The organism is Geminocystis sp. GBBB08, from assembly GCF_016743215.1.
GTDB lineage: Bacteria > Cyanobacteriota > Cyanobacteriia > Cyanobacteriales > Cyanobacteriaceae > Geminocystis.
In genome coordinates this window covers 1-40,874 of sequence record NZ_VRZC01000015.1, presented here as the reverse complement: position 1 = coordinate 40,874, position 40,874 = coordinate 1, and the positions used below count along the sequence as shown (strand labels likewise).

Annotated in this window: 32 protein-coding genes, 1 tRNA gene and 2 pseudogenes; 13 read left to right on the top strand and 22 right to left on the bottom strand. The window is 31.5% G+C overall.

From position 1 onward, the window contains the following. Window positions 1–110 precede the first annotated feature (110 nt). The 8 genes from FWJ34_RS03745 to psbP form a co-directional block, all read right to left on the bottom strand. Window positions 111–281 carry a hypothetical protein gene (locus tag FWJ34_RS03745; RefSeq protein ID WP_308253991.1) on the bottom strand — a complete coding sequence of 57 codons (171 nt, stop codon included), beginning with the start codon at window positions 279–281 and terminating at the stop codon, window positions 111–113. 51 nt (window positions 282–332) lie between these two features. Next, window positions 333–626, bottom strand: a complete 294-nt coding sequence (locus FWJ34_RS03740; RefSeq protein ID WP_308253990.1) for a Mo-dependent nitrogenase C-terminal domain-containing protein — start codon at window positions 624–626, stop codon at window positions 333–335. 199 nt (window positions 627–825) lie between these two features. Next, complete coding sequence (locus FWJ34_RS03735; RefSeq protein ID WP_308253989.1) at window positions 826–2,355, bottom strand: serine/threonine-protein kinase; 1,530 nt, start codon at window positions 2,353–2,355, stop codon at window positions 826–828. A gap of 155 nt (window positions 2,356–2,510) precedes the next feature. Beyond that, window positions 2,511–4,034: a serine/threonine-protein kinase gene (locus FWJ34_RS03730; protein WP_308253988.1), complete on the bottom strand. Its 1,524-nt coding sequence runs from the start codon at window positions 4,032–4,034 to the stop codon at window positions 2,511–2,513. 238 nt (window positions 4,035–4,272) lie between these two features. Continuing rightward, entirely contained in the window at window positions 4,273–5,139 is an 867-nt protein-coding gene (locus FWJ34_RS03725) for a hypothetical protein (protein ID WP_308253987.1), read from the bottom strand. Window positions 5,140–5,314: 175 nt separating this feature from the next. Beyond that, a complete protein-coding gene (locus FWJ34_RS03720; protein ID WP_308253986.1) occupies window positions 5,315–5,629 on the bottom strand; it encodes a hypothetical protein in 315 nt (104 codons plus the stop codon). Window positions 5,630–5,689: 60 nt separating this feature from the next. Continuing rightward, window positions 5,690–6,274, bottom strand: coding sequence for a nucleoside triphosphate pyrophosphatase (locus FWJ34_RS03715; protein ID WP_308253985.1), 585 nt, complete (start codon window positions 6,272–6,274; stop codon window positions 5,690–5,692). Window positions 6,275–6,361: 87 nt separating this feature from the next. Next, window positions 6,362–6,913 carry a photosystem II reaction center PsbP gene (gene psbP, locus FWJ34_RS03710; protein WP_308253984.1) on the bottom strand — a complete coding sequence of 184 codons (552 nt, stop codon included), beginning with the start codon at window positions 6,911–6,913 and terminating at the stop codon, window positions 6,362–6,364. A 169-nt stretch (window positions 6,914–7,082) separates the two neighbouring features. Here psbP and FWJ34_RS03705 point away from each other — a divergent pair, with 169 nt between their 5' ends. The 4 genes from FWJ34_RS03705 (at window position 7,083) to FWJ34_RS03690 (ending at window position 14,290) form a co-directional block, all read left to right on the top strand. After that, the gene (locus FWJ34_RS03705; RefSeq protein WP_308253983.1) at window positions 7,083–12,065 is read left to right on the top strand and encodes a hypothetical protein; all 4,983 of its coding nucleotides are present in this window, start codon (window positions 7,083–7,085) and stop codon (window positions 12,063–12,065) included. Between the two features lie 248 nt (window positions 12,066–12,313). Then, window positions 12,314–13,726 carry a HAMP domain-containing sensor histidine kinase gene (locus FWJ34_RS03700; RefSeq protein WP_308253982.1) on the top strand — a complete coding sequence of 471 codons (1,413 nt, stop codon included), beginning with the start codon at window positions 12,314–12,316 and terminating at the stop codon, window positions 13,724–13,726. A gap of 148 nt (window positions 13,727–13,874) precedes the next feature. Beyond that, a complete protein-coding gene (locus tag FWJ34_RS03695; RefSeq protein ID WP_308253981.1) occupies window positions 13,875–14,081 on the top strand; it encodes a hypothetical protein in 207 nt (68 codons plus the stop codon). Continuing rightward, entirely contained in the window at window positions 14,081–14,290 is a 210-nt protein-coding gene (locus FWJ34_RS03690) for a hypothetical protein (protein WP_308253980.1), read from the top strand. The genes FWJ34_RS03695 and FWJ34_RS03690 overlap by 1 nt, the downstream gene beginning before the upstream one ends. Window positions 14,291–14,471: 181 nt before the next feature. Here the strand turns inward: FWJ34_RS03690 and FWJ34_RS03685 are convergent, their stop codons facing one another. Continuing rightward, complete coding sequence (locus tag FWJ34_RS03685) at window positions 14,472–14,873, bottom strand: hypothetical protein (RefSeq protein ID WP_308253979.1); 402 nt, start codon at window positions 14,871–14,873, stop codon at window positions 14,472–14,474. A gap of 95 nt (window positions 14,874–14,968) precedes the next feature. Then, on the bottom strand, window positions 14,969–16,297 hold the full coding sequence (gene urtA, locus FWJ34_RS03680; protein WP_308253978.1) for an urea ABC transporter substrate-binding protein: 1,329 nt from the start codon (window positions 16,295–16,297) through the stop codon (window positions 14,969–14,971). 199 nt (window positions 16,298–16,496) lie between these two features. Between urtA and FWJ34_RS03675 the strand changes: the two genes are divergently transcribed. The 4 genes from FWJ34_RS03675 (at window position 16,497) to FWJ34_RS03660 (ending at window position 21,018) form a co-directional block, all read left to right on the top strand. Next, window positions 16,497–17,123, top strand: a complete 627-nt coding sequence (locus FWJ34_RS03675; protein ID WP_308253977.1) for a TVP38/TMEM64 family protein — start codon at window positions 16,497–16,499, stop codon at window positions 17,121–17,123. Between the two features lie 329 nt (window positions 17,124–17,452). Further along, window positions 17,453–17,680 carry a DNA-directed RNA polymerase subunit omega gene (locus FWJ34_RS03670; protein ID WP_308253976.1) on the top strand — a complete coding sequence of 76 codons (228 nt, stop codon included), beginning with the start codon at window positions 17,453–17,455 and terminating at the stop codon, window positions 17,678–17,680. Then, a complete protein-coding gene (locus FWJ34_RS03665) occupies window positions 17,673–18,293 on the top strand; it encodes a hypothetical protein (RefSeq protein WP_308253975.1) in 621 nt (206 codons plus the stop codon). Before FWJ34_RS03670 ends, FWJ34_RS03665 begins: the two co-directional genes overlap by 8 nt. Window positions 18,294–18,531: 238 nt before the next feature. Then, window positions 18,532–21,018 carry a CHAT domain-containing protein gene (locus FWJ34_RS03660; RefSeq protein WP_308253974.1) on the top strand — a complete coding sequence of 829 codons (2,487 nt, stop codon included), beginning with the start codon at window positions 18,532–18,534 and terminating at the stop codon, window positions 21,016–21,018. 97 nt (window positions 21,019–21,115) lie between these two features. On the opposite strand, the gene FWJ34_RS03655 is transcribed toward FWJ34_RS03660, so the two are convergent. The 5 genes and pseudogenes from FWJ34_RS03655 to FWJ34_RS03635 form a co-directional block, all read right to left on the bottom strand. Further along, window positions 21,116–21,928 (bottom strand): HpsJ family protein, encoded by an 813-nt coding sequence (locus tag FWJ34_RS03655; RefSeq protein WP_308253973.1) that lies wholly within the window; start codon window positions 21,926–21,928, stop codon window positions 21,116–21,118. Window positions 21,929–22,093: 165 nt separating this feature from the next. After that, a complete protein-coding gene (gene crtA, locus FWJ34_RS03650; protein WP_308253972.1) occupies window positions 22,094–22,984 on the bottom strand; it encodes a cyanoexosortase A in 891 nt (296 codons plus the stop codon). Between the two features lie 186 nt (window positions 22,985–23,170). Further along, a complete protein-coding gene (locus tag FWJ34_RS03645) occupies window positions 23,171–24,547 on the bottom strand; it encodes an HD domain-containing phosphohydrolase (protein ID WP_308253971.1) in 1,377 nt (458 codons plus the stop codon). A gap of 627 nt (window positions 24,548–25,174) precedes the next feature. Then, window positions 25,175–25,930: pseudogene (locus FWJ34_RS03640) on the bottom strand (translocation/assembly module TamB domain-containing protein); the annotation flags it as partial. A gap of 18 nt (window positions 25,931–25,948) precedes the next feature. After that, entirely contained in the window at window positions 25,949–30,766 is a 4,818-nt protein-coding gene (locus FWJ34_RS03635) for a hypothetical protein (RefSeq protein ID WP_308253970.1), read from the bottom strand. Window positions 30,767–31,123: 357 nt separating this feature from the next. Here FWJ34_RS03635 and FWJ34_RS03630 point away from each other — a divergent pair, with 357 nt between their 5' ends. Next, window positions 31,124–32,623, top strand: a complete 1,500-nt coding sequence (locus FWJ34_RS03630; RefSeq protein WP_308253969.1) for an iron uptake porin — start codon at window positions 31,124–31,126, stop codon at window positions 32,621–32,623. A gap of 105 nt (window positions 32,624–32,728) precedes the next feature. Here the strand turns inward: FWJ34_RS03630 and FWJ34_RS03625 are convergent, their stop codons facing one another. From FWJ34_RS03625 to FWJ34_RS03610, 4 genes are all read right to left on the bottom strand, one after another. Next, complete coding sequence (locus FWJ34_RS03625; protein WP_308253968.1) at window positions 32,729–33,559, bottom strand: carbohydrate ABC transporter permease; 831 nt, start codon at window positions 33,557–33,559, stop codon at window positions 32,729–32,731. A gap of 125 nt (window positions 33,560–33,684) precedes the next feature. Next, window positions 33,685–33,996, bottom strand: a complete 312-nt coding sequence (locus FWJ34_RS03620) for a hypothetical protein (protein ID WP_308253967.1) — start codon at window positions 33,994–33,996, stop codon at window positions 33,685–33,687. 191 nt (window positions 33,997–34,187) lie between these two features. After that, entirely contained in the window at window positions 34,188–34,607 is a 420-nt protein-coding gene (locus tag FWJ34_RS03615) for a TerB family tellurite resistance protein (protein WP_308253966.1), read from the bottom strand. Window positions 34,608–34,610: 3 nt separating this feature from the next. Next, window positions 34,611–35,951 (bottom strand): 16S rRNA (cytosine(967)-C(5))-methyltransferase, encoded by a 1,341-nt coding sequence (locus FWJ34_RS03610; protein ID WP_308253965.1) that lies wholly within the window; start codon window positions 35,949–35,951, stop codon window positions 34,611–34,613. A gap of 152 nt (window positions 35,952–36,103) precedes the next feature. On the opposite strand from FWJ34_RS03610, the gene gnd reads away from it, so the two are divergent. From gnd to FWJ34_RS03590, 4 genes are all read left to right on the top strand, one after another. Beyond that, window positions 36,104–37,522, top strand: a complete 1,419-nt coding sequence (gene gnd / locus FWJ34_RS03605; protein WP_308253964.1) for a decarboxylating NADP(+)-dependent phosphogluconate dehydrogenase — start codon at window positions 36,104–36,106, stop codon at window positions 37,520–37,522. Window positions 37,523–37,691: 169 nt separating this feature from the next. Then, window positions 37,692–37,764: transfer RNA gene (locus FWJ34_RS03600), tRNA-Phe, on the top strand. Between the two features lie 368 nt (window positions 37,765–38,132). Then, on the top strand, window positions 38,133–38,810 hold the full coding sequence (locus tag FWJ34_RS03595; protein ID WP_308253963.1) for a glycoside hydrolase family protein: 678 nt from the start codon (window positions 38,133–38,135) through the stop codon (window positions 38,808–38,810). A 62-nt stretch (window positions 38,811–38,872) separates the two neighbouring features. After that, window positions 38,873–39,178 (top strand): hypothetical protein, encoded by a 306-nt coding sequence (locus tag FWJ34_RS03590; protein ID WP_308253962.1) that lies wholly within the window; start codon window positions 38,873–38,875, stop codon window positions 39,176–39,178. Window positions 39,179–39,445: 267 nt separating this feature from the next. Here the strand turns inward: FWJ34_RS03590 and FWJ34_RS03585 are convergent, their stop codons facing one another. The 3 genes and pseudogenes from FWJ34_RS03585 to FWJ34_RS03575 form a co-directional block, all read right to left on the bottom strand. Further along, on the bottom strand, window positions 39,446–39,739 hold the full coding sequence (locus FWJ34_RS03585) for a hypothetical protein (protein ID WP_308253961.1): 294 nt from the start codon (window positions 39,737–39,739) through the stop codon (window positions 39,446–39,448). A 192-nt stretch (window positions 39,740–39,931) separates the two neighbouring features. Next, the gene (locus tag FWJ34_RS03580; protein WP_308253960.1) at window positions 39,932–40,717 is read right to left on the bottom strand and encodes an OB-fold nucleic acid binding domain-containing protein; all 786 of its coding nucleotides are present in this window, start codon (window positions 40,715–40,717) and stop codon (window positions 39,932–39,934) included. 30 nt (window positions 40,718–40,747) lie between these two features. Further along, window positions 40,748–40,846 (bottom strand): annotated as a pseudogene (locus FWJ34_RS03575) (hypothetical protein); the annotation flags it as partial. Between the last annotated feature and the right edge of the window lie 28 nt (window positions 40,847–40,874).

Here is a 40,874-nt window from a genome sequence, read left to right as displayed (position 1 = left end):
ACCGATATTACCGGGAAAAAAAAAACTTTTTCACATGGTAACAAATTGAAAAAACTACAATGAAAAGGGTTGTTCTCTACCGCCACTACCAACAACTAAAACTTTCACTGTCATCTCAAATTCCTTGCGTAAATACCGTTGTTAATTTTAGCGGAAATATATCCTTTTCCTTCACTAGAAGAACATTTTTGATAGTAATAATCTATAGAGGCTTTGTAATAGAATTTACGACTCTTAATTAAGATTATTTCTTTTTCCTGACAGTTAAAAGATATTTTCATAATGTTTACTTATTAAGTAGCACTGAAAGGTGATCAAGATTGAATAAAAAATTATTGACAATAAGGAGTAATATCTTCCCCTATTTCACAAAGAAAAGATAACGCACGAAAGCGTAAAATCATTAAATCTTCATAAAAAGGATTCAGTTTACATAGAGGCGGAATTTTTCCTAGATATAAGTTAAACAGCCTAATTTCTTTAGCAAAAGGACATTGATTGGGAATTAAACGAACAATTTTTTTTGCTGTTTCTTTTTCTTTAATTTCTAATTTTTCTAGTTTTATTTTAATAATTTTTAGAGGAGACAAAAAGGTTTTGTTGATTACATTATTAATTTTTAACATTGTGGAATCTTTTTATTGATAATTTTTACTTAACTATAATTAGTTTACTTATAAATAAAAAATATAACAACTCACTATTTATATAAATATCTTTTATATAAGATAAGGTTAACTGAAGAGGTAGGCTTAGCTGAAGGGTAAACAAATTAATCCTGACTTGAAATACCTTACCCTTACAATTAAATTTAGCAAACCTTAATTAAAATACCTTCCACCAACGACGACTACCATCAGGAAAAGTAGTAGTCCAATTTACCTTTGCATCTTTTAATTGTTGTTGATTAATTTTAGCATTTTTGAGATTAGCACCACATAAATTAGTATTAGTTAAATTTGCATTGGTAAAATCAGCACTACTCAAATTTGCACCTTTAAAATCGGCATTTTCTAAATTACTTTTGGAAAAATAAGTTTGAGTAAGATTAGCATTATTAAAATTAGCATTACTTAAATCTGCACCATAAAAATTAGCCTGAGATAAATTAGCTTCTGTAAAAATAATTCTTTGTAATTGAGCATAACGAAAAATACATTTATTTAATTTACTTCTTTCTAAATTTAAACCTTGTAAATCCTGATCACTAAAATCTTTTTTCCCATTATTAAAAGCAGTTAAAAATTTATCTTCATCCCATTTTAACGAAATATTTTTCGGTTTATTTTCTCGTCTTTGTTGAATAGCTTTTTGGATTTTTTCTGTAGCTGAAAAGGTATTAGTTAATTGAGTATTGTTTATGTCAGTAACAGTAGAATCTCCTTGAATATCACTAAGTTTAATTTCTTTAGGAGTTTGAATACTGGTAATATTTTGGCTTAAACTTTGTTGAAAAGGTTGGATATTAAGAACTTCAATTAACTCATCCATAGTTTTATAACGTTGACGGGTATCTTGGGCTAACATTTTTTGAATAACCTTTACTAAACCACTACTAATATTAACATCTTGTTGCCAAAGTAACTGCCCTGTATCAGGATCAATATTAAAATTCTTCGGAGATTTACCCGTTACTAGATAAACACAAGTTGCTCCTAAAGCATAAATATCACTAGAATATACCGGACGCATAGCTAACTGCTCAGGGGGAGCATAACCCATTGTACCCACAGAAAACTTTGTTAAAGCTGTGTTTCCCATTGTTTTAGCTAATTGAGTATTTACTTGATCTTTTACCGCTCCAAAATCTATTAATACTAATTTACCATCCTTTTTCTGGCGTAAAATATTAGCCGGTTTAATATCTCGATGAATAACTTTTTCTGAATGAAGATATTTAAGAATAGGGGAAATTTCCTCTAAAAACCTTCTTAAAGCAATTTCTCCATAAACTCCCTGAGTTTTCACTTCTCGCTGTAAATTTTGACCGTTAATCAATTCTTGAATCAGATAAAATTGTTCTTGATCTGTAAAATAATCCATCAACTTTGGTATTTGAGGATGATTAATTTTACCTAAAGTTTTGGCTTCCCTCTCAAATAAACTAACCGCAGTTTTAAATGCTTGAGGATCATCTGTCAGAGGACGTAATTGTTTCACTACACACAAAGGATCACCCACGACTGTTAAATCAACACCCACAAAAGTTGCCCCAAAACCACCTTTACCTAACATTTTGATCACTCGATAGCGATTATTTAAAATTAAACTAGAGCCACAATTATTACACTTCTTTAATTTAGGGTGATTTTTCGGTTCAGAACAATTAGGGTTAACACAGTAACTAATAATCATCGTTTTGTCATCAATTTCTCGATAAAGTGATTTTGTGAGATTTAAGAAAAAGGTGGATAAGAGGAGGATACTAGGGGAGATAGGAAGGCTAGGAGAAGAGGAGAGCCGGAGAAGAGATAAAATTTCTAAATTCTAAATTCTAAATTCCTCATTAATTACCACCATCTTCTTTTACCATCAGGAAAAACTGTGCGCCAATTAGTTTTAGCCGTTTTAAGTTGTTCATCATCGACTTTTGCATCCTTGAGAATTGCTCCGGCTAAATTAGCATCTTTTAAAATAGCACTATTAAGATTCGCCCCCGTTAAATCTGCACCTTGTAAATCGGCATTTTTCAAATTAGCTTTATATAATTCCGCTCTTTGTAAATTAGCTTCTTTAAGATTTGCTTGGGCTAGATTAGCATTATAATAATTAGTTCGATAAAGATTCGCTTTTTGTAGATTTACCCCAATTAGTTTACTTTGAGAAAAACTTGCCCCTGACAATTTTAAACCTTCTAAATCTAATTCGCTTAAAATCTGTTGAGAAAAATTACGGTTTCCCTTGCGATAATCTTGAGTTATTGTTTCTGGAGTTAATTGTAATTTAGATTGACTTGAGGAAGAAACATTAAGTTGACTTCTTGAGGATGGAGTATTACCGCTTAACTTTTCCTTTCTTTTTCTAATGGCGTCTGCCAAATTTTGAGAAGTTGAACTCGCAATAGTAATATCTTCATCATCGTCATTTGATTCTTTACTGGTACTTAAATTAACCATGCTTCCTGCTAATTCTTGTTCATAAGGCACTAAATCTAAAGCTTTGATCACATCATCCGCTGAGACATAACGTTTACGAACATCCAACTCCAGCATTTTATTCAAAACTTTCGCAAAATTAGCACTGACATTAGTATATTTTTCCCATTCTAATTCCCCCGTTGTGTTATCACATAAATCTTTTGGTGCTTTTCCCGTCAATAAAAAAATGCAAGTAGCCGCTAAAGCGTAAATATCACTAGAATATACTGGACGCATGGCTAACTGCTCTGGCGGTGCAAATCCCATTGTACCTACAGATATTTTAGTAAAGGCACTTTGAGGGTTTTGATTCATTAACTGAGTGTTAGCCTGTTCTTTTACAGCCCCAAAGTCAATTAAAAATAATTTGTTCGTTTCCTTTTCCCGTAAAATATTTCCTGGTTTTATATCTCTATGGATAACTTTCTGAGAGTGAATATATTTTAGAACGGGTAATATATTACGAAGAAACTGCTTCGCCGAACTTTCCTGATAAACACTACCTTTTTTAATTTCCTTTTCTAAATCTTTCCCTAAGATAAAATCTTGAATTAGATAAAATTGATCATTTTCTTCAAAATAATCTAAGAGTTTTGGTATTTGGGCATGATCTAACTTAGCAAGAGTTTTCGCTTCCCTCGCAAATAAATCTAAAGCTGTGCGGTGAGATTCAGGATTAGCCGTACCAAGTTCTAATTGTTTTACCACACAATAACGATTTTTTTGAACCATGTCCACGGCTAAATAAGTTGTCCCAAACCCCCCCCTACCAATTTTTTTGATAGCCACATAGCGTCTATGAAGCACCAGATTTGACTGACAACTCCGACACTTTTTTGTTCTCGTATCATTTTTGGGATCTTCACAATGGGGGTTGAGGCAATAAATAACACTCATTCACTTTCCTTTCAACCGTGAGGTAATTTTGATTATTCATCAAGAGGTAATTATAGTGTATCTTAATTTTTCAACACCAATAACCACTTTACCTAAAGTTTATCAAAAAATATTGAACTAAGAAATTAGAAATTAAGAATAAACAAAGGATTTAAACCTCTTGTTAGGAATAATATATTTTACCGGAGATTTTTAAATATGTTAGAAGATCTAAGTATTACGTCTCAACCATTACTTCCTACTTAATTTCCTCTTCACTCCAATCAATTTCTCCCGCCTCATTTTCTCCATTATGATTAGTAGATGAGTTCTCATTTTCCTCCTCTAACCATTCTTCCCAATCATCATTCACTTCTAAACTCGGAGAATCACTTTCCAAATCTGGATTTATCCCCGCTTCATCCGTGATAATTTCTTCTTCTGGCATTTCGATAAAATCGTCCCAATTTTCTTCTACCACTTCAGTTTCTTCTTTCTCCTCATCCATAAAGATTTCTTCTTCAGCAACAATACCTAAATCTAATGGCATATCATCAAAATTTTCTGATTCATCACCATCATTTACTGATTCTGGTATTTCGTTTTCTATCTCATCAATCCAATTTTCACCATCATTTTCGCTGGTTTCTTCATCTTCTTGATTTTCTTCATAATTAAAAGAATTTTCAGTAACATAATTATTTTCAAGAATATTTAAATTATCTGTAAAATTATCCTCTTTTATCCCATTTTCTTCTATCGATAAAGGCAATAACTTTTCAGAGGACTCTTGAATAAAAGACTTTATTTCTAGTGAATTTCCTGCAATAATTTGTAAAATTTTAACTAAAGTTTCCCTATTTTTATCCCAAGTTTCATAAGCATTTTTGACTTGTTTTTGATGAAATTTTAGGACACTATTATCATCAGAAACCAGACTTTTATCACTTATTTTAGTAGTTAATCCTTTTAATAAATTAATTTTCGTTTCAATATTTCCTATTTTATCTTTTCCTTTAGCAGTAGTAGTTAACTTCAGTTTTAAGCTATTACTTAAACCCACTAAAAGAATTTGTTGTAATTTTTTCTTTTCTAATAATTCCTTTATATCTTCATGATTACTCATTATTTTTATTCCTTAATTTATTTATTTTTTAACAATTTTACTAACTTTAAATATACCCTAACAATTATTAGCAGATACAAACAAAAAATTGAAGTACCTTTTTAAAAAAGAGATTTAGAGAATCAAATCATACTTCATAACTTTGATCGATCATTCATTGCTACAATATAAGTAATTAACTTAATTTATCTATATTTTCTTGCAATAAATTAAACATTTTTTGTAAACTTTGGGCATTTTGTAAAATTTTTTCGTGAGCTTTATCTACTTCTTGAAAGTGTAAATGTTCAACACTATTATCCCCTAATTCATTATCAATTTCATTTTGTAATAAATCAATAAAAGTTCGACAAGATGCTAAGGGAGAGTTATACTGATCATTAGTAATGGTAACTATTTCTATTTTCATTACCTCTGACATCGCCATCGCCATCGCCTCTTCAATTTCTCCATGTCTAATTTTGGCTTTTACTTCTTCTATTTTGCTCATGATTTACATTACCTTAAATTTTTTCTTTCAATTAGCTTAACTCAAATTGTCTGTAACAACTTACCAAAAATCTGTGACCTGAAAGTTTAAATCTGCTAACATATTTCGTAATAAAGGTAAACTTAACCCAATTACATTACTATGACAACCGATAATTTTATCAATGAAAACTCCCCCTTTACCTTCTAAAGCAAAACTACCAGCACATTTCAAAGGCTCTTGTGTCCCTACATAGGCTTTAATAGTAAAGTCATCAATATCAGCGAAATATACCTCCGTAATGCCACAATTAATGATTTTTTCTTGGGTATTAGTGTTAATTAAAGCATGACCTGTATATAATTTACCCATTTTTCCTCTCATTTTTTGCCAACGGGCGATCGCCATTTCAGGATTTTCAGGTTTACCATAAATTTCATCTTCCATTTCTAACACAGAATCGCAGCCTAAAATTAAAGCTGAAGAATAAAGACTTGCAATAATTTCCGCTTTTTTCCATGCCAAAGTATTGACTAAATCAACAACATCTGTTACAGTAATTTGAGACTCATCATAATCACTACTATGAACAATAGGTTCAATACCAATCATTTTTAACAGTTTTAAACGAGCGGGAGAAGCCGAAGCCAAGACAAATTTAGTCATAAAATCAGTTAATTAGCAAAAGTTTTTCGTCAGAAGGATTTTTCTCGCAAAGACACAAAGAAAAGTTGCAAAGGGTTTTTTGTCTTGTTAAGAAAGGTTAAAAGATTTCGTTACTGTTTTGAATAAATCTCCCACATTTTGCCATCGAGATTCTGTGGTGGAAATGTTAAACGTATATAGTTTTCCGTTTTTTGTCGCCACACTGGCTAAGTTATGACGATATTCATTATTTGATAATTTGACTTTATATTCTAGTAAGTAATAATCTTGTAAATTTTGTTCTCTTTTTTCCGCAGAAATTAATTCGGCTTCCCTTCCATTGCTAGAATCTTGGTTAACCATTTTCATAAACCGATAACCGACATCCGTAGGAGTGCCTAAATCTGCTAAATTTTTCTTTGAATCTATTTTACTCACAATTACGCTTAAATTTTCACTAGGTTCCAGAAAATCTTTAAAAACTACATCTACCCCCTCACTAACATTTTTTACATCTACCAACATCCAACCATTAGGATATAAAAATTGATAACCGTCTATACCGTCAACATAAGCTTGTAAACCACTAAGTGCAGATGAACAAGAAGTCAAAGTAATGCTAAAAATAATTAATATGATCGAGATAAAAGATTTTAACATATATAGTTTAAAAGTAGTTGACTTCCTAATTATCTCATGAACTGAAGATCTTTCTTGTATCTTATTTCCAATTTTACTTATGTTATGTTATTTCTAATCATTTCTTTTTACACCGATAAATTTAGAATTACTAACTAGATTAACTTATTTAATCCACATTAATAAATTAATGAACCATCAATATTCTCTTAGTAGTAATAATAGTTTAAGCAAAACAATCCATGGGCTTAAGACTTCTAATCAACAGGTAATTTTAACAATTTTAGAAACCATTATTCATCATCCTTTATTAACTTCAGAAATTGATAAAAGAAAACAAGAAAAAGTTATTTATCGTCTTAACTATAATTATAAGTTAGAGATATTTATTACTCATATTCTTCACCATCAAGAAAATATAGTTAAATTTCTCAATATTTTTGATAAAAGTAAACTTAAAAGAATTATAGTCTTTAAAGAAGGACTTTCAGTCAAGATAATTGATATTGATATTAATATTAATCGAGAACATAATTTAATCAATACCGAAATTATCCATAACTTTAGAAGCAGAGAAAATTTAAAAATACAACCTGAAGATTTTGACATCCAGTTTAACGACTTTTTTTGTCAGAGTTTACAAAGTTTAAATATTTTCGTTACTAATCCTCAAAAACTTTTACTCTCCTCAGAAGAAATTGATAACATCAAAAAACCTTTACCTTTACTTTTGCACGGATTTAACAACACTGGAAAAACCACAGTATCTTTAATCAAAGCTATACAAGCCAGTAAAACTAATCCAGAAGGAAAAATCCTTTATCTTACTCATACTCTAAATAATAAATATCAAACTCAGTATCCATCTCAACCATTATTGAAAGGAGAAAAGATTGATAACTTCATTATCCGTGACTTTATTTATTTTATTCGTAAATTTGCTCAAGATAATCATCTTTTACAAGATAACAGATTTCTCAGAAGTAAAGAAATTACTTATACTGACTTTAAGTTTAAGTTTTTAGCTAATCAAGAAATAGAAGATATTGAATCATCTCATTTATGGCACGAAATTTATTATCTTATCAAAGGAAATGGTAGTTATACCAAGAATACTTATAATTTAATTTCCTTAGAAAATTATCAACAACAAATTCAACAATATACTTTTTTATCTCCAGAAATTAACCCTAAACAAATTTATCAATTAGCGGTTAAATATCAACAATGGTTAACTCAATATAACTACTGGGATGAAATAGATTTAAGTAACTATATTTTAGAAAATATACCTCATAATTTTAGCGGAATTTATGCTCAAGTTTATTGTGATAACGCCCATAAATTTAATGACATAGCTTTACAATTAATTCTCACTTTAACCCAAAAATCTGACGAGAAAAATTTAATCAATAATTTTTGTTTTACCTACGATAGTCAAAAATCTATTTATGACTGTGCAACTTTTGTCAAAAAAATTCAAAAAATTGTCTCCTCTGATAATAACTCAACTATCCATGAAGGAAAATTAACCTTTAACTTAATTGCTAATCAAAACTTAATCAATTTTAGTCACGGGTTATTAAATTTAGAGTTAGAGAAAAAATCAAAAAGTAAAGATATTCTCAAAAATAATCGTATTCTTCCACAAAATACTAACTGCTTTTCGATTATTTCTCCCGAATCAAAGTTATTGAATTTAGGCATAAATTTTGGTTTAGATAAATGTATTATTGTTACTAATAGTCAAGAAAAGGAAAAGTTACTCAATATTTTTAAAGCCCGTCAAGAAGTTTCTAATAGTCGCATTCTAACTATTACCGAAATTGATGGTTTAAAATTTAATGAAATTATCCTTTGGAATTTTTTTAGCTATTTTAACAATATCAAATATCATAGTCTGACAACGGATTTATTAAAAAAATACTTATATCTTTGTTTAGGATGTGTCAAAGAAAAAATTTACTGCTATGAAACAAGTTTAAATATTGGAGAAAACTATCCTAATTTAGAAGATTACTTAACTAAAGGTAATCTTGAAATTTTAGAAGGCTTTTTTACCCTTTCTCTTGATGAGAATATTAACACTATCGCTCAATTTTATCATCATCAAGGTGCATGGAAACAGGCTTATGAATCTTATTGGCAGATAAAAAATTATCAAAAAGCAAAACTTATTCAACCTTACATTGCTGAAAGTGAAGGTAACTGGGGAAAAGCCGGAGATTTATGGAATATTTTAGAAAAATGGCAAAAAGCAGTTAACTGTTGGCAGGAAATAGACGATAATTTATGGTTAAAAAAATGGCGAAATTTGACTCCTTTACAGTGGCAGGAAAAAGCAAGATATTTTCAACAACATCATCATTATGATTTAGCTAGTATTTGTTATCAACAAGCTGAAGATACAGAAAATTATTTACAATGTTTAAAACTTAATCAAGAATGGGAAAAAGCCGGAGATGAATATAAAAAACAAGGCAAAGATGAAGCGGCAGAAAAATCTTACTTAATGGCAGAAAAAATTTATCGTCAAACTGGTGATTTATCTCGTTGTCGTTTGATGTGGGAAAAACAAAAAGCATGGGAAAAAACTGCCCTAATTAGGGAGGAAGAAAACCAATGGGAAAAAGCGGCTACCCTATGGGAAAAAATTGAAAAATGGGAAAATGCCGCTATTTGTTATCAAAAAAATTCTCAATGGGAAAAAGCCGAAAATTGTTGGCGAAAATTAAATAATTGGGAAAATATCGCCTTATGTTGTCAGGCACAAGAAAAATGGCAAGAATCAGCAAAAATTTGGCAAAAATTACAGCAATGGCAAAAAGCCGCTGAAAATTATTTAAAAATTCCCCAACTTCCTCAAGCTGCTGAAAGTTACCAACGAGGAATGTATTGGCAAGAAGCAGAAACTTGTTGGCGTCAACTTAATCATCTACCCAATATCGCTACTTGTTGTGAATCTCAACATAAATGGCAATCCGCCGCACAAATTTGGCAACAGTTAGAAAATTGGCAAAAAGCAGGTTACGCATGGGAAATGACGAGAGAGATAAAAAAAGCAGCTTTTTGTTATGAAAAAGGAAAACTTTGGTCAAAAGCAGAAGAATGTTGGCTAAACTTAAAAAATTGGGAAAGACTTGCCCTTATTTATCAAAAAACAGGAGAATGGGAAAAAGCAGGGAAAGCATGGTTAAAAATAGACGAAAAAAAATCTGCAGCGAAATGTTACTCTCAAGGAAAATTATGGAGTTTAGCCGAAAAATTATGGCGAGAATTAAAAAATTGGCAAGAAGTCGCCTTTTGTTGTTATCAACAGCAAGATTATGAAACTGCCGCTAATCTTTGGCAAAAATTACAGCAATTTTCCTCTGCTGGAAAAGCATGGCAAAAATTAGAAGCATATTCTCAAGCCGGTGAGTGTTATGAAAAAGTAGAAGAATGGCAATTAGCAGAATTTTGTTGGCGTAAACTTCAAGACTGGGAAAAAGTCGCTATAGCTTGTCAAAAACAACATCACTGGCAAAAGTCTGCTGATATTTGGTTACAGTTAGGAAAATTATCTAATGCTTCCCTTGACTATGAATTAGCACAAAATTGGCAAAAAGCAGAAGATTGTTGGCGACAATTACAACAATGGGTTAACGTTGCCATTATGTGTGAAAGACAAGAAAAATGGTTAGAAGCCGCACAAACTTGGCACAAAGTTAAACCAGAAGAGAAAGCTGCTTGGTGTTATGAAAAAGTCGAAGCATGGCAAGAAGCTGAAAACTGTTGGCGTAAATTAGAAAATTGGCAAAAAGTTGCTATCCTCTGCGAAAAACAGCAAAAATGGCCAGATTCTGCTAAACTTTGGCAAGAATTAAATCAATGGCAAAAAGCAGCTACCCTATGGGAAAAAATTAATCGATTAGATTCGGCGGCTATTTGTTACGAAAATGCAGAAAATTGGCAAAAAACTGAAGAATGTTGGCATAAATTAAAAAACTGGCAAAAATTAGCTGAAGTTTACGAAAAACAAAATAAGTGGGAATTGGCTTCTCAGTTGTGGGAAAAACAACAGACATGGGAAAAAGCCGCTTCTTCTTGGTTAAAAATAGATAAAGTCGAAAAAGCCGGTAACTGTTATGAAAAAGTTGAAAATTGGCAAAAAGCCGAAGAGTGTTGGCGTAAATTAGAAAATTGGCAAAAATTAGCTGAAGTTTACGAAAAACAAGAGACATGGGAAAAAGCCGCTTCTTCTTGGTTAAAAATAGATAAAGTCGAAAAAGCCGGTAACTGTTACGAAAAAATTGAAAATTGGCAAAAAGCCGAAGAGTGTTGGTTACTTATGGGTAACTGGGAAAAAGCCGCTATCATGGCTGAAAAACAATACAAATGGGAAACCGCCGCCCATATCTGGCAAACCCAACAACAGTGGCAAAAAGCTGCACTAATTTGGTTACAAATTCCTGAGTTAGATAAAGCTGCTGTTTGTTATCAACAAGGAGAATTTTGGGATTTAGCAGAAAACCTTTGGCGACAACTTGAAGACTGGGAAAAAGTTGCTTTTACCTGTGAAAAACAAAACCAATTAGATAAAGCCGCCTTCGCTTACATTCTTCTTAATAATTATCAACAAGCAGGAGAAATTTATGAAAAGATAAAACTCTACTCAGAAGCTGAAAACTGTTGGCGACAAATACAAAATTGGCAAAGAGTTGCTTTAATTTGTGAAAAACAATCTAAATGGGAAAAAGCCGCCCAAGCATGGGAATTGATTTGTGAGTGGGAAAAAGCCGCCTTAGCTTATCAAAATGCTCAATTATGGCAGAAAAATGCTGATTGTTGGCATAATTTGTCTCGATATGATATGGTAGCCATTGCCTATCAACAACAAAAACAATGGCAAAAAGCCGCACAAACTTGGTTATTAAGTGATGTTAAAGACAACATTATTAAAGCTGCCCTTTGTTATGAACAAGGATTATACTGGTCATTAGCTGAAGAATGTTGGCGTAAAATATCTCAATGGGACAAAATTGCCTATACTTGTGAACAACAAGGTGAAAGTAAATGGGATAATGCTGTCGAAGCGTGGCAGTTAGCCGGAAATAAACTCAAAGCCGCTAATTTACTTAGAAAAATGGGTAAATGGAAACAAGCCGCTTTAATGTTAGCTAATCGAATTTAGCTTACACTTCTTTCGTAACTTAGTTAACAACTAATAAATTGATTGTTATATATTTGTTTTGTAATCTGTTTTTTTCTCCTACTATTCTAGTCTTAAGAGTCTTCTAGTCTTTTAGTTTTTTAATAATTTCTTCTTCCTTATTTTTATTATTTAATCAAAAATTCAGGAAAATATCAGCTTATTAAGATTTAATGGAAAATAGTTCGACAATTATTTATTAAATATCATCCCTCTTTATTCCCTAAATAATGCTAAGAAAAATTACCTCTAATCTTTCTACCCTAAAAACTATTGACTTTAATTCTTTAAAATTTCGTTTAACTTTAGGTGTCGCATTACTTTCAACTTTGGCTTTAGGTAGTGTTGCTTTATGGATGAATTGGAAAATGCAAAATTTGTTAATCATGACTCATAAACAAACTGTTAATTCTATTGCAAATCGTTTTCCCCATGATGTCGAAATTTATAGTGAAATGGTATCTTTAGAGGTAGGTATTCAAAAAACTATCAACAATTTATCCAATTATAAAAATATTTTTTGGTTTAAAAATAACCATAATCATATTATTGCTCAATCTAGTTACTTTTACCCTCAATTAGCTACTTTTAATTATATTTCTTCCCATCCTCAAGTTATCATTATTGCTGAAAATTATTGGCTTATTTGCGGTATTCCTTTTCAACGAAATCAGCACTTAATTGGTTATTTATATATCGCCCAAAATATTACTAATGAACAAATTTTATTTACCTATTTAATTCGCACTTTAACTATTACTACTATTCTCGCTATTACTATTATGATTACGGCGATCGCCTGTTATATTTCTTATTCTTTAAAACCCTTAGAAAAAATTTGTAATGTAGCCCAAAATATCTCCGCAGATAAATTAAAAGAAGTCTCAATTAACTTTAATAATAGCCCTAGTGAAGTCAAAAAATTAGCTCAAACATTAGAAAAAATGTTGATGAGATTAGGAGAAACTTGGGAAAATCAACAACAATTATTAAATAATGTTTCTCATGAATTAAGGACACCTTTAACTATTGTATCAGGTTATTTACAAAGTACTCTCAGACGAGGAGAAAATCTTACTTTAATACAAAAAGAAGCCTTATCTGTTGCTGTATCAGAAGCCAATCGCACCGTACAATTATTAGAAGATTTATTAGATTTAGCTAGGGCTGATAATGGTAATATTCAGATGGAATTAGAAATAGTTATAGTCAATGATCTCATTCGAGAAATTATCAGTATGGCTCAACAATATCGTACCAGAAATATTCTCTTAACGGAAGAATATAATAACATCTCTATTAAAGTTGATCGCAACAGATTTAAACAAATTTGTCTCAATTTAATTGATAATGCTATCAAATATTCCCCTGAAAATACGGATATTCATATTATCTTAAAACAACATAAATCAGCTATAATTGAAATTCATGATCAAGGAATTGGTATTCCTTTAGCCTTACAAAATAGAATTTTTGAGCGTTTTTATCGAGTGGATGAAGCGAGAAATCGAGATACCGGAGGCACTGGTTTAGGATTAGCTATAGTTAAAAGTTTAGTTACTACCATGAATGGTAAAATCAACTTAATTTCTCAACCTGACAAAGGGAGTATTTTTACCCTTACTTTTCCTTTATTCGAGTAAATTTCTCTCCTCATCAATAATTACTTATCCCTTAATTTTATTTTCTCTTGAAAGTTAAGTTATATCCCCGTAATGGTAACAATTAGAGTTAGCTGGAATAGTCAAAAATATGCTAATGTACAATGTAAGTTATATCTAAAAAATAGAAATGAGAAAAACACTTTATATCCCTGATGAATTATGGGAGCAATTAAGTAGTTACTTGCAAAAACATCCCGAAGAAAATGTTTCTAGCGTAGTGCAAGAGGCATTAAAAGACAAGTTGCGTCCTCGTAACGGTGCAAGGCTATTAGAATTAGCAGGAATAGTCAAAAATGCTCCTGCTGATGCCTCTACTAACAAAAATAATCGCTAATGAAACGATTAGTATTAGATGCAGGACCATTAATAGCTTTATTATCCCAAAAAGATAATTATCACGATGAAGCTAAACGAGGTTTTAGTCAAATTTCTGTTGCTTTTGGTGAAGTTTTAACGCCATTACCGATATTATTTGAAGTTTATAAATTTGTATCTCGAAATGAATCGGTAAAAATAGCATTGTTTGTGACATTCATCAATTAAGTTTCTATACTTTCCAAGGGCATAACTTGAGTTTGTTGATCTATAAATGGCGATGTCGTAAAAGCTCAGATTATGATCTTGCCGAGTATAATTTTATTTCTTAATTTTTGAGTCCTCAATTGCTAAAAAATAGTCTGAGTATTATTACTTATTGTAAAATCGGGAAGCTTCCTGAAAATCCTTAATCTAAAAAATCTGTTAAAATCTCATCAGGTTCATCTTCTATTTCTTCATTGATCATTAAAGCATGACTTAGTCGATTAAAAGGGCGAGAAACAACATTAGTTTGTAAACTAGCTACTAATTTTTCGATTATGTCTAGTCTATTTTGTAGCTTTTCAATTTGATAATCTTTTGTTTCTAAAATTTTTAATCTTTCACTTAATTCTTGATAGTTCTCTTGCAATCTATTAATATTAAGATTATCTAAATTATACCCTAAATATTGACCAATCACATCGGTAATGAAGTCTGATAAAGATTGTTGTTTTTCTATAGCTAAACTCTCTATCTTTTCACGCCATTCTATCGGTAAATCTAAATTAACATTTACAGATTTATTATTAATGATTTTCTCCCTCATTTATAAAATTAATAAGTCCTAATAATTAATTACTAATTGCTAAATTCATTATTTATTGCTAATTGATAATTGTTAATTGCTAATTAAATTAGAGCTTAACTCATTTTAAATTTACCACCCTTAGCAGGATCTGTCCAATCACAAGAATAACCTTTGGTTTCTGCCACAAATTGATTCCAAGGAATAGCATCCACAGGCCCATTAGTAGCGTAAACTATATCGAATAAACCATCATCTCTAATTTGTCCAATACGCACAGTTTTTGAAATATGATGATTAGGTAACATTTTAACAGGCCCATGGGGGGCTGCAAATTCTTGCCCTATCGCCGCCATTCTCACCTTTTCAATGTCATCCGCACCACCTGCTTTTTCCACAGCCTGTTTCCATAAATATACCATAGTATAAGCCGCTTCCATCGGATCATTTACTACTCTATCTTGACCATATTCTGCCTTAAAAGCATCCACAAACTTCTTATTTTCTGGACTTTCTACGGTTTGAAAATAATTCCAAGCGGCATAATGTCCTTTGAGATATTCTACCCCAATTTGTTGCACTTCTTCTTCGGCGATACTTACTGACATAACAGGAAATTTATCTGGAGTTAAACCAGCCGCTTGAATTTGTTTGAAGAAAGCTACGTTACTATCACCATTAAGACTGTTAAATATTACCCCCCCATTTGGTAATGCCGCTTTAATTTTAGCAATAATGGGCGTAACTTCTGTACTACCTAATGGTAAATAATCTTCTCCAACCACTTTACCACCTTTTGCCGCTAATTGAGCTTTAATAATCGTATTAGCAGTGCGTGGAAATACATAATCTGAACCAACTAAGAAAAATTCTTTCCCTTTATTCTGTAACAACCAATCCACTGCTGGTTCAATTTGTTGATTTGGTGCCGCACCCGTGTAAAATATATTTTTAGAACATTCTTGACCTTCGTATTGTACAGGATACCACAGCATATGATTTTTTGATTCAAAGACTGGTAATACCGCTTTACGACTAGCTGAAGTCCAACATCCAAAAACCGTAGCTACTTTATCTTGATCTATTAGTTTAGTCGCTTTTTCGGTAAAAGTAGGCCAATCTGAGGCACCATCTTCGACTACAGGCTCAATTTGTTTCCCTAACACCCCTCCCGCTGCATTAATTTCTTTAATGGCTAATTTTTCAGCATCCACAACACTGGTTTCACTAATAGCCATTGTACCGCTCAGGGAGTGTAAAATACCTACTTTAATCTTATCACCGGAAGGAGCCGGAGTTTCTGTGGGAGTGGGAGTTTCTGTGGGAGTATTTGTTGCCGTATTATCAGCAGGTGGAGGAGAGTTTCCACAGGCTTTTAATAGTAAACTTGTACCTAATGTGGCTGAACCGTATAAGAGAAATTTTCTTCTTCCTAGTCTGGACATAATCTATTGTTTACTGATTTTTGTTTTAAACTTACTAATACTAAAGATAAGATTAATATTTTTATGTATCGTAATATACAAAATTTTATGTTATATATTAGAAGTAAACAAAAGTATTGAAGACCTTAGCCAATGGAGATCTAATTTTTTGTTAAGATATAATTGTATGTTTCATTTAACCAAAAACAGATATTAGTCAATGAAAAGTAAGTTAATTGTTTTGACATTAATCTGTATTCTTATATCTGGAGTTGCTATTTTTTTTCTTGGAGGAATTAATCCCCAATTATTAGAGAATATTGTCGCTAAATTAGGTATATTTGCCCCTTTTCTTTATATTTTTCTCTACATTTTGGCGACTATCTTACTTTTACCTTCTACTCCTTTAAATATTAGCGGTGGTTTAATTTTTGGTTTTTGGTGGGGGCTTCTTTGGACAGCTATTGGTGCTATCATCGCTTCCATGGTGAGTTTTGTCTATGCCAGATTTTTAGGGAGAAAATGGGTAAAAAAAAGATTTGGTATTCATTTACAAAAATTGGATAAAGAAATCAAACGAGGAGGAATGGGATATATTTTTGCTATTCGTTTATTGCCTTTGATTCCTTACGGTATTGTTAACTTTGGTGCTGGTTTAACTTCTGTCAGTGAAAAAGATTATTTTCTTGGGACTATTTTTGGTACAATTCCGGGTATTTTGCCCTTTGTCATGATGGGTGCAGGAATTTCCACTATAGAAAAAGGTGATATGGTAACTATTACTCTCTCTTTAGCCTTAACCGGTTTATTGATAGGTGGTGCTACCTTTTATCAAAAAAAAATTTAATAAATTATTTTAACAGAAAAAACGCACAAACCACTCCTCCCAAGCACTACGGCTCAAGAAAAGGTGGCTGTTAATTTTTATCAAAATTTTGGGTTTAAAACCTCGTCCTTCTAGGAAGGCTTTCTATTTCTTAATTTTCAAACCCTAATCCTAGCATTAATCCTAGCATTTTTTTCTAAAGTGTCAAGAATATAACAGTTTGAGAGTTATTAATATTTAATTTACCACAACCTATTTTCCGATTGCTATAGGAGTTTACTTTTAGAGATTTTACTTAAGGAGTAGGAGTAGGCTATAATGAAACATCAAAACTTGATGATAAAATAAGAATGCTAAAAAAAAATAGCTTTGATTCCAGTCAAATAATGTTTCGCACTGATGAATTAATGAGTGCAGCATCAAATCGTTATAAAATAACTGTAGCCGTTGCTAAAAGAGCGAAACAAAGAAGAAAAGAAGATTTTGAAAATATAGAAGAGGTGATGAAACCCGTACTCAGAGCTATTATAGAAATGTCTGATGAAATTACCCAACCTGAAATTATTAGCGATGACTAATATAAAAATATTATGGAGAAGTAAGTGGTTAAATTTATCTTTATTTTTAACTACTTTTATCTTAGTTAGTTATTTTAGTGCTTTTGGTTTTGTTTTGAAATTATTAGGCGAAAATTTTTCCTATTCTCCGATGGTATTTGCCCAAACTATGACTCCTGAAAAGGTAGCCGAAGAAGTATATCAACGAATACCTGACTTGCCACTGCAAAATAATTATATCCGTAGAGAAACTAATCAAATAGCCATAGAAAATACTTTTGTTAGTCGTCTTGTTCGCTATCATCAATATAGCAAAAGTCGGCCGACTATTTTTCGTTTAGATTGGAAGTTAACTTTGGCAGATTATCTCGGTAAAAATGAAATTATTAATGATGATCGTTATCCTGGTAATAATACTTTAACACGAAATCCCCTAGAAGGCGATCGCCAAATTATTGAGACTTTAACCGTGAAACAAAGAAATAATTTAGTCAATGTGTTAGTGAGTATTTATAACCCTAACGCCGAAAATAAACCGAAGGAAAAACCCCAACAAACTCAACAAAATAATAATTCTTCTTCTCCTATTTTGGTGTTACCAACTCCTGGAGGTGCTGATTTATTATCACCTTAATTGATAGTAAGCTAGGAAAATATCTAACTCCTTTGGTGAAGGGAAGAGAGAAGAGTTATCACTTTAATTAAAGGTAGGTTAAATTAAGGAAATAAAACTCAAATTTTTTCAGATTTTAATTGTTAGGGTTACATTTGCTTGAATCTAACCTACTTGATTAATTACTAAAAATAAATGTAATTCTTAGGGTTGCACATTATTTAATCTCAGCTACTTGATTAATAGTTAATTATAAAACATGGGTAAACTAATTCTTTTTAAACTAGAATCCGGTAGTTTTGTGAATGGCTTTGATGTCAGTTTACAAATTTGTGAAGATAATCCCGATGGTATCACTCATCCTTTTACTACTATAACTGGCAAACTTCCACCCTGTCAACCTATCACTCAACATTATCAACAATGGCAGGAAAGTTATCGTAGTTTGCATCAAAAAGTCAGATTAGGATCATCTAAACAACAAGTTACTCACGTTACTAATAATTGTCAAGTTTCTGCCTCTCAACTTAAGGAAACTTTACGAAATTGGTATCATTGCGAAATCGAATCTTTCGGTAAAATCAGGGAAAAATTATTAACAGAATTAGATACTCAAGAATCTATTAGACTTTTGATTCAAACTAATATTAAAGAATTGCGTTTTTTACCTTGGCATTTATTTTTTGATTCTTTTCTTAATTTATATCATAAAGCTGAATTAGCTATTGCCCCTATTGAATATAGTACTTTAAATATAAGCCTCAAAGAAAGCTCTCAAATCAAAATTTTAGCAATTTTTGGTAATAGCCAAGGAATAAATCTAAAGCCCGATGAAGAAGTTTTAACTAATTTAAAAAAAGCAGAAATAATTACTTTAACTAACCCTAGTCGTCAAGAATTATTTTCTCATCTTTATGAGCAAGAATGGGATTTACTTTTTTTTGCAGGGCACAGTGGAAAAAATGAAGAAACTTGGCAAGGTAAGTTATATCTAAATGAAGAAGATATTATCACTGTTGAAGAATTTAATCATGCTTTAAAACAAGCAATTCAAAAAGGTTTAAAATTAGCTATTTTTAATTCCTGTGATGGTTTAGGATTGGCACAAGATTTAGTAGCGTTACACCTATCCCAAATTATCGTTATGGGAGAAATAATACCTGATATTGTCGCTCATGTTTTTATCAAAGAATTTTTACAAAGTTTCGCTGACAATCAACCTCTATATTTAGCTGTCAGAAAAGCTAGAGAAAAGTTACAACCTCTTGAAACTCAATTTCCTTGTGCGACTTGGTTGCCAATTATCTGTCAAAATCCCGCTAGTTTACCCTTAACTTGGCAAAATTTACAAGGTTTAGAGATTAATCCTGATTTTTCCCCCAGTAAACTCCTGAAAACTCCTGAAAATTTTACTAATCTCGTTTTTGAAACTGTGATCGCCAATACTCAACTTACCCTTGAATATAACTCTTTGATAAATTGCAATGTTGAGGTTTTAGTTAACTATACTGACATAGATTTGTCCATGAGTGAAGATATTGCTAGAATTTTACTTATCAAAGGTGGTAAAACTATCAGTAAAGAATTAGAAAAAAGGAAAATAAAACAATTAGGGCAAATTTTAACAACTGGGGGAGGAAAATTAAAAGTCGAAGGGATTTTTCACGGTATTATTTATGACTATCAACAACCAGAATTAACAGATGTAAATTTAGTAAAAACTATCATTAATCGTTGCTTAACTTTAGCAGATAGTAGCGGCTTTAATTCTATCGCTTTTCCTGTTTTTCTTCCTCAAAATTCTTTGTTATCTATAGAAAAAATAGCTGTCACTTTTGCCCAAGAAATCATTAATTATTTGCAAGGAAACACAAAATTAGAGCAAGTTAAGGTTATTTTACAAAATACCTCAAATTTATCAAAAAACATCTTAGATGAACGTTTAAGCAGATTTTATAGGCAATTCAAACAATTTTTAGATTTAGGAGCAGAATTTAATAATCGGATTTTATTATTAGAAGAATTAAAACGGATTTATCAACAAAGAAAAATGGAATCATCGATAAATATTTTAAATCTTTATCAAGAAAATTTATCTAAATTTCAAGAAAATTGGGTTAATAATAACTTACAACAAAACCCAAATTTATTAAACAGAGACTATCATCAATCCTTAGAAAAAATTAGCTATAAAATTAATCATAACCAAGAGACTAAAATTGATAATATTGTCACTTCTTTACACCAAAACTATCATGAAAAAGCAGGAGAAATTTGGCAACAATTAATTAACCTTAATGATGAGGAAGAAATTATCTATTTATTTGAAAAATTAGATAGAGATATAGATGGTTTTGCGTGGATAAATGATCAATATGAATTAGCTATTATAAGTGTAATGGCTAAACAGAAAAAAATTAACGAAATGTTGCAAACTCAAGTAGAAGAATTAAAGAAAGGACAACATTTATTACAGCAAAGATTATTATATTTACATCAACAAAAAATTTTAAATAAAAAAGAGGAAGGAAATGAAAGAAATCTTATTTTTAGAGAATATCCGAAGATAAATGTCAAGGTTAAACCAGAAGAATTACCTCAAGAATATCGGGTGGCAAAAATTACCTATACAGCAGATAAAAAAGCCTTAAAAGAAGCTAATAATAAAGGTATTGATATTAGTAAAATAGCAGACATTGATCCTAATTTAAAAGTAAAATTTGGCTTTAAGACAGTAAATAGTTAATATTTACAGACTAAAAGCCTAATGATAAAAAATCTTAAAACTGTTATCTGTTGCCTCTTGCCTACCCTCACCAAAATACTTTTTCAGCAGCCCTTATTTAATTGTTAATTGTCTCTCTGACTCTTGCCCATTTAGTCATTTGCCATGTCATAATAAACAAAACACCGGAAATTAATGCTCCTAAATTCCATTTTACTGAACGTTTTAACAAAGATTTTCTCTGCTGTTTAATAGCCATTACGGATTGACTACTAATTTGATTACGAGAACCTTTGATAAACTCAGTTAAGTTAGTTTTTACTTGGGTTAATTGTTGCTCAATTACGATAATAGGTGCATTACCACTGTTATTAAGTTGACTAATTAAAATTTCCATATCTTGTTTATTCTTAACGTCTTTGAGTGCAGTTTCGACTTTTTGTAAAACCTCTAATCGTTGATTAGCTGCTTCTGTGATTTTAGTGCTAATTTGACTATTGATGCGCATAGTATTTATTATCCCCAATGGTACAGATAACAGAAATAATATCCCAACAAATAAACAAAGCCATGATAAACTGGTAAGGACAATAAATTCCCAACCTTTTCGTAAATAATTACCACCATAAAATATTAAAACTAAGGCGACGAGAGGAATTGCGACTTTTTCAATAAGAGCCCCAAATACTTCAAATTCCCAGTTAGGATTGAGAAATTGAGGGGGAATAAAAATCTCTGCTAAATCTAAGGCGAATAAGATTAAGAAAGCATAACCTACTAATCGCCATAAACCGAGGGAGCGCAACATATTCAGACTAAAAACACCTATTTTATCGACTTTTTGATTAAGTTTGCTTTGAATATCAAGGGTTTCAGTATTAGAGATAGTTTCAGTGTTGGAATTTAAATCTTCTTGATTAGACTGAATCATAATATTTTGTAGTTAGTTTTAAAAATGTTTAAATAAGTTTATTTTAAATTTATAAATCATAATAGATAATTTAACCTTGATTATTCTATCAGTAATAATCCTTTGGGGTACAACTCTTAAATTAGAGAAACACTTAAATAAATTCTCTGATATTATATTTAAGTATTAAAAAAAATCATTATTAAAAAAATTTTCTTCCTCAGATGAAGATTTGATATTTTGTTCACTTCGATTCATCAAAAACCAATAAAATCCAGCAAAAGTAATAACTGCAATCATACCAAAAACCAATGAACCGTCTCCTTCGTGCCAATATAAAAAGGCTTCTCTTTTACCCATTCCCACTAAAATAGACATTAAGACTACTCGCATAGTATTGACTAAAAATCCGATCAAAATAGCCATAAAAGCGACTATATAATTATATTTTTTAGAAATGGGAAACATAATTAAGCAGATTACGGATAATCCTAAAACATAAGTCATGGACTCAATTCCAGAACAACCCTCATAAACTTTAACACTACCTTGTGGTAAACGAATAAAAACTCCATCTAATAAAACATTAAATCCTAAATAATGGAGAATAAAAGAAGATACTTTCGCAGTAAAAGGGGAAATATCGGTAAATAAGTTTAATATAACTCTAGGAACACCTAAGAAAAAAATAATTAATAATTCTCCCTTAAATTGTTTTAATCCATAAAAACCTGAAGCGATTAAACTAACACCTAAAGAGAAAACAAAAGGTGCAATACTGAGAAGATTATTTTCTTTTTCTGTAGGAATAGATTTACTGACAAATAAAGTCCATCCAATCAACAACACTCCTAAAATACTTGGGAAAAGTTCTCTTTTGAATTTTAATTCGTGACGTTTATCCCACAACATTGAATAAATAGCTAACCAAAATAAACCACTCATTCCAGCATGAGCAATATTATTCATTTTGTAAAAAATAGTTAAATTTATAGCTACTAAAGCAGACAAAACAAACCACATCCAAAAGCCATAATTCCTCATTAATTCTGTCGGATTTAATTTTTCCGTATTCATATCAATTTCAGATCTTTGAGTAACTATTTATATTTAAGTATATTTTAGCTTTTTTAAAATATTAATCTTTAACTCAGATCTTGCACCGGCATCATAAATGAGCGAGTTAGGGAGCGGTTTTGGGAAGAGGGAAGAGCTCATTGGTGATAATAATTGATTTTAAAGCGATTATGAGATCATGAGTTATTAAATAGAATTCAACCAAACAGGAGGTAATTGACTTGGACGATCTGGTAATTGCATTAATCCCATTTCTGTTAAACGAATCACGGTTTTTAGAGAATCGACTAAACTAGGATCGAATCTGATATTACTATATTGTTCACATTGATCAAAGGCTTCCCCAAGACTATAGGCTTGTCTATCACCTCTAGTTTGAGTTAATTCTTGAAAATAGCTCACCAAGCCCAAAATTCTTGATTCTAACGGGATTTCTTCCGCTTTTAAACCATCCGGGTTGCCACTACCATCCCAATATTCTAATTGATGATAGACGATTTTTGTGATCGGTTCTAATTCGCTCATGGAGGCTAATAAATGAGCCCCTAAAACGGATCGATCTCGCCAAAATTTATTAGCATTAGAATTAAATTGCTCAAAACTACTGGTAAATATTTCTGTGGGTGCTTCTGCTAAACCAATACGAAATAATAAACCAGCTAATCTTAAACGTCTTAATTGTAGGGTTGGTAAATCGAGAATTTGCCCTAAGGTTTCTGCTAATGCTGCTACTTGTAAAGAAGCATAGGAATTAAAAGGATCATTGTTATCTACTTTTTGTGCCATTCTGAGGAAGGCTTGAAGTTTACTAGCCGCAAGATTACGACTAAGTTTTAATGCTTGTCCTTCTAAATCTCTTAATTCTCTTGTTTGACGGTTAACAGTGACTAATTCTTGTTGACTGGTTTGTAGATAAGAAATAATACGACTAACTACCCCTGTTAAATCTACAATTCCTAACGGAGAAATATATTTAATTTGCCACCGCATTTTCTCTAATTTATCCCCTAAAGGTACATTATAGGGTTTCATCCGTTGAGTTAAGATGTCAACAGCTTTTTCAACTAAATTGCGATCAAATGTCCATAAACCGTAAAACTTCCTCTCTGTATCGATTTGCGGTTGAGTTCCGCCTTTATATTCTTCTGGGGAGAGTTCGTGACAAAGCACCATCGCCGCATAATCTGGCGCTAAAATAACTAAATTCCATTCTTCTACAAAACTATCATCTTCTCTTAAATGCACTAAATCCACATTCTCTAATTGACTGGTACGATGAGAGGCAAAACCACTGTCTGCCACTGCTGCGATAGCTACTTGTCGAGAATGTTGAGCTAAATCCCAATATCGATCAGCTTCCTGAATATACCACTTACCCCGTTGAAAAGTAACTAATACCAAAGGCTTATATATTTCATCTTCATAGGTATGTTGTAAAATGTGATCCTCTAAAGCATGACAAAGAGCTACAAGAGTGTTCTTATAATAAACACCATAACTAGAAGGCAATTCACCTTCGGGAAGATTTTTTCTTAATTGATGAAGGGTAGATTCTGGTGGCATTCTTACACAAGGAAAATAGACAAGCTCAAGACTTTTTTTCAATATATCATATTCAATGAGTAATAAGTAATATTCCTAATTCCTGATTGCTAAAATGTTAAAGGTATCATTACGGAAGTTAAGATTTTGAATGCAGGGAGGATAGGGAAGAGGAAAGAGGGAAAAGTAATCAGAATTGATTTTAAAACTCCTAAAATTGATTTTTCCCGTTTTATTTTATTGGTATTATTGTATTGGTGCAAGATCTGAGTCAAAACATCCTAATCAACTCGTTATCTGCTATATTACTTATCTCCATCAATAATCATATGTAGAACTTAAGTAACACTAAATTTTAAAGGCAATCGCTTTGTCAAATTAAAACGAAAATTCAAAAGTAAAAAAAAGGCGAAAAAACTAATTTTTTGAAAATAACTAATTCAAATTATTATTGATTTTTACTTATTTTTTGAAAACTGCCCCTGATAACACGAAACTATAGACTTGTTGCACAAGTTACACGATGCTCTTGTAAAATCTTCATTCTAAATTCTTCGGACAATAGTTATTAAAATTGATAATTTCCCATCTAAAATAGATTTTAATTTTTATTTTGCACTCGTGTCTTATATTTCCGCCTACTGATTTTTAAAAACGATGTTCAAATTCTATCACCCCTCGGCTATCTTGCTCAAAGTCACTTAAACCCCTTAAAATAAATTGGTCATTAAAACGATATCTAAGACTATAGCTTGGGGCTTGTTCATCAGTTAAAATTTTAGTGATAGAAACAGACAAATTATCTGTTATATCTAAACCTAATTCTGCACCTAAAGCAAAACTAGATTTACGATTTTCACTGTTAAGTATTTGAGTAGGAAATAACCTTAATTGATCAAATCCAAATTGTTTTTGTAATTGTCCTTGCACACTTCCTAAAAAAGCAGCACTAGCTAAATTGGCTAATCCTAAATTACCATCTCCATCACCAAAATTATTAAAAAATCCTCCTCCTAAAAGAGCAATAATTTCTGTTTGATTTCTTTGAGGACTACTACTTAATTGGATATTATTTACTAAGTTATTACTCCAACCTTTTACATTAGCTTTGATTCTAATAGTTTGAGCTTTATTTAAAGAAGAATTCGTTATATCTCGAATCTCGTTAGGGTTATAATTATCAGCAAATTGATACCTCATTGTTTCTGTTGCAGAGCCTTCTAACTGTAAATCTAAGTAAGGAATAAAACCATTATCAGCAGTAAATTTAGCGATATTATTATAGTTATTTGTTAACTTTAATTGACTGGTAAATAAGTTTAAATTTCCACCTCTTAAAGTAATAATTCCCTCTGGTTTTAATTTATCTAATTCTCCATTTATATAAGTACTACCTTCAGCTTTTAAATTTAATAATGCTGGTTATTTAATTGAAAAATTTTTATCTAAAATTAGTTGCAAGTTATTAAAATTTGTGTTAATAAAATTATTTTTTTTGATATTTTCAGTATAATTATCTGATTTTTCTCCTACTTTAATTTCCCCATTATATAATTTAATTTTACCACCAATTTTAGGGGCGATCGCCGAATTAGAAACATTAATTAAACCGTGAGCGCTACCTTGATATAAACTATTGACATTTAAAGCTAAATCATCGACATTAATATTCAAAGAATCATGAGAAAAACTGTTGTTTATTAAAGGTAAACCACCAGCAATCGCAATATTTCCTCCACTAAAATTGCCCGTTAAATGGGGAATAGTTAATTGATCAAAATTAAAGAACACTTGACCATTAATATTAGTAATAGGATTATCAAGAAGAATTTTGCGGCCAATAACCCCATTTTTAAAAGTAGCAATTCCTTGAGTATAAATGTCAGTAATTTGGTTTCTAATTTGGGAATATTTACCATTAATATCTAAATTAATATCACCCTCACCCTTAAGCCAATTAAGTTGATTATTACTGAGAATATCTAATAAAGCAAAGCCATCTTGGGTTAAATTTAGCTTTAGTAAAAAGTTGTTGTTTTCTGGTAAAAGAGAGTTAGAAAATAATTGAAAAGGTAAACTACCAATTAAAGTTAAAGGTTGAGTATTTTCAGTTAAGTTACTATTAGCTAAAAAATCAATTCGAGAGTTTCTAAAGCCAAAACTAGCAGTAGTTTTATCAATTTTAGTGCCATTTATACTAGAGTCAGTTAATTCAATATTGCCTTTAGCTAAAGGTTTTTCTTCACTACCACTAACAGCAATACTGGCATTTATAACTCCATCAATATTTAAAATTTCAGGAAAATTTGCTACCTTTTTAAGTTGAGAAATAGAAAAATTAGACAGCATTACCTCTCCAGAAATTCTCTCTGATTTAAAAGTTCCAGTTAAAGATAAAATGCTATTATCACTTTGTATTTTTACAGGTAATAAAGTCAGCAAACCATTATCATAACTACCAGTTGCCTGTAACGAATCTCCTCGGTATTTTCCCCATAGCCAATTATATCCACGAAAATCAAATTCAGCCTTAATGCCTTGTTGAAAAGAAAGATTAATATTTATACCGCCTGTTAATTTTCCTTGTAAACTTTCCAAACTCGGTAAACTAGCATTAAGACGATTAGTCTCGACTTGCTTTAATTGTGCTTCAATTTTGCGGAAAAAAGTCAAAGTATCTAATAAAGAATCATCATTTCCCTGAATAGAAACTAGAGGGTTTGCCTGACTATTAGATAAGGAAGGAGAAGAGACAGATTTTTCTTGACTATTAGATAAGGAAGGAGAAGAAGGTAAGGTTTTTTCTTGACTATTAGATAAGGAAGGAGAAGAAGGTAAGATTTTTTCTTGACTATTAGATAAGGGAGAAGAAGAAGAGACAGATTTTTCTTGACTATTAGATAAGGGAGAAGGAGAAGAGACAGATTTTTCTTGACTATTAGATAAGGAAGGAGAAGAAACAGATTTTTCTTGACTATTAGATAAGGAAGGAGAAGAAACAGATTTTTCTTGACTATTAGATAAGGAAGGAGAAGAAGAGACAGATTTTTCTTGACTATTAGATAAGGAAGGAGAAGAAGAGACAGATTTTTCTTGACTATTAGATAAGGGAGAAGAAGAAGAGACAGATTTTTCTTGACTATTACTATTAAAGTTTACGGAATATAAATCATTAGCTTTGCTATATTCACGAGGTTGAAATCCTTGAGGTATATCTTTCAACTCGAAAATTTGCCAACTACTTAAAAGATTTTGTATCTCACCTTCTTTGATTTCTACTTTTGCCTTCAGTTGCGGATTCTCTGCGAAAGGTTGTAATTCTCCAGCGAAAAGATATTCATTTTGTTGATGACTTAATTTTCCGTCTTCAATTTTAATAACTCCTTTTTCTTCTGAAAGTTGAGTTGTTAGTTTGTCTCCTTGTAAATGATTGATACTTGGTTTATCTATAACGATATTTCCCGTTACCAATTCATAATTATTCAAGTTAAGGCTTACATCGGCGATAAGATTCCCTCCAATTTTTTTGACGTTGCTAGGTAAATAACTTAACCATGTTTTTGTTACTGTATCTAAAGGAATATTGATGGCATTTATCGCTAAAATTTCATCATTTTTAATTGCTTTAACTTGAGTCTCTTTAATTTGTAAGTCGATTAATTGAGGTTGGTTTTCTTTATCCAGTTGTAAATAAAATTTTTCGTGAGAGTTAACGGCATTAAGTTTTAAGTTTAAACCTTCGTTGAGGTTTGCTGTTATGTTACCTTGTAAGGAAGAAAAAGCAAGGTTAACCAGTTGAAAATTATTAACTGTGACTTTACCTTTTAATTGTGGTTGTGAAATTTTCCCTTGCAAATTACCTAGAAAGTCAACTTTTCCTTGATAGTTAAGGATGTCGAGAGAAGAAGGTAAGGATAAATTTTGTAAATCGATTTCCTTAGCAACAATATCTAAGTCAATATCTTTTACTGTCTTGGTATTTATATCAACATTAATAATTCCTTTTGCTTGAATACCATCACTCATGCCTTTATTTAACCTTAAGTTTTCGCCATTCCAAGAAAAATTCGCCGAAATTGGTTGATTAATAAGACTAATTCCTTGACTAAAAACCAAGTCGCCATCAAGGTTAATTTTTTCGGCTGTGAGATTATTAATATTTCCTCTTGCTGTTACTTTGCCACTAACATCTCCTCGTAAATTTTCTGTTATCTTATGGAGAGAAAAATTCACAGTATTGGTTTCGGCGATAAAATTATCTTTAGCTAAAGTAAAGTTATTAATGTTAATTCTTCCTTCAGGTAAATCTAGTTTTCCTTTTCCTTGAATTTGAATCTTGTCATTATTAGTTAAATTTCCTTTCACGTCTAAATTAGTGCTAACTTTTCCTCCGTCAATCCCTAGTGAAGTTAACTTAACCAGAGGCAATTGAGAAAGAAGAAGATTTTCTGCGGTTATTAATGTCTGCCAATTACCTTGACTAATTTTAGTATTAATTAAGTTAAGTTTTCCGCCGCTAAAATTAACATCAAAATTTCCCAATAGATTAAGACTGGTTGCGTCAATTTTCTCGTTTTTACCTGATGCCTGAAATTCACCATTTAAGAATGAGTCATTACAACCAATTTTTTGACAATCAAGAATCGGTAACTGTGTTAACTTAACTCCTGCCAATGTCACTTCTCCTCGCCATGTGTCGTGATTGACTTCTAAATTGTCAATATTAGCTTTACCTCCTGCTAACTCCACTGTAGAAATACCCGTTAACTTGGCTTGATTAAATTGTTGCCAATTTCCTGATAAGTTATAGTTGCCTGAGATTAAACCGACATTAATAGGTAACTCTTGTTGATAAATAGAGACTAACTTTTTCCCGTCTATATTTTTTCCCGTCAAAGAAATGTTAAAACTATCATCTTTTTTTTGCAATAAATTGATTTTTCCTGTGGCGGTAACTTCTCCTCCAATTGTCGGAATTAAACTAACATTGTTGATTATTAATTGATTGTTATGAATATCTAAATTAGTGGTGACTTTATTAAAAGGAATTTTCTCAAATTGTGTGATTCCACTGTTAACAATATTTGCCGAAATTTTCGGGTTATGAATATCCCCTAGTAGATTAACTTTGCCAGTAACTTTTCCTATTGTCTCTAAATTATCAGTGTCTAAATTTAAGGAAGAAAATACATTTTTTATCTCAATAGGCTTGGTAGTATTAGCTTGAATATTTAACTGCTGATTCTTGTGAATAACACCATTAACTTGAGTATTAATTAACCCTAAATTAGTATTAATATTTTCTAACTTGACTAATTCATTATCAAAGGTAACTTTTCCTTGACTTTCAGTTAATTGATTTGGTAAATTAGGCAATTTAAAATTAACATGATTAAAGGTAACGTCTCCTTGAATGTTATCTAAAATATTATGAGAAAAATTTAAAGACACATTTCCGTCAACTTTTCCCGAATTAGCATCGATAGGAAGAATCATTAAATTATTAAGAGTATTAATAGCTAAGTCTTGACTATTAATTTTTAATAACCATTGATTTTGATTAAAGTTATGTAAACCAGTAATATTAATATCTCCTCCTTGAAGAAAATTACCCTTAAGTTGAAAGAAGGATTGATTATTTTGAAAACTGATATTAGCGGAAGGAATAATTAGTTGAGTAACAAAGGAGGGTAAATCTTTTAAATGATGATTATTTTTAACAATTAGTTGACTATTTTTAAGCTGAATCTTATCGACATTAAAATTCCATTTTAAAATTTGTTGCTCATTACTAGGGTTTAATTTTATATTAATCCAGCTATCATCTTTATTTTGTTGCAAATAAACACTACTATTAATAACAGAAATCCCTAAATCAACATTTTTGCCTAATAACTGTAAAGGGTTAAAACTAATTTCTATGGCTTCTGCGATAACAGAATCATTTTCATTTTCAGTGGAATCAATGCGAGTTTCACCTAACCTAATTTTCGTGAAAGAAACAGCTTCTATCTTACCTAATTTAACGGGGCGAGAAATATAATGACTAACGGGTGTTTCGATGAGAGGAATTAACTTTTGAGTCAAAAAATACCAACCATAACTTAACCCTCCCCCCAAAAATAACAAGCAAAGAGAAAGAAACCATCGCCAAAAATAATATTTTCTTTGCAACTCCAAAGATTGAGTCTGGTTTTCCTCTGGATTGTGTGAAAAAGAATAATTAGAAGTATCAATCATATCAAACACCGAAATCTTAGAAGCATTAACTCTTAGCTTAACTTAATTATCCTAGCAATCTGAATCTTTTTTCCTTCTTTCAAAAATTGAGTGAGAAACCAAAAACCCTTTGCGCCTTTGCGAGAGATAGAAAAATCTCTGAGGAGTAATTTTGTCAAAACAAATAAGATAAGTTTCTCCAAATTATTAATATTTATTTGCAATAAATTTTATTTTAAGTTATAGTTTATTGAATATAAAAGTCAATAATTTTAATTTTGGTGTAAGGAATTAATGTTACCCTCTATAAGCAAATTGTCGCTAACGATACCGTTGAAGGCCTTAGCTTCGCTTGTGTTGGCATCTTCCGTCAACGCTATGGAAATAAGCACTGATACGGCTTCTTTTGATGTAGAAAACAATTCTTTTGAACAAGTTACTTCTGTGTCGCAACTAAGGGATGTATCCCCTACAGATTGGGCATTTGAAGCCTTAAGAAACCTTGTAGAACGTTATGGATGTATAGTAGGTTATCCTGATCGTACATTCAGGGGAAATCGTGCTTTAAATCGTTATGAGTTTGCTGCCGGTTTAAATGCTTGTATGCAACAAATGGAACGTTTAATTGCTTCTAGTGAGTCAGTTTTAAGATCTGATATTGAGAAATTAAAGCGATTAATAACAGAATTTGAAACAGAATTGGCAGCATTAGGTGCAAGGGTTGATAATTTAGAAGGTAGGGTTGCTTTTTTAGAAGATAATCAATTTTCTACGACAACTAAACTTACAGGCGAAGTCATCATGAGTTTGGCAACGGCATTTAATGATGATACTTCTAGCTTTGATGGTTTAACAAAAGGGGCAAAGCCAGTTAACGAAAATCAGACGGTGTTGAGTTATCGGAGTCGTTTTAATTTTGATACCAGTTTTATGGGTAAAGATAGATTAAGGGTGCGTATTCAGGCAGGAAATATTATACCTTTTAACGGTAATACTGATATGACACGATTAAGCTATGACACCAATACCAGTAATGACATGGTATTAGATGATTTATTCTATCGTTTCCCTATCGGTAATAAAATTACTGCTTTTGTCGGTACAAATGCTATGAATATTGATAAAGTATTTGATGTGGATAACCCTTATTTAGAAAGTGATTCTACCGGCACGTTAACTCGCTTTTTTCGCCGTAATCCCCTTGTATTTCGTGGACCTGAAGGTACTGGAGGTGGTATAAAAGTTAAATTAAATGATCAATGGAACTTTAATACTCTTTATGTCGCTCGAAATGCGTCAAGTCCTGAAGACGGAAAAGGGTTTTTTAATGGTGCTTTTAGTACAGGTGCTCAAATTGGTTTTTCTCCTTCTAAACCTTTAAAGTTATCTTTAGCATATCTTTATACTTATCAACCTCAAACGGAAGTGAATTTAACAGATAGTACAGGAAGTCCTATCGGTGCAAATCCTTTTGCAGGTAGTGCAGCTAATGCTCATCGTGTTGGTTTACAAGGCACTTGGCGTATTGCAAATAAAGTCAATATCTCTGGTTGGGGCGGTTATGCTTCGGCAGATAACTTACAACAACAAGCTACGGGAAGAGGTTCTCGTGATAATACAGAATTGTGGACATGGGCAGGTAATGTCTCTTTTCTGGATATAGGTAAAGAAGGAGCAATTTTATCTTTTGCCGGTGGTATGCCTCCTAAAGATTCTGATGATCGTAATACCTCTTATTTATTAGAGTTACAATATAAATATCCTGTTAGTGACAATATTATCATTACTCCCGGTACTTATGTAGTATTTAATCCTAACCATGACAGTCGCAACGATACTGTATGGGTGGGGGTTGTAAGAACTACTTTTAAATTCTAACTCCCCCACGGATTTCTCCACCTTTTTTTTATTATAGGCGATCGCACCATAAAAGTGTTGGTTGCCTTTTTTTTTGTGAGAATTATGATAGAATTTCGGCAATAGTTAATTTTTGATTCCGGTAGTGCCAATGCCCTCTATAAACTGTTTTTGCCCAATTATAAATAATATTATGACAGGAATAGTTGCAATAATTACTGCCGCCATTAATAATGACCAATTACTGGTAAACTGTTCTTGAAAAGAGGCTAATGATAATTGTACGGTGATTAAATTAGGGTTGTTGGTGAAGACGAGGGGTTTAAATAAGTCATTCCATTCACCGATAAAGGTAAATAGAGACAGAGTAATAATAGCTGGTTTGGCTAAAGGAAAGAGAATATACCAAATTATTTGTAAGGTATTTGCACCATCTAAGGTGGCTGCTTGTTCTAACTCTATAGGAATGGTGCTAAAATATTGACGCATTAAAAAGATACCAAATCCACTGGCTGCTGTTGGTAAGATTAATGCCCAATAAGTATTAATTAAATTTCCTGATTTAAGGATTAAAAAAATCGGAATTACTAATATTTGAAAAGGAATTACTAGAGTTGCTAAAATTAATAATAAAACTATATTTTTCCCTCTAAATTCTAATCTCGCTAAGGCATAACCTGCTAAAATTGAAGTTATTACTTGAAAAATTGTTACGGCGATCGCCACTATGCTAGAATTAGTAAACCCCAGTAAAAAATTACCTTTTTCCCATGCTTCTTGATAATATTTAAAGGTAAAACTAGGATTATTAGAATAGGAAAAAAAAGAAGTATAAAGAACAATTATTAATGGTGATAAAATAATAACTAATCCACTTAAAAGCAATAAAAAACTAACAATTTGACTTCTTTGAAAAGAGGTATTTTGTTTGATAAAATTTTGGGTTTTTATATTCATGCCTAGGATAAGTTATATATATAGCAATTCTAAATCATTAATGCACTTTATCAGCTTATCTTTTTCCTCAGAGTTAGGTGGTAAAAACAAAAGCTATTTGCACAATTAACTGAGAGTGGCTATATTTAATCTAACTCAAAATTGCCAATGACAATGGAAGTAAAAGCAAAGGCAAAAACTAAAGGCATAGGAGAGTTTAATAAATAACTTAAAGTTATACCTGTTACACTAATACCAATAGCGATTGATAACCAAATTTTTTCTTCTTGAGAAAAGCCTTTTTCAGCCTTGATTTGAATTAAAGTTTCTTTCGGAATAGGGAGAGGCATCACGCCATGAGGAGGAAACGCCCAATAATCAAGACGTTCTACAAATAAGTCGGTCCAACCGTTGTCTTGACACCATTCTTTAATCCAATCATCAGAAAAATGTTTCATTACCCTTTGTGAGCTTTTATTTCTTACTTACTTTTTCAGATTATCAAATGTTTTTTTGAGAAGATGATTTTGTTAATTAAATTTAACATTCTAGTTATTATAAGTACAAATACTTATTGAATGATTTAATTGCTGGGTATCCTGATTAAAACTAATTACTTATTACTTATTATGAGATTGTTAATTGATTCTTATTTATGAGAAATAGCTTTATTATATAGTTGTCTAATAGAATTAATAATTTGTTCAAAACTAGATTTTTTACCTTGAGAATGAGGATCTAAATTTTGTAAACGATTTAAAAGTTTTGCTTCTTGAATATCCACATCTCCATCACTATAAACTAAGGCACTAATCGCTCCTAATAATTCTTCATAATCTTTTTCAGTGGGATTTTTGCCTAAATATTCTTCTAACCATTCATAACATTCAGATGGATTAACAGGCTTAATTTCTGATAATAAAGATTTAATTTCTACATCATCATTAAGGTTATTTTCTGTTACTACTTTTTGTAAGTATTTTCTTTCTTGAGATTGAATAATACCATCAATCCATGCCGTGCCTACCAAAATTTTAACCAATAATTTAGTTTTATTTTCCTTTGTCATGAGTTACTCTCCTTTGATTAATTTAGCCATAAAAAATCCATCCATATTATCTGCTGGGGGGAATATTTTAACTATCCCCTTTGATGTTATCGAAAAATCTGAATTTGAATCATTATTTTTGTCGGCTAACTGCCATGAAGGATTATTTTCTAAAAATTTAGTGATAATATCCTCATTTTCTTCTTTATTTAAGGTACAAGTAGAATAAACTAAAATACCGCTATTTTTGACCCATTTTGCTGAATTTTCCAGAATTTTTAGCTGTAATTGTGTCAATGGTTTAATCTCTTCTTGTTTTTTATGCCAACGAATGTCGGGATTTTTATGTAACGTGCCTAATCCTGAACAGGGTACATCAACTAATACTTTATCCGCTTTATTTTCCCATTCCATCAACTGACTACTATCACCTTCTACCACTTGAATTGATTGTAATTTTAATCTTTTGGCGTTTTCTGTTATTTTTTTTAACCGAGATAAATGGCGATCGCATGCGATAATAGTACCAGTATCCTGCATTAACTCGGCGATATGAGTAGTTTTTCCACCAGGTGCTGCACAAGCATCAATAATAATTTCATGGGGTTGAGGATTAAGAAAATGAGAAACAAGTTGTGCACTAGCATCTTGAATGGTAAACAAACCCTGTTGAAAACAGTCTAATTGGGTGATCTTTCCCACAGAATTAGTTAACCTTAAACCATGAGGAAGGTGAGGTAAAAAAGTTGTTTTTATACCATGAGTTAACAGAATTTCGTGTAAATTTGCCCTTGTAATTTGTAAAGAATTAACTCTTAAATCAGTGGTAGGAGTTTGATTATACCAATCTAATAATTTTTCTGTCTGCAGGAGATTAAATTGTTTGACAAAAAGAGAAACTAACCAATCAGGAAAACTATATTTAACCCCCAGACGAGGAATAAAATCTGATGGCAAAATCAAAGGATCATTTTCTATTGATAACCTAATATAGGATCGTAAAATGCCGTTAACAACACCAGAAAGTTTAGATAAACCATTATTTTTAGCTAAATCAACGCTAGTATTCACCACCGCCGACTCAGGAATTTTATCAAGGTAACGTAATTGATATAACCCTAATTGTAAAATTATACGCAAATTTAATGGTTGTTGAGAAGCCTTTTTTGTGGCTAATTGATTAATGAGACTATCAAGAGTTCGTTTACGTCTAACAGTACCATACACCAACTCTGACACTAAATGATGATCGAAGGAAGAAAAAGAAGCAGAAGAAAAAACCTTATCTAAGGCAATATCAATATAAGCATGACGTTTATAGATGTCTTGTAAAGCCTCAAAAGCGCATTGACGAGGATTATTCATTATAGTGATGGGGTGAATAGTTTTGGAATAAGAATCTAGCCTGTAATTTATCATTTTCGATGACTTTATAAAACTTAAGATAATCTTTTTGAACCATTCCTAGAAGATCGAGCTAACCTGAAGGTAAAAGGATTAATTAATAGGAATTATTTATGACCAAAAGAAGCTTTGGAGTAATTGGATTAGCTGTAATGGGTGAAAATCTAGCCTTAAACGTCGAAAGTAGAGGTTTTCCTATCGCTGTTTATAACCGTAGTCCAAATAAAACAGAAGAATTTATGGCTACAAGGGCGCAAGGTAAAGACGTAAAAGCCGCCTACTCTTTAGAAGAATTTGTGCAAACTCTTGAACGTCCCCGTAAAATATTGGTAATGGTAAAAGCTGGTGCCCCTGTAGATGGAGTTATTCAACAGCTTAAACCTTTATTAGAAGAAGGAGACATGATTATCGATGGTGGTAACTCCCTCTATGAAGACACAGAAAGACGTACTAATGAGCTTGAAGCCACAGGTTTAGGGTTTATGGGTATGGGAGTAAGTGGTGGTGAAGAAGGTGCTTTAAATGGTCCTTCTTTGATGCCAGGGGGCACAGAAACCGCATATCATGAATTAGAGCCGATTTTAACCAAAATTGCAGCTCAAGTTGATGATGGTGCTTGTGTCACTTATATTGGACCTCGTGGTGCCGGGCATTATGTTAAAATGGTTCATAACGGCATTGAATACGGTGATATGCAGTTAATCGCAGAGGCTTATGACTTGTTGAAAAATGGACTAGGATTAAGCAATGACAAATTACACGAAGTATTTTCCCATTGGAATACCACTGATGAGCTAAATTCTTTCTTAATCGAGATAACTGCTAATATTTTCCCGAAAAAAGATCCTGAAACTGGGAAACACTTAATTGATTTAATTGTCGATAGGGCAGGGCAAAAAGGTACCGGTAGTTGGACTGTAGTAAGTTCTTTAGATTTAGGTGTACCTATTCCTACTATTTATGCCGCAGTATATGCTAGAGCCATTTCTAGTTACAAAGAAGAAAGAGTTTTAGCATCTAAAGAATTAACGGGAATAACAGCAAAATTTGATGATGATGTAGATAGTTTTATCTCTAAAATTAAGGATGCTTTATATTGCTCAAAAATGTGTTCTTACGCTCAAGGAATGGCTTTAATTGCTAAGGCTTCCACCGAATATAAATATAATATTAATCTTCCTGAAGTGGCTCGAATTTGGAAGGGTGGTTGTATTATCAAAGCTGGTTTCTTAGGCAAAATTAACAAAGCTTTCACTGATAATCCTAATTTACCTAATTTACTTCTTGCTCCTGAGTTTAAACAAAGTATTCTTGATCGTCAACAAGCATGGCGTGATGTCATAGTCTTAGCCACTAAAATGGGTATTCCGATCCCCGCTTTTAGTGCTTCTTTGAACTACTTTGATAGCTACAGAAGTTATCGTCTTCCCCAGAATTTAACCCAAGCACAACGGGATTATTTTGGAGCCCACACCTATGAGCGTACGGATAAACCCAGAGGCGAATTTTTCCACACTGAATGGACTTCTTAAATCCTATGTATCTTATAAATAATTGTTGAGATTACTTTTTATTCTCTAGCCCCATTTCTATCATTGATTATGATAATCATAAAGTGGGGCATTTAGATTTTAAAAAATTTTAGATAACCCCTTGACAATCTTTAAAAAGTTCGTTAGACTATATAAGTGGATTAAATAAGCCAGGATAGCTCAGTTGGTAGAGCAGAGGACTGAAAATCCTCGTGTCGGCGGTTCAATTCCGCCTCCCGGCATTCTTATTTTGTTAGCATTTCACCTTTCCTATCTCTGACGTGAGGTTAAATAGTCCTCGTGTCAGAGACAGGAAAATCTCTTAAATTGCCATTTATAAATACTTTGATGACATTTTGATAACAGGATAACTTTTAGTCACTTAAAAGGTAAATATTTTATTTCCTCAAAATTACTACTTGTAAAACAAGGTTCACCACCTCCCACTGAATAATCAATCGGATCTATTGAGGAATGGGATTATGAGATGGATTGATATAGGAACTTTAGACGCTGATAATCATGAATGGCGATTATCGCAACCATTATCGGGTAATTTAATTAAAGTGGATATTTAGGGTATTTAGTAAGACAATTAGAAGATTAAATTATGTATGATAATCTAAAAAAACTTACATCAAAACATATTAAAGATTTCTCATCAATTGAGTTAAAAGAATTGCAGTCTTTGCTTAATAAATGGGGGCATAGTTTAGCGGTTGACGGTATTTATGGGACAAATACAGAGAAGGCTTTTACTGATTTTAAAAAACAAAATAATTTAACTGAACCTTATTTATTTGGACAAACTACCCTACAATTTTTATTAAAAAATCCTTTCAAAAGACAAATAAACGAAGCAGGAATTAGCTTAATTAAAGAATTTGAGAGTTTTCGTAGCAATGCCTATTTATGCCCTGCCAATGTGTGGACGATCGGCTATGGTAGCACCTTTTATAATGATGGTAAGAAAGTTGTTAAAGGAAATAAAATTACAGAAAAAGAAGCAGATAAATTACTTAGAATAACTGTTGAAAGTTTTGCTGATCAGGTAGCAAAATTAATTAAAGTACCAGTAACAAGTAATCAATTTTCTGCATTAGTTAGCTTGACTTACAATATCGGAATTGGTGCATTTGCTCGATCAACTTTGTTGAGTATGCTAAATAATAGAAAAAGTAAAGAAGATGTAGCTATACAATTTTTACGTTGGAATAAAGCAAACGGTAAAATTTTAACAGGATTGACTAGAAGAAGAGAAAAAGAAATGCAATTATTTTTAAGATAAAATTACAAGGTAAAGATAGGAGTACACTATCCATCATCTTTAAAATAACTTAATTAATTATTATGTCAGAAGAAAGACTTAGACGAATTGAAATACTATTAGAAACTTGTACAAAAGTAGCAGTTAACAATCAAGCGGACATTCGATCACTGATTGAACAAACTACTGAAAACAAAAGAGAAATCAAAGAACTTGCCGCACAAACAAATCGTCAAATTAGTGAACTTACAGCACAAATAGCATCTCTTAGTCAAATGTTTGTAGAAAGTGTAGGCATTATGCGTAATATGCAATCAGACATAAAAGGATTACAAACAGAGAATAAAAGAATATTAGATCATTTGTTTGGGGAGAATCAACAAAATTAAGAAGACTGAAAATCCTCGTGTCGGCTGTTCAATTCCGCCCCCTAGCATTCTTATTTTATCAGCATTTCAGCTTTCCTATCTCTGACGTGAGGTTCAACTCAGATTTTGCACCTTGTTTAAAAATCACTGATTAGGGAGAGTAATGAGTAACCAGTAATGAGGATAAGAATTGATTCTTTATTATACTAACCATAAGAGAATTGATTTTTTCCCTTTTGACTATTAGGTATTAATGTATTGGTGCAAGATCTCAGTTAAATAGTCTTACTAATTTTGTTGATTATCCCCAAACAAATGATCTAGTATTCTTTTATTCTCCGTTTGCAATCCTTTAATTTCTGATTGCATTATTTTTATGTCTAATTGCATAGTTTTCATAATTCCTACACTTTCTATAAACATTTCACTAAGAGATGCCATTTGTATTGTAAGTTGATTTGTTTGTGTTGTAAGTTCACTAATTTGTTGTCGAACTTCTTTTATTTCAGCTTGATTAGCAACAGTAGTTTTAGCACAGGTTTCTAATAATATTTCAATTCGTCTGAGTCTTTCTTCTGACATAATAATTAATTAAGTTATTTAAAGGTGATGGATAGTTCGCTTTATCCTTACCTCACATTTTAATATTTTTTCAATCCTTGAAAAGTACCATGTCCGTTAATAGTTAATTCTTGGTTAAGGTGTCATGTCATGATGCCATTCAATCAATATATATTCACTCATTGCTTAGGCAGGAAATATATTCTTTTCCTTTTAGTTTAATAAAGGTTGAGTATAAGCTGAAAAACCACCATTTATAAGAGATTCAACGGTATTTTCCGCATTTTGTACCCAATAGTTATCACCTAAACGCACAAAGATTCTTTCTTGTACACCATCTATAATGGCAAATACAGGAATTACTGCATCATTTTTGTCTCCTGATTGTTCTTGTAACATACTTTTTAATTTTCCTTGTATTTGAGGTTGACAGGCTTGTTCTGGAGTCAAACGAATACAGACTATGGTAACATTTTCCATTCTTTTAATATTATTAATAATAATTTGTGATTTATCATCTTTATGATCGGCTTTTCCCCAAATAATTAAAGGTGTATCTTCTAATAAATTCTCTTTTACTTGATCATAATTACTAGCAAAAACAATAGCATCTGCCTGTCCCGTAATATCTTCTACAGTCAAAAAAGCCATATTATTACTATTTTTATCAATATGATTTTTGATCATTGTTAACATCACGATCGCACACATTTTTTTTCGTGATTTATATTCTGATAATTCACCAATATCAATAGGAGATAAGATTTTAGCTTTATTTTTCAATGGTTTTAAAGGGTGTTCAGAGACATAAAACCCTAAATGTTCTTTTTCTGATTTAAGTTTTTCTTGTACTGAAAAATCGGAAATTTGTGGTAATTGCGGTGCATTTTCATAACGGGTTTTTGAGCTAGATTCAGACTCATTATTTAAGATTAAATCAAAAACATTTAACTGTCCTGTTTCTTTTTCTTTAGTTCGTTTTTGTGACCAAGTAATCATCAAATCTAAACTTTCAATTAACTGTTTACGATTCTCATGAATTGAATCAAATGCCCCAGCATAGGTTAAAGTTTCTAAGGCTCGACGATTGAAAGTTGTTAAGTTAATTTTCCCGATAAAATCAGAAAAATTAAGAAATTTTTACCCCGCTTTTTCT

Coding starts and splice junctions, on each gene's coding strand:
- FWJ34_RS03745 (WP_308253991.1), bottom strand. CDS start 281: ATGAAAATATCTTTTAACTGTCAGGAAAAAGAAATAATCTTAATTAAG.
- FWJ34_RS03740 (WP_308253990.1), bottom strand. CDS start 626: ATGTTAAAAATTAATAATGTAATCAACAAAACCTTTTTGTCTCCTCTA.
- FWJ34_RS03735 (WP_308253989.1), bottom strand. CDS start 2,355: ATGATTATTAGTTACTGTGTTAACCCTAATTGTTCTGAACCGAAAAAT.
- FWJ34_RS03730 (WP_308253988.1), bottom strand. CDS start 4,034: ATGAGTGTTATTTATTGCCTCAACCCCCATTGTGAAGATCCCAAAAAT.
- FWJ34_RS03725 (WP_308253987.1), bottom strand. CDS start 5,139: ATGAGTAATCATGAAGATATAAAGGAATTATTAGAAAAGAAAAAATTA.
- FWJ34_RS03720 (WP_308253986.1), bottom strand. CDS start 5,629: ATGAGCAAAATAGAAGAAGTAAAAGCCAAAATTAGACATGGAGAAATT.
- FWJ34_RS03715 (WP_308253985.1), bottom strand. CDS start 6,274: ATGACTAAATTTGTCTTGGCTTCGGCTTCTCCCGCTCGTTTAAAACTG.
- psbP (WP_308253984.1), bottom strand. CDS start 6,913: ATGTTAAAATCTTTTATCTCGATCATATTAATTATTTTTAGCATTACT.
- FWJ34_RS03705 (WP_308253983.1), top strand. CDS start 7,083: ATGAACCATCAATATTCTCTTAGTAGTAATAATAGTTTAAGCAAAACA.
- FWJ34_RS03700 (WP_308253982.1), top strand. CDS start 12,314: ATGCTAAGAAAAATTACCTCTAATCTTTCTACCCTAAAAACTATTGAC.
- FWJ34_RS03695 (WP_308253981.1), top strand. CDS start 13,875: ATGAGAAAAACACTTTATATCCCTGATGAATTATGGGAGCAATTAAGT.
- FWJ34_RS03690 (WP_308253980.1), top strand. CDS start 14,081: ATGAAACGATTAGTATTAGATGCAGGACCATTAATAGCTTTATTATCC.
- FWJ34_RS03685 (WP_308253979.1), bottom strand. CDS start 14,873: ATGAGGGAGAAAATCATTAATAATAAATCTGTAAATGTTAATTTAGAT.
- urtA (WP_308253978.1), bottom strand. CDS start 16,297: ATGTCCAGACTAGGAAGAAGAAAATTTCTCTTATACGGTTCAGCCACA.
- FWJ34_RS03675 (WP_308253977.1), top strand. CDS start 16,497: ATGAAAAGTAAGTTAATTGTTTTGACATTAATCTGTATTCTTATATCT.
- FWJ34_RS03670 (WP_308253976.1), top strand. CDS start 17,453: ATGCTAAAAAAAAATAGCTTTGATTCCAGTCAAATAATGTTTCGCACT.
- FWJ34_RS03665 (WP_308253975.1), top strand. CDS start 17,673: ATGACTAATATAAAAATATTATGGAGAAGTAAGTGGTTAAATTTATCT.
- FWJ34_RS03660 (WP_308253974.1), top strand. CDS start 18,532: ATGGGTAAACTAATTCTTTTTAAACTAGAATCCGGTAGTTTTGTGAAT.
- FWJ34_RS03655 (WP_308253973.1), bottom strand. CDS start 21,928: ATGATTCAGTCTAATCAAGAAGATTTAAATTCCAACACTGAAACTATC.
- crtA (WP_308253972.1), bottom strand. CDS start 22,984: ATGAATACGGAAAAATTAAATCCGACAGAATTAATGAGGAATTATGGC.
- FWJ34_RS03645 (WP_308253971.1), bottom strand. CDS start 24,547: ATGCCACCAGAATCTACCCTTCATCAATTAAGAAAAAATCTTCCCGAA.
- FWJ34_RS03635 (WP_308253970.1), bottom strand. CDS start 30,766: ATGATTGATACTTCTAATTATTCTTTTTCACACAATCCAGAGGAAAAC.
- FWJ34_RS03630 (WP_308253969.1), top strand. CDS start 31,124: ATGGAAATAAGCACTGATACGGCTTCTTTTGATGTAGAAAACAATTCT.
- FWJ34_RS03625 (WP_308253968.1), bottom strand. CDS start 33,559: ATGAATATAAAAACCCAAAATTTTATCAAACAAAATACCTCTTTTCAA.
- FWJ34_RS03620 (WP_308253967.1), bottom strand. CDS start 33,996: ATGAAACATTTTTCTGATGATTGGATTAAAGAATGGTGTCAAGACAAC.
- FWJ34_RS03615 (WP_308253966.1), bottom strand. CDS start 34,607: ATGACAAAGGAAAATAAAACTAAATTATTGGTTAAAATTTTGGTAGGC.
- FWJ34_RS03610 (WP_308253965.1), bottom strand. CDS start 35,951: ATGAATAATCCTCGTCAATGCGCTTTTGAGGCTTTACAAGACATCTAT.
- gnd (WP_308253964.1), top strand. CDS start 36,104: ATGACCAAAAGAAGCTTTGGAGTAATTGGATTAGCTGTAATGGGTGAA.
- FWJ34_RS03595 (WP_308253963.1), top strand. CDS start 38,133: ATGTATGATAATCTAAAAAAACTTACATCAAAACATATTAAAGATTTC.
- FWJ34_RS03590 (WP_308253962.1), top strand. CDS start 38,873: ATGTCAGAAGAAAGACTTAGACGAATTGAAATACTATTAGAAACTTGT.
- FWJ34_RS03585 (WP_308253961.1), bottom strand. CDS start 39,739: ATGTCAGAAGAAAGACTCAGACGAATTGAAATATTATTAGAAACCTGT.
- FWJ34_RS03580 (WP_308253960.1), bottom strand. CDS start 40,717: ATGATTACTTGGTCACAAAAACGAACTAAAGAAAAAGAAACAGGACAG.